Origin of the sequence: Streptomyces clavuligerus (assembly GCF_005519465.1) — a bacterium.
Lineage (GTDB): Bacteria > Actinomycetota > Actinomycetes > Streptomycetales > Streptomycetaceae > Streptomyces > Streptomyces clavuligerus.
On sequence record NZ_CP027859.1, the window covers coordinates 1436942 to 1494612 of the forward strand.

Here is a 57671-nt window from a genome sequence, read left to right on the forward strand (position 1 = left end):
AGAAACGGTGGGGGGTGAAGGAGATCATGTTCTACGACGACGTCTTCACCCTGCACCGGGGCCGGGTCCGGGAGATCTGCGCGCTGATCAACGAGAGGGGGCTGAAGGTCCGCTGGGAGGCCCCCACCCGCGTCGACCTCGTCCCCGAGAAACTGCTGGAGGCGATGGCGGGCGCGGGCTGTGTCCGGCTGCGGTTCGGGATCGAGCACGGCGACCCGGAGATCCTGGCCCGGATGCGCAAGGAGAGCGACATCGGCAAGATCGAACGGGCCGTCACCTCCGCCCACGAGGCCGGGATCAAGGGCTTCGGCTACTTCATCGTCGGCTGGCTGGACGAGAGCCGGGAACAGTTCCGCCGCACCCTCGACCTGGCCTGCCGCATCCCCCTCGACTACGCCAGCTTCTACACCGCGACCCCGCTGCCGGGGACCCCCCTGCACACCGAGTCGGTGGCCGCCGGACGCATCCCCGCCGACTACTGGGACCGCTTCGTCCGGGGCGAGTTCGACGCCCGGATCGGCTATCTGGTGCCGGACGCCCAGCTCCGCGCCCAGATCGCCTACCGCCGCTTCTTCCTGCGCAAGGAGATGGTGAAACCGCTGGTGAGCCATATGGCGACCACCGGGCAGTGGCGCAACACCCTGGACGGGCTGCGCAGCCTCGCCCGCTCGACCTCCAACACCGACCGTGACTTCTGACCCCGCCCGCCCGGAGACCCCGGGCGGCTCGGCCCGGACCCCCGGCGGCCCGGGCCCGCTGTCCGGCACGGACACGGCTACGGCCAGAAGCACAGGCACAGGAACAGGTACGGGCACAGGAACCAGTACGGGCACGGGCACGGCTACGAGCACAGGCACGGGCCCAGGCACGGGCCCAGGCACGGGCACCGCCACCGCCGCCGTGCCGGAGCCGCTGCGCCCCGGCCCTCCCGTCCCCCTCAACACCCCCCTGGCCCCCGGCGCGCCCGAGCGCCGGCACGAGCCCTGGGCGGCCCGCACACTGCGCGCGGCCGTCGCCCGCGGCTTCGCCCCCGCGCCCTCGTGGTCGGTACCCGTGCGCCACCTCCTCCCGGACGGCTCCGTCACCGACACCGCCCACCGGGCCGCCCGCGCCCTGACGGCGGACCTCGCCACGCGGGGTGCCGCCCCGGGCCCGGCGCTGGTCCTCGTCGCGCCGACAGCCGTCGGCCGGGCCACCGCCGCCGAACAGCACGAACGGCTCGACGCACTGTTCGACCGGGTCGCCGAGACGACCGCCGTCCACCCCGGCGTCCCCGTCGTCCTCGCCGTCGGAATGCAGTGGACCGCACCCGAGGACGAACCCCGGGCCCGGGACCGGCTGCGCTCCCTGCTGGACCGGGCCGCCGCCCGGCTGCCCCAGGTCGCCCCGCTCGGCCTGTGGCTGCCCGGACCGGGCAAACCCCGCACCCTGAACGCCGCCGTCGCCGTCGCCGAGGCCCTCGGCGCGGCGGGCGTGGGCTGGGTCGACGACGACGTGACCCTCGACCCCGGCGCCCTGGCCCACCTCGTCACCGCCTTCCGCGAGGGCGGCTGCCGGGGCGCGGTCGGCGCCACCAAGGTCCCCCACACCAAGGAGTTCGCCACCTCCCGCACCCTGGCCCGCGCCAAGGAGATCACCGCCACCGCGACGGGCTACCCCCACGGCTGCTGCATCCTCGTCGGCACCGACGTCGTCGCGGGCGGACTGCCCGGCCGCTACCTCTCCGACGACGGCTACATCTGCTTCCGGCTGCTCGCCCCCGGGGAACCCGACCCCCTGGCCCGGCTGCGGCTCGTCCCGGACGCTATCTGCCACTACTACGTCGCCGGGCCCGCCGGGGAGACCCGCCGCCGCATCCGGCGGCTGCTCCTCAACCACCTCGTCGACCTCGGGGACTGGCCCCTGCCCGTCGCCCGCCACTACTTCCGCCACGTCCTCTTCGCCGGAGTCTGGCCGCTCACCGACTGGGACGGCTCCCGGGGCCGCCGCCTCGGCCTCCAGAAAGCCGCGCTGGGCTGGCTCTACCTGGGCTGGTTCACCAAGGTCGCCGCCGAACTGGGGCTGCGCGGAGTGCTGCGCCGTCCGCTGCGCCGGATCGAGTGGGCCCCGTACTCCTCCGTCCCCGCCCCGCGTCCCACCGCCCGACCGCGTCAGGAGTCCCCATGAACGTCCTGTCCCTCCACTCCGCAGGCCATGACACCGGCGTCGGGTACTTCGAGGACGGACGGCTGGTGTACGCCGTGGAGACCGAGCGGCTGACCCGGGTGAAACACGACCACCGGTCCGACCTGGCGCTCCACCATGTCCTGGCCCGGCCCGAGGTGGACCCCGCCCGGATCGAGCTGGTCGCGGTCAGCACCCCCGTCCGCGGGTCCCTGCTGCGCATTCCCGACCTGGACCGGGCGATGGAACGGATCGGCGCGGGGGCACCGCACCACCGCACCGTCTGCGAGCTGCTCGGCCGCCGGGTGGCGTGCGTCGTGGTCACCCACGAGGTGTCGCACGGCGCGCTGGCGGCCCACTACGCGGGCCACGCCGAGGGCACCACCGTCCTCGTCAACGAGGGACGGGGACAGATCACCCGCAGCTCCCTCTTCCAGGTGCGGGACGGCCGGCTGGAGTGGGTCGAGAAGGACCCCCTGCCCTGGTACGGCAACGGCTTCGGCTGGACCGCGATCGGCCATCTCTTCGGCCACGGGCTCGGCCCCAGCGTCGCGGGCAAGGTGATGGCGCTCGGCGGCTACGGCAGCCCCGACCCGCGGATCCGCGAGACCCTGCTCGCGGTCGATCCCCGCGTGATGCACGATCTGGAACTGGCCCGGCGGGTGCAGGAGGAACTCTCCGTCCGGCCCGAGTTCGCCCGCGACTTCGAGCGGATGGCGTCCGTCGTCGCCACCCATCAGGAACTCTTCACCGAGGCCGTGCACACGGTCCTCGACCGCCACGCGGTACGTACCGGCTCCGGGGTCGGCCCCATCGCCCTGGGCGGCGGCTGCGCCCTCAACATCGTCGCCAACTCGGTGCTGCGGCAGCGCTTCGGCCGCGACATCGCCGTCCCGCCCGCCTGCGGGGACGCGGGACACCTGGTGGGCGCCGGGATCTACGCCCTGAAATATCTGCACGGCGTGGACACCGCCCCGTTCGACGTCTGCGCCAACGGCGGCGGCGACAGCCGGGCCGCGGCCCTGGAGGCGCTCGCCGACGCGGGGCTGACCCCCCTGCCCTACGACGGGGACGCGGTCGCCCGCACACTCGCCGACGGCGGCGTCGTCGCCCATCTGGAAGGCCGGGCGGAACTGGGTCCGAGGGCGCTCGGCCACCGCTCGCTGCTCGGCAACCCGGCGGTGCCCGGGATGCGCAAGCGCATGAGCGAGGAGCTGAAGCAGCGGGAGTGGTACCGGCCGCTGGGGGCGATGATGCGGGCCGAGCGGTTCGCGGAGCTGTACCCGGGCGAACACCCCTCGCCGCACATGCTCTTCGAGTACCCGCTGCCGGAGGGCACGGCGCCCGAGGCCCGCCATGTGAACGGCACCTGCCGCATCCAGACCCTCGGCCCCGAGGAGCCCCGGCTGCACGCCCTGCTGACCGCGTTCGAAGCGCTCACCGGGGTCCCGGCGCTGATCAACACCTCGCTCAACGGGCCCGGCCGGGCCATCGCGCACACCGCGCGGGACGTGCTGGACGACTTCGCCCGTACCGGGGTCGACCTGTATGTCTTCGACGAGGTGATGGCCTACCGGGCGGGCGCGGAACGGGCCCGGTAGGCCATCACCCCGTTCAGAGCCCCAGCTCCGCGCGGAAACGGGGCAGCAGCCGGTGGAGCACGTCGTCGCGGTAGATCCCGGGAACGGGGACGAGCCCACGCGCCACCGGCTGCTCGTACGCCGCCCGCTCGGCGCGCGTGGTCAGCCGGTCCACCAGCCCGGTCAGCTCGTCCAGCGTGACCGCGCCGGTGAGCAGCAGATGGCCGATGTTCCCGGCCCGTTCGCCGTCGCGGTCGTAGTCGGTGAGGTCGTCCGCCAGGGTGATGAGGGTGCCGTACGCCTCGGCGAACTCCCGGGCCGGGCCGATGGAGCCGGGTCTTCGCCCGCAGAGCGCCGCGAGCGCCCCGTAGACGCCGAGGAAGGCGGCGCCGTACGTACTGGCGTTGGCGCACCACTCGTCCAGGTTCCTGGCCCGTTCCCGCTTGGTGCGTATCTGTCCGGTGCAGACCTGGGTGAAGTCGTGTTCCAGCAGGTCGACCACGGCCTGCGGGTCCCGGGACAGCGCGCACATCTCCCGCAGCGCGGTCAGATGGAGATGGAGGCAGAGGCAGGCGAGCTGGATGCGGTCGAGTCCGCTGTCGTCGTCCATCAGGTCGTCGAGCAGTTTCATGGCGACGATGTCCATGACGAGGGCGGAGGCCACCTCGGCGCGCAGCTCCGGCTCCCCTATCCACTCGGTGAGGAAGTGGGGCACCCGCAGATAGAGACGGATGGCGGCGACATGCGCGACCAGTTCGGGCGAGCCGCCGTTGGCGGCCACGAAGGCGGTGATCCGGTCCCGGTTGGCGGACTCGGTGCGCAGCATGCCCGCCTCGTACTCGGGGGAGAACGGTGAACTCATCGGCTCTCCTCCCGGCGGCGGCCCGGGTCGGCCAGCTCCTTCAGGGTGGTGCGCCAGTCGGGGTGTTCGAGCGCCCCGGCGAAGCCCACGCAGTCGGCGCCCGCCGCCAGATAGTCGTCGACCTGTTCACGGCGGTGGACATTGCCGCTGACGAAGAGGATCTGCCCGGGGCGCAGCCCGGCCCGGAAGCGGCGGATCACATCGAGGGGCACCCGGTCGTAGCGGGAGTAGAGATAGACCAGATGGAAGCCGAAGTCGCGGGCGACGGCGATATGGGTGTCGAGCCGGTTGCCGCCCGCCGGGCCCCGCGCACCCCGACTGTCCTCGGTGTTCTCGGTGTCCTCTATGTTCTCGGTGTTCACGGGGACGGTGCCGAGCAGATCGCCGGTCTTGTGGTCCTCGCCGAAGGTCAGGGCCACCGTCAGGAGCAGTTCGGGCCAGTCCTCGCGGTCCAGCCGCACGGGCAGGGCGAGCAGGGTCTCCAGATAGCTCTTCCACACGTAGTAGTCGTCCGTGGACCCGAGCAGGGCGGGCAGGACCACCGCGTCGGCCCCGGCCACCAGCGGGAAGCCGATCCCCTTGCGGGGCGGGAAGTGGAGCAGCAGCGGCAGCGAGGTGACCTGTTTGATGGCCGCGAGATACGGCTCCATCCGGTCCTCGAAGGCGGTGTAGTCGGTGCTGGCGAGCAGGATCGCGGGAAAGCCGAGGGCGTCCAGCGCCGCCGCTTTCTCCACCGCCTCGTGCTGCGGGATCTTGAAGGGGTCGATGATGTGCACCGGGCCGGGCGGATGCTCGCGCAGCCGGGCCAGGGTCTTCCCCGGGTGGAACACGGCCGGGGGCGGGGTGGTCTTCCTCGGTGTCCGGTGGGTCAGTTCGGGTACGGCGTTCACCAGCGTGTCCCCTCGGGGTCGGTGCTGCTGCCTTGCGCTGACACACCGCTGCGGCGCGGGCCCCGCCCGTCCGGTCACCGCGGGGCGTCCGGGAACGGCGGGGAACGGCCTGGTGGATGAACGGTGCCATGACAGTCCCCGGGGAATTCCCGCCCCGCACGGGGCGACCCGGGAATTCCCTCGCCGCTGTGGAAGTCCGCCCGGTCACCGAACGTGTCCCCGGATGTGTCCCGGCGTGTCCCCGGACGCGTCCCGGACCCCGACGGCGGAATTCCACGGCACTGAGCTGGACAATGGCCCGGCCATACGGCCGGAGGATCATCACCGTGCATCGTCCACTTACTCTCCCGCGCAGGAGAGAAGGCGGCACCGCGCGATGTCTTTCAGGGGCGAATAACATGCCCCGGGCTCACGAAAACCACACCTTACACGTGTTCGTTTCGGCGAGGTAGGGGCATCCGTCTCTGCTTTTCCGGCGCTTGACCGAGGAAAGTCCGCCCGCCTGGACGGCGGTAAAGGGCGCACGGGAAACGAGTCCGTGCGCCGTCTGTGTCCCCGCCGTTCCCACCGTTCTCGCCGTTCCCGCCCTTCGCCTCTTCCCCCCTCTTGATCTTCTTTCTCCTCCTGCCCTTCCTGCGCGTCCGTTTCACACGAACCGCAGATGGGGGCGGCGGCGCAGCCGGGCGGTCAGCACGGCCCCGCTCACGAGCACCAGCGCCCCGGCCGCCACGACGGCATGGACGGCGCCGGTCCCGAACGAGGCCGCCGCGGAGCCGTCGACGGCATAGGTGATGATCTCGCGGGTCGACCAGAAGGGCAGGGCGCGCGCCGCGTCCTTCTCCGGGTCCATGACCATCTGGGCGCCGATCACCGAGATGAGCAGCAGACTGCCCTCCAGGTCCCGGGGGACGGCGAGACCGAGCAGCATCCCGAGCGGCACCGCGATCAGCGCGGTCAGGGCGAACTGCGCCACCACCGCGGCCGTGCTGCGGACCTCCTGCCCCACCACGGTCAGCGTCGCGTACGCCCCGGCGATCACCAGTCCGGCCGTCAGGAGCGCCAGGAACCGGCCCAGATACAGATGGTGGGGGCGGAACCCGGAGAGGACGAGCCGGGCGTCGGCCTCACGGGCGCCGACGACGGAGAAGAGCGCGGCGGTGGAGACCGCGAAGCCGACGCCGAGGGCGGCGAACCGGATGGCCTGCCCGGTCTGGTCGAGCCGCCCCAGATAGAAGACGAGCGGCACCAGCAGCAGCAGCCCGAGCACACCCCGGCGGCGCGACAGCTCCCGCAGGGTCATCCCGGCGAGACACAGGGTCCGGTTCATCGCAGCGCCTCCGGGGAGCGGGCCGGACGGTCGTCGATGCCCCGGGCGCCGGGGCCGTCGCCCGCGCCGCGGTGGGGCCCGAGGTCCAGCACATGGTCCACCTGGTCGAGCTGATGGAGCATATGGGTGACCACGACCACCGCACGGCCCTCCGCCCGCCACTCCCAGACGTTCTTCCAGAAGTCGAGGTAGGAGCCCCGGTCGAAGCCCTGGTACGGCTCGTCGAGGAGGAGGACGTCGGGCTCGCCGAGGGCGGAGAGCACCACATTGAGCTTCTGGCGGGTGCCGCCGGAGAGGTCCTTGGTGAGGGTGGCGCGGTCGACCGTCCAGTCGAGCTTGGCGGCCAGCTCACGGCCCCGCCGGTCGGCCGCCCGGCCGCGCATGCCCCGGCCGGTGCCGAAGAGGCTGAAGTGCTCCCGGGGGGTGAGATACCCGAACACCCCCGCCTGCTGGGGGCAGTAGCCGAGCCGTCCGGCCACGGTGACCCGGCCCCGGTCCGGGGCGATCATGCCCGCGCATATCTTGAGCAGCGTGGACTTGCCCGCGCCATTGCCGCCGACGATGGCGGCCACCTCTCCGGCGCGGACGGTGAGTTCGACACCGTCGAGGACCCGGCGGCGGCCGAATCCCTTGCCGATCCCCTGGGCGTGCAGCAGCACACGTCCCGGGGAATCCCCTGGTAAGCCGCCTTCCCAGCGCTCATTGGCGCTCACCGGATAATTCATGTGCAGGACACCTTTCTGTTCCCGGACCGCGGATGACACCGCGGATGACACTGCGTATGACGCCGTGTGCGACACGGCCGACGGCCCCCGTCCGTCAGGGATTTTAGGCTCCGCGGAAGGGGTGCGGTAAATCCGCCCGGCCCGGACGCCCCTGCTTTCATACGAAATCCGGGTGGTTGGGACGCGGATACTCCCGTACGACCCCGGGTGCTCCGGCGGCGCCCACCGCCCACCGCTCCGGGTACCCGGGAATTCGCCGTGGCGGCACGGGTCTTGTGATCTACGAACGGCGGTGGTTAGCGTGACGCCGCCGTGGCCGACAGGGACGCGGTACGGACGGCGCGGACGGCACGGGCCGGGGGGAGGCGGAATGCGCGGGGCGGAACGCTCCTGGATACAGCGCGCGGTGGCACGCGGCTACGCGCCACCGCCCGAGCCGGAACTGCCGGTCACCGTGGTCGCCGCCGGGCCGGAGACCACCCTGCCCCCGACCGCGCGGCAGGTGCCGGGGGGCCGGCTGCCGCACGGCGGTCTCGGCGTGCTGCTGCCCACCTATGTGGGGCGCTGCCCGGCCGAGGCGCAGGAGACGGCCGTCCGGCACCTCCTGGAGGCACTCGGGCCGGTGCGGCGGGCTCATCCGGATCTGCCGCTTACCGTCTGGGTGGGCATGCAGTACGGGGCCGGGGAGCGGGAAGAGGCCGTCCGCAGGCTACGAAGGCTCACGGCGCTCCCGTTCGCCCCCGGTGCGGCTTGCGGCACTGCCTCCGACACCGCCTCCGGTGCGGCTCGCGGTCCGGCCTCCGCGTCCGGCGTGGCGTGCGGCCCGGCCTCCGGCGGGGTCCTTGGTCCGGCTTCCGATACCGCCTCTGGTCCGGCTTCCGCTTCCGGTCCGGCTTCCGTGCCCGGTGCGTCTTCTGACACTGCCTCCGGTGCGGCTTGGGGTGCGGCCTCCGCTTCCGACTCCGACGCGGCTTCCGGTGCGGTTCGCGGTCCGGCCTTCGCGTCCGGCGTGGCGTGCGGCACTGCCCCCGGTGCTGATTCCGGTGCCGCTTCCGGCAAGGCTTCTGACACCGCCTTCGGCGCGGCCTCTGGTCCGGCTTCCGCTTCCGGTCCGGCCTCCGGCACCGTCTCCCGCCCGGCCTCCGACACCACCTCCGGTGCGGCTGGCGGCCGGGCCCCCGGCGCTGCTTCCGACACCGCCTCCGGTGTGGCTTGGGGTGCGGCCTCCGACTCCGACGCGGCTTCCGACCCGGCCTCCGGCACCGTCTCCGGCCCGGCCTCCGACACGACCTCCGGTGCGGTTCGCGGTCCGGCCTCCGCGTCCGACGTGGCGTGTGGCACTGCCCCCGGCGCTGATTCTGGTGCCGCTTCCGGCATGGCTTCCGGTGCGGCCGGGCACCGGGCGGACGGCGCGGCCGGGCCCCCGGCGGACGGCGCGGTGAGGCTCCCGGCGGACGGTGCGGGCGACCCGCGCGCGGTGTCCGCGCCGTTCGCGCTGGTGGGGATCGCGCTGCCGGGGCCCGGCAAGCCCCGGACCATCAACGCGGCCCTGCGGCTCTCCGCCACCCTCGGCTACACCGGCTGGCTCTGGACCGACGACGACGTACGGTTCACCGAAGGATGTCTGGAGCGGCTGGTGACCCGTTTCCGCGCCCGCGGCTGCACCGGGGCGGTCGGCGCCGCCGTCGTCGCCCTGGCACGGGACACGCCCGCCGCGCGGACCATGGCGAAGGTCTCCTCGGTGACCCTGCCGCCCGGGGCCTGCCCGGTGGCCGCGTGCATGGTCGTCGCGACCGAGGTGATCGCCCCCGGCATCCCCGCGCGCCGGCTCGCCGACGACGGCCATGTCCTCTTCGAACTGCTCGACCCTGCCGCCCCGGACCCGCTGCACGCCCTGGAGGTGCTGCCGGACGCCCAGGGACTGGTGCACCGGCCGGGCCGGTCCCGGGACACCGTCCGCAGGCTGCGCCGCTCTCTCTACTCCCACGCGACCTGCATGGCGGACTATCCACGCCCGGTGGCGGCGCACTACTTCTCCCGCATCCTCTTCCACGGGCTGTGGCCGCTCGCGCCCTTCGACCACAGCCGGGGCACCCGCCGGGGACTGGTGCGCTGGGCGGTGAAGGCGGTCCACTTCGGCTGGTTCTGCCGGGTCGCGGCGGGACTCGCGCTCCGGGGCGCGGCCGGACGCCCGCTGCACACGGTGACCTGGGGCGACGAGGGGGACTTCCGCAGCCCCGTGGGCGGCACCGCCCCGGGGTGAGCGGGATCCGGGGCGGCGCGCCGCCCGGCGCGGGACGGCGGGGGAGAGGCCCGGCCGGGGAACGGGCCACGACGGACAGTACGGGACGGACAGTACGGGACGGGAGACACGGTGCGGCCGAAGCGGACCGGGGACACGGCGGCGGTCAGCGTCGTCCTGCCCCATTACGACTGTGCCCGCTATGTGGGGGACGCCGTGGGCTCGGTGCTCGCCCAGGACCGGCCGGACCTGAGACTGTACGTGGTGGACGACCGCTCCCCGGACGAGAGCTGGACCACCGCGCTCCGCCCGTACGCCGACGACCCCCGGCTGACCGTCCTGCGCACCTCGCGGAACGTGGGACATCTGCGGATCAAGAACCAGCTCCTGGAACGGATCACCACCCCGTACGTCGCCTTCCAGGACGCCGACGACATCAGCCTGCCCGACCGGCTCCGGCGGCAGCTCGCGGTGCTGGAGCGGAACCGGGCCGATCTGGTGGGCTGCGCCTACGAGTACATCGACGCCGAGGGCCGGGCCACCGGCCGCCGCCGGATGCCCCGGCACGGCAATCTGTGGCTGCGCCTGGGCCGCACCACCGTGGTGCTGCACCCCTCGACGGTGGTGCGGCGACAGGCCCTGGTACGGCTCGGCGGCTTCGACGGCACCGTGCGGTTCGGCGCGGACACCGACTTCCATCTGCGGCTGGCCCGGCTCTACCGGCTGCGCAGCGTACGGCGCACGCTCTACCGCTACCGGATCTGGCCGGACTCCCTGACCCAGGCGCCCGACACCGGTTTCGGCTCGCCGCGGCGCCGCGCCTACACGGAGGCGATGCACGCGCAGGAGCGGCGCCGCAGGGCCGCCCGCACCCGGGAGGAACTGCTGCCGCTGCTCATCGCCCCCGCCAATGACGTCGACTTCGAGCTGGAACCGGTCCGGCTGACCTGAGGGCGGCCGATCCGGTGCGGCCGGTGGCGGCGCCCGCGCGCCGGTTCACCCGGTGATGACCGTCCCCGCGCCGGGTCGCGTTCCCGTGCCGCCGGACCGGGTGAAGCGGACCCACGAGCAGTTCCAGCCGCCGTCCGACGACGACGATCCGCGCGCCCCCTCCCCGGACGCCGACGGGACCCGGGGCGCCCGGTGCCAACCACCGGTGACACGGTAGGTGCCCGGCCCGAGCGGGAGCACCGTACCCACGCCGAGACATGGTCCGGATGGAGCCGGACCGGCGGGTTCAGCCGGGTGAGGGCGTGCAGCGCCGCGGCTCGCTCCCGGGGAGTCGCGAACGAGCCATGTCGTTCTCGTGCGTGCCCACCGCCGCCCAGGCGACCACGACATGGCCGCCGTGGACGGTGAACTCCCCCCCCACTCCCGCTCCTCGGCGGCGGACGCCCCGGCCGCGTGCCGACGCGGCAGCTCCGCGCGGCCCGGGGGGACCGGGGAGCGCAGGAGGAGAAGACCGTCGTCGGCGAGTGCGACCTCCGCCGTTCCCTCACCCTCCGTCTCCCAGAGGAAGCCCGTGTGCTCCTCGCCGTCCCCGAACCGCACGAACGCGGCTTCCAGGTCGTCGACCGCCGCCATGGCCCGCGCGAAGTCGCGGCCCGGCTGCTGTTCGCCGGTGGGACCGTGGGCCGCGCCGCCCCAGTGCGCGAAGGCGTCGACCCCGCACACGAAGAGCGGTCCGCCCAAGGACGTCACCGTGGCGGGCGACCATCGGTACGCGGGCCGGGACGCGGAGGGGCGGTGGCTCGTGCGCATGGCCGCCGATCAGGGAAGAGGGGAAGGGGAAGCGTCGGTCAGGTGCCGGTGCGGACCCTGCGGCGGCCCGAAGACATCCCGGTCGTGGCCAGGTCGCGGCCCGTCGGACGGGCGCGGGCCCGTGGCCGGGGTCCCTGATGGTGGGCCCCCGGCCGCGGGCGGCGCGAGGACCGTCTCACCGGCCCCCGGGGCCGTGCCGCCGGAGGGGCGGCGCGGTGAGCAGTTCCGCGACCGGGTCCGGGCTGCCCGCCGTGCTCAGCTCCTGCACCAGCTCGCAGTTCCGGGCGACCCGTTCGGCCACCCAGGCGCGCAGCCACGCGGAGAGCCGCGGCAGGGGGAGGTCGGAGGGCGCGAGACCGGTGAGGACGCAGCCGGTCGCCGCCGCGCCGCCGACGTTGACGACGACATCCGGGAGGACGGTGTGGCCCCGTTCGCGCAGCAGTCGGCGGGCCGGTTCGGTGCAGCTCATGTTTCCGCCCTCGACCACCATCGGGGCGCGGACGGAGGGCACGGCGTCGGTGTCGATCGCAGCCGCGGACGCCGCCAGCACCAGGACATCGGCGTCGCTGTGGAGCCAGGCCCGGCCGGGGCCGCGGACGGTGGCCGACGCGGGCAGCCGGGTGCGGTCGATCGTGCCGTCACCGCTGGTGAGCGCGGTGAGTTCGGCGACCGGCAGACCGCGCGGGTCCTCGATCGTGCCATGGACGTCGGCCACCGCCACCACCCGGTGGCCCCGGTCGGCCAGATGACCGGCCACCGCGCGGCCGACGGTCCCGAACCCCTGGATCGCGATCCGCCGGGGGGTACGGGCACCGGCGGCGCGCAGGGCGCCGAGCACCGCGACCGCCACCCCGTAGCCGGTGATGTCGGCCATGTGGTCCCACAGTTCGGCCCAGCCGACGGTGAGCCGGGTGGCCCCGGGCCGTTCGGCGACGTCGTACCCGGCGGCCTCGAAGGCCAGCCGCCGGTCCGCGTAGGTGGTGCCCTGGTCGCAGCCGAGATAGACCCCGCCGTGCAGCAGCGGACCGGCGGACCGGCCGAACTCCCGCATGACCGCCTGCCGCTCGGCGCCGGTCCCCGGGGCGCCGGGGCCGGGCGCGATGCCCGCCTTGGCGCCGCCGATGGGCAGGCCGACCAGTGCCAGCTTGCGGGTCATGGCCCGGGCCAGGTGCGCCAGCTCCGCCTCGGTCACCGTCGGGGTCATCCGGGTGCCCCCCATGGCCAGACCGTCGACCAGGGAGTCCACGACCACCCACGCCCGCGCTTCGCAGCCCGGCAGATCCAGGGTGGTGGAGAGCACGGGCCGGGGCGCGCCCCCCACGCCCCCCGCACCCGTAGCCGTACCCGGGTCCGTCCGCTCCGGGGAAAGGGCCCGGCTCACCGGGCCTCCGCCTCCGGGGCGGTCCGCTCGCGCAGACTGCGCGGACGCATATCGGTCCACACCCGTTCGATGTGCGCGAGACACTCGTCCTTCGTGCCGTGCACACCGTCCTCGCGCCAGCCGGCCGGTGTCTCCCGCTGTGCCGACCAGATCGAGTACTGCTCCTCGTCGTTGACGACGACCTTCCACCGCTCCCGCACATCGCCGCTCATGTCATGCCCTCCAGTTGTCGATCGAATGCGGCCAGCCACTCGGGCAGGCTCTCGGTACTCAGCAGCCCCGTTCCGACGAGCACACCGGCGAAGCCCTCCCGGAGCAGCCGGGCGGCGGCTTCCGGGCGGTGGATTCCACTGGCGCTCACCGGGCAGCGGGTGCCGCTGTCCTGTACGGCGGGCAGGAGCGCGTAGCTCCGCCCGAGGTCGCCCGCGCCGCGCTCGCGGGCGGTGATGTCCTTGTTGTTGACGGCGATCGCGCACTCCTCGGCGTGCGGCACCCGGCTGATCTCCGCCTCGCGCGTCACCTCGACGAACGGTGTCAGACCGAGTCCCAGCGCGTGTTCGACCAGGCCGCCCAGGGTGGACCGGGGCAGCAGCGCGGCGGTGAGCAGGACGGCGGACGCCCCGGCCGCGCGGGACTCGTCGAGCTGGCTCCGGCGGGTGAGGAAGTCCTTGTGGAGCAGCGGGAGATCCGTGTGGTCCGCGACCTCCCGCAGCAGCTCCGGGGTGCCGCCGAACCAGTGCCCGGTCACCACGGAGAGACAGGGCGCCCCGGCGTCCCGGTACGCGGTGGCCAGCCGGGCGGCCGACCGGCCCGCGAACAGGTCCCGGCCGTCGGCGTCCCGGGGCTTCAGCTCCATGATCACCGGTCGGCGGGCGGTCAGCAGCGCCTCGATGAACGGGGCCGTCACCGCCCGGCCTCCGGTCCCGGGACCGGGCGCCAGCCCCGGGACACAGCGCGGACCCGGTCGGCCCGCAGCCGTCCGTCGGCGTCCCTGGCCGCGGTGTCGACATCGATCCCCAGGAAGAGGGGGTGCTCCAGCACGGCCCGGTACTCCTCCCGGTTGTCGGCGCGGACGCCCCCGGCGAGCAGGAACGGCCGGGACATCCGGTCCACGAGCCCCAGCACGGCGCCGGGGTCCACCGGCTGCCCGGTGCTGCCGATCCGGCCGTCGGCGGCGACCGCGTCCACCAGGAAGACATCCGTTCCGGCCCGTTCGTACGCGGGGATCAGCGAGCGCTCGGGGCAGCTCTCCCCGTCGAGGTGGACCACCTTGACCACGGTGAGATCACCGCCGTCGCCGTCGCCGCCGTCCTTCAGCGCGCGGACCGTGCCCGGCGGCTGGTAGCCGTGGAGCTGTATCCAGTGGATCCGCGCGGCGGCCAGGGCCTCGCGCAGACCGTCGGCGTCCCGGCGGAAGGTGACGAGGACGGGCCGCGGCCGGGCCGCGCGGCGGGCGGCCGAGGCCAGCGCCGAGAGCTTCGACGGCGACAGATCGGCGCGGCCTCCCGGAACGCCGTGCCACAGGCCGACCAGATCGGCTCCGGCCGCGCCGAGCAGTTCCACGTCCCCGGCCGACCCGGCTCCGCATATCTTGAGCAGCACCGGACGTCACAGCCCCAGCATGGACGCGACGCGATTGCGCTGGATCTCCGACGTGCCCGAGTAGATCGGGCCCGCGACCGCGTCGCGCAGATCCTTCTCCAGACCGCATTCGGTCAGATATCCGCTGCCGCCGAAGATCTGGACGGCCGCCTGCGCGGAAGCGAGCGCGCTCTCACTGGCGATCACCTTGCTGATGGAGATGTCCGTGGTGACGTTCTCGCCCGCCGTCATACGGACCGCCGTGTCGTACAGCCATTTCCGCGAGGTCTCCAGGCCGATTTTCATGTCCACGATCCGGTGGGAAATCGCCTGGTAAGAGCCGATGGCCTGGCCGAACTGGGTGCGTTCCTTGGCGTATTCGACACAGCGGTCGAGCCGGTACCGCATCTGCCCGGTGCTGATGATGAAGGCGAGCAGGATCTCCCACTTCATCACATGGTCCAGGATGAGAAAGCCGGAGCCGACCCGGCCGAGCACGGCGGACGCCGGAATCCGGCAGTCGTCGAAGTGGAGTTCGCTCAGCGGCGAGGTGCGCAGCCCCATCTTCCCGACGGGCGCCCCGACGGTGAGGCCGGGTGTGTTCCGCTCCACGACGAAGGCGGAGATGCCGAAGGGGCCGCCGTCCGGGTGGGTCCGGGCGTACACGACGAAGACATCGGCGACGGGCCCGTTGCTGACGAAGGACTTGCTGCCCCGCAGCACAAAACCGCCGTCGGCGTCGCGGGTCGCCGTGGTGCGCATGGCCAGCGCGTCGGAGCCGCTCCCGGACTCGGTGATCGCGTGCGCCCCGATGGTCCCGCCCGAGCAGACGCCCGGCAGGAAGCGCTGTTTGAGCGTGTGTGAGCCGAACCGTTCCAGCGGTACCCCGACGCCGGTCAGATGCGTGGCGACGGAGAAGGCGAGCCCGCCGTCCCGGCAGCCCGCGCCGAGTTCTTCGAGCACGTACATGGTGGTGAGCAGGGACTGACCGAGCCCGCCCCAGCGCTCGTCGAACGGCAGGCCGAGGATTCCGGACCGCTGGACGAGCTTCCACTGCTCCCGGGGGAAGACGGCGGCGGCGTCCCGTTCCGCATGGCCCTCGCTGAGGGCGTCGCACCACTGCGCGACCCCCTCGCGCAGGGCGTTCTGATCGGCGTTCCAACTGATCACGTGCGCGGTCCTGTCAGTACTGGGAGAATGCGGCCGGGTCCAGGCTGTGCCGTTCGCCTCCGCGCAGCGCGGGCGAGAACACGCACACCAGCCGGAGGTCTTCGTCCTGGCTCGCTATCAGGAAATGGGCGTCGTGCTGATCGAGCGCGTAGAACGTGCCGGGTTCGATCGGGTGCGAAATCCCGGACGAGTCCACCACCTCTCCGGTGCCCGCGATGCAGTAACAGGCTTCCAGATGGCGCCGGTACTCCAGCCGGGACTTCGTGCCGGCGCGTACCGTGGTGTCCGTCACGGAGTAGCCCATGCCGTCGGATTCGAGAAGGAATCTGCGGCTGAGCCCATTGCCCCAGTCCACGGTCTGCACCTCGTCGAGGCGTCGGACAATCATGAGGTGAACCTCCTGGCGTGAAGGAAGAAATCAACGGAATCCGTCGATGAGGAATGCATGAGAAATCGACGGAAAATCGAACTGAGAAGTCGACCGGATCGACCGGATCGACGGGAATCCAGCGGGGTGGATCAGGGGGAGTCCGGGGAGAGCGCCTGGACGAAGGTGTGGAACGCTTCGACCACGTCGGCCCCCTCGGTGAGGGCCCGTTCGATCCGGGCGACCCCGGCACTGCCCACCACGGCGGCGTCGGCGCCGAGCCGGTGCAGCCGCGCGATGTCGGCCCGGGACCGGACCCCGAACCCCACGGCGACCGGCACCGCGGCCGTCCGCCGCAGCTCGGCCACGGCCGCCGCCAGCCCCCGCAGGTCGGTTCCGAGGGCGGAGCCGCTGCGGCCGTAGTGGGCCACGAGGTAGACATACGCGGAGGCGTCCGCGGCGGCCCCGGCCCGTACCGCGGCGGTCGAGGCGGTGTAGCAGGTGGCCACCCTGGGCAGCCCGGCCCGCCGCACGGCCTCCCCGTACTCCGTCCGCAGCCGGGGCGGCAGCCCGTGCAGCAGGAGTCCGTCGGCGCCCGACCCGGCGACCCGCTGGACGAAGTCGCCCAGCGACGGCAGGGGTTTGACGGTGTGGCTCCAGTCGGCCAGCAGCGCGATCCGGAGATGCCTCAGCCGGGGTCGGACCGAGCCGACGAAGCGGAGCACCTCGTCGAGCCCGGTGCCCTCCGCCAGCGCCCGCCCGGCCGAGCGGCGGACCACCGGTCCGTCGGTGACCGAGTCGGGGAAGGGCACCGCCAGCTCCAGACAGTCCACCCGGCGGTCGTCGAGCATCCGCACCAGATCGGCCAGTACGGGCAGCGGCGGGTCCCCGGCGTTGAGGAACAGCGCGAGACCGGGCCGGTCCGGCGGCCGGTGGGCGAAGAACCCGCTCATCGCGCGCCCCCCGCCCGCAGCCGCTCGACGAGGCGGAGCGCGCCGCCGCCGTGCAGGGCGTCACCGGCCGAGGCGAGCGCGTCCGGCCAGGTGGCGAAGGTCCCGCTCGCGACCGCGAGCGCGGCGGCGTTCAGCCGGACGGTCCGGGCCGCCTGGTCCGTGCCCTGCCCCGACAGCACCGCGAGGAAGCGCTCGGCGGCCCTCTCCCCGGTGTCGGTGGCGGCCAGCCGCAGCCCGGCGAGGGCATCGGCCCCCGCCTCCGGGCCCGCCGTCACCGTCCCCGGGCCTGCCGTTGCTGTCTCGGGGCCCGCCGTCACCGTCCCCGGGCCTGCCGTTGCTGTCTCGGGGCCCGCCGTCACCGTCCCAGGGCCCGCCGTCTCCGGTCCCGGGCCCGCCGTCCTGCCCGGGTGCTCCGCCGGAACGCGGAACGTCCCGCCGTCGTTCGGGTGGACGACATTGTCGACGGAGCCCACCAGCTCGTCCACGCCCAGCTCATTGACGCACAGCCAGATCCTCCGGTCCCCGACCGAGGCGGCGTACCGCCGCAGGCCCGGCAGCACGGAGGGGTCGCCGACGCCCACGAGCTGCGCCGAGACCGGCATCGTCGCCAGGAACGGCCCGATCGCGTTGACGAGACCGCCGAGCTGCCGCATCTCCAGCGGCAGAATGCTCCGCGCCAGCAGGGTCAGCTCCCGCGGATAGACGAAGCCCCCGGGGAAGGCGATGCCGAACCGGTCCACCATCTCGGCGGTCTGTTCGTACGACGTGGTCAGCGCGATGCCGAGCCGTTCGAGCAGATCGATCGAGCCGCAGACGCCGGAATGGGCGCGGGAGCCCGTCTTGACCACCCGGACCCCCATCGCGGCGGCGACGAACGCGGCGGCGGTGGAGACGTTGAACGTCCTCGGCCCGCCTCCGGTACCGACGATGTTCGCGGTGTCCTCCAGCCGTACACCGCACTCCGGACGGCGTTCGTCGAGCGAGCGGAGCAGCGCGCTCAGGGTGTCCTGATCAGGGGTACGGGTGGACAGCGACGCCAACAGGGCCACCGTCTCGCCGCGCTGGAGGCCGCCGTCCCGGAGGCCGTCCCAGAAGGAGTGCCACATCGGCCGGTCGACGGGCGGCCGGTCCCGGGCGAGCAGCGCCGTGAGCACCTCGTGCACGGTCGTCAGCCGGAGTTCCGGCCGGACCGCCCGGCCTGCTCGCGCCGTTCGGACCACTCGTTCTGCTCGCCCTGCTCGGCCTGTTCACGCGGCTCGGCCCGCTCGGCCTGTTCGCACTGCTCGATGAAGCGGCTGATCGCGTCGACGGAACGGAAGATCTCCGGGTCGGGCTCGATCCGATCGGCCCGCAGCTCGAACCGGTCCTCCAGCCAGGCCATCGTCTTGAGCAGCCCCAGGCTGTCGATGACCCCGCCCGCCACCAGGTCGTAGTCGGACGCCAGCTCCTCCGGGGCGACGTCCGGCAGGAACTCCTCCAGGACGAACCGCTTCACGGCCAGGGTGTGTTTCACGATGCTGTTCCTTCGTTTCCTTCGTTCGGCCGGGCCGTGGCCCGAGTGGGGTGGTCGCGTTCGACCCCCGCGCGGTCGATCTTTCCGGTGGACGTCCTCGGCAGCGGGGTGTCCACGATCAGCAGCTCCGAGGGGACGGAGGTGAGGGGGAGCAGGCCGGCGCAGTGCCGCCGCAGCACCAGGGTGTTCAGCCGGGCGGCCGGGGCCGCAGCCGGGGCCCTGCGGACCACGGCGCGCAGCAGCCGCCCGGCCACCGGGTCGGGCACCGTCACCACCGCCGCCTCGGTGACGTCCGGGTGGGCCAGCAGCACCTGTTCGACCTCGTGGAGGTTGACCCGCGTCCCGCGGACCTTCACCTGGTGGTCGTTCCGGCCCTCCAGGGTGATCCGGCCGTCCTCGTGGCGCCGGACGAGGTCGCCGCTGCGGAAGAACCGGCGCGGCTGCCCGTCCCGGAGCCGGGTGACGAACCTCTCCGCGTTCTGCTCCGGGTCCGGATAGCCGGAGGTCTGGAACGGGGTGCTGACTTCGAGTTCGCCGACCCCCGGCCCGGTCAGGAGCCGGCCGTCGGCGCCGACGATCACGGCGTCCACCCCGGGCAGCGGACGGCCGATCGGGATCGGGGCGTCCGGGGGTTCGGTGCCGTCGACCTCGTACAGGAAGCTGTCGTTGGTCTCGGTGCAGCCGTAGAGGTTGTAGAGCCGTGCCCCGCCGAAGAGACGGGGGAGGTCGGCGAGACAGCGGGTGGGCAGGGTGTCCCCGGTGAAGATGACGTGCTCGACGCCGTCGAGCCGTCGGCCGCTCGGCACGGCCGCGTCGGTGAGCAGCCGGAAGAGCATCGGCACCGCCTGGACGACGCGCACCTCGTGGCGGTCCAGGAGGTCGAGCAGCCGTTCGGCGCGGGTGGCCTCGGCCGGGTCGACGAGGACGACCCGGCCGCCGTGCTTGAGCGTGGTCCAGACGTCCAGCAGACACAGGTCGAAGTTGAGCGGGGCGTAGTTGAGCACCGTCGTGCCCCGGCGGATGCCGAACCGTTCCCCCGCCCAGTCGGTGAAACGGTCCACCGCCCCCCTGCCCAGCGACACGATCTTCGGCCGTCCGGTGGAGCCGGAGGTGGTGAGCATGAACGAGACGTCGTCCGGCCCGGTGCGCCGCCGCGGCCCGGTCGGCGGTTCGGGCACGGGCGCGGCTGTGGCTGTGGCTGTGGCTGTGGCTGTGGCTGTGGGTACGGGCGCGGCTGCGGCCACGGGTACGGGGGCGGACTCGGCCGTGGGCACGGACCCGGCCGCGGGGGCGGGCGCCGGTGACAGCACCCGGGTGCGGCCCGCCCGCTCGAACAGCTCACGCAGCGCCCCGGACGGCAGCGCCGGTGAGGGCAGCAGAAAACGCCGTCCCTCCAGCAGACAGGCGAGCACCAGGGCGATCGTCGCGGGCGACTTCTCGGCCGGAATGCCGATCGGGTCGTCGACGTCCGGTGCCGCGCGGGCGACCCGGGCGCGCTCCCGCTGCGCCCGTGCGAGGAGTTCGCCGTAGCTCGTCTCCTCCCCGCTGTGGACCAGCGCCGGATCATCCGGGTGCTCAACGGCACGGGAGACAATCGAACTCGCCAAGTCCAGCGCGTTCCCGCTGCCCTGTCGCAGGGCCATGGCTTCTTCGAGTTCATGCGACGGGCGCACGCGGCAGATCTCCTTGAATAATTTTACGGTTCTGCGTGGAACCAAAACGAAAGAAAACCACTCCGCCCCCCTCGCAGTAATAGGCAATGGCCGTGCAGTCATGTCGGGAAGTGTCCGAGTTCCACCTTTTCCGTACTGTCGCATATCGGGCTCCCCGGTCTCCAAGACCCCCGGGGGAATCCTGTCGGAATCCTGACATCCGGCCCTCTACCAGGGCGGATCACACACCGACAGCATGATGTACGGCCAGGCACTCCGGCCGTCCGCCGGGTGATGCTAACCATGGAACCAGTCGCAGTGCCATAGCTGATTTCCCAATGCACCGATCCCGGAACTCGATCTTGCCGAGCGGGATCGGATTGATCTAGCATCCGCCGTACTGTTCAACGGGGAAGTTGAATCGGTGAGTGCTTTTGCCACCGCTCCGACTTTTCTCACCGCCGTGAAAGGTGAAATCCATCATGTCTGGCCCTGACCGGCCCGTGGACACCCCGGCAATGCTGTCCTTCGCCCAGCAACGGCTCTGGTTCCTCGACCGTTTGCGCCCGGGCCGGCCCGACCACAACGTCCCGGCCGCGATCCGGCTGCGGGGTCCCCTGGACCCTCGGGCCCTGCGGGCGGCACTGACCGGCGTGGTCCGGCGGCACGAGGTCCTGCGCAGCAGGATCGTCGTCGTCGACGACACCCCGTGCCAGGTCCTGGAGCCCGTCACCTGCTTCGTCCCGGTCACCACCGATCTCACGCACCTCCCGGCCGGACGGGCCCTGGAACGGGCCGAGGAACTCGTGGCCGCCGACATGGCGGCCCCGTTCGACCTCGGCACCGCGCCCATGCTGCGCGCCCGGCTGATCGCGATCGGCCCGGACGACCATCTCCTTCTGCTGGTGATCCATCACATCGCCGCCGACGGCTGGTCGCTGCCGGTGCTGTGGGAGGAGTTCGCCGCCGGTTACCGTGCCGCCCTCGCGGGCCGGGCCGCCGCACTGCCGGAACTGCCGGTCCAGTACGCGGATTTCGCCTCCTGGCAGCACAGCTCCGGGACCGGGCCGCTGCTCGAAGCCCAGCTCGCCCACTGGCGGGAACGGCTCACCGGGCGCGGCGAGGCGGAGTTCCCCCCGGACCGGCCCCGCCCCGCCGTGTGGTCGGGCCGGGGCGACCGGACCACGTTCGAGCTGCCCGGGGAGGTGGCGGACGGGGTCCGGGCGCTGGGGCGCACCCATGAGGTGACCCCGTTCATCACCCTGCTCGCGGCCTTCCAGGTGCTGCTCGCGCACGTCTCCGGCAGCCCCGGGACACCGGTGGGCACACCGATCTCCGGGCGGACCCGGATCGAGGTCGAGCCGCTCATCGGCTTCTTCGTCAACACGCTCGTGCTCCACCCCGACCTGTCGGGCGACCCCGCCTTCACCGAGGTGCTGGCCCGGGTGCGCCAATGCGCCGTGGACGCCTACGCCCACCAGGACATCCCCTTCGAGCGGCTGGTGGAGGAGGTGCGGCCGGAGCGCGACCTCGGCCGGCACCCGCTGTTCACCGTCATGTTCCAGCTCGACGAGGAGCCCGCCGTCCCGACCGGGCTGCCGGGGCTCGACGCGCGGGCCCATCCGGTTCCGCACACCGTCGTCAAGTTCGACATCGAGGTCTCCCTGACGGACCACGGCGACCGCTTCACCGGCGTCGTCCGCTATGCCACCGACCTCTTTGAGCACGAGACGGTACGGCGGCTCGCCGAGGAGTACCGGACGCTTCTGGGCCGGCTCGTCGGCAGCCCCGAGCGGCCGATCTCGGCCTGGCGGCCGGCCCTCGGGCCCCGGACGGCCCCGTCCGCCGCCTCCGCCCCGTCCATCGCCTCCGACCGGCGGCCCGTCACCGGGGGGCCGTCCGTACGGAGCGGCGAGTGCGCCGCCCGCCCCGCCACCGAGACCGAACTGCTCGTCCTGGAGATCTGGAACGAGGTGTTCACCGCCGCGTCGGAGGCCGCCGGACCGGGCGCCGCGGCCCCGGAGGCCGCCGGATCGGACACCGGATCGGAGGCCGCAGTCCCGGGCCGTGCGGACGGCTTCGCCCCCGACGGCGTCCACAGCGACTTCTTCCAACTCGGCGGCCACTCCCTGCTCGCCTCGAAGGCCATGTCCCGCCTCAGCCGCGCACTCGGCCTGGAACTCCCGGTGGCCCTGCTCTTCTACCACCCCACCGTCGCGGAACTCGCCCAGGCCGTCGAGGTGGAACTGCTGAAGGACCTCGGCCACACCACCCCCGCGACGGGACCGTCTCCCGCCGGAAAGGACCGGCTGTCATGACGGCACACACCGGCCGGCCCCGGCCGGACACAGCGGGCGACACCGCCCCCGACTCCGCCCTCGCCCCCGGCTCCGGCTCCGCCCCCGGCTCCGTCCCCGACGCCGCGCGGGCCCTCCTCGCCGAACGCGTCCGCGCCGCCCGCAGAAACACGGCGGGCGCCACCCCGGACCCCGCGATCCCGCCCCGCCCCGGGGGCGCGCCCCTGGCCTCGTTCACCCAGGAACGCATGTGGCTGGCCGGGCGTCTCGCGGACGAGCCCGCGCTCTACAACGTCCACGAGGTCTTCCGGCTGCGCGGCCCGCTGGACCTGCCCGCCCTCGGCCACGGCCTCTCCGAGCTGATCCGACGGCACGAGGTGCTGCGCACCGTCTTCCCCGAACGGGACGGACGGCCCTGCCCCGAGGTCGCCCCCGCCCGCCCGCTCGAACCCGCCGTGACGGACCTTCGCGCCGAACCGGCCGAACGGAGAACGGCACGCGCCCTTGACCTGATCAGGACCGAGATCCGGCGCCCGTTCGACCTGAGCCGCGCCCCGCTGCTGCGCGCCTCGCTGATCCGCGTCGGCGCCGACGACTGCTTCCTGGTGGTGGTCGCCCACCACATCGCGGTCGACGGCTGGTCGCTGCCCCTGCTGTGGGACGAGCTGTCGACGGTCTACCGGAGCAGGCTGGAGGGCCGGGACCACGGACTGCCCGCGCCCGCGCTCCAGTACGCCGACTTCGCCCACTGGCAGCGCGACCGGCTCACCGGCGACCGGCTGCGGCGCGAGCTGGACCACTGGAGCGAACGTCTCTCCGGTCTGACCCCCGTGGACCTGCCGACCGACCGCCCCCGTGGCCCGGCGCACTCGGGCCGGGGCGCGCGGATCACCTTCACGATCCCCGACGACCTGGCCGAACGGTTGCGACAGCTCGGGCATCGGCACGGCGCCACCCCGTTCATGACCTATCTCGCCGCGTTCCAGACCCTGCTCGCCCGCTGGAGCGGACAGAGCGACATCGCGGTCGGCACCCCCGTCGCCGGACGGACCCGCCCGGAGCTGGACCCGCTGGTGGGCGCGTTCATCAACACCGTCGTCATCCGGACCGACCTGACGGGCGACCCCGGCTTCGGCGAACTGCTCGGCCGGGTCCGCCACACCGCCGTGGACGCCTACGCGCACCAGGAGGTGCCGTTCGAACGGGTGGTGCGCCAGGTGCGGCCGGAACGCGGACTCGACCGCAATCCGCTGTTCCAGGTGCTGTTCGCGCATATGTCCGGCGGCGGCGCCGTGCCGAGGCTGCCGGGGGTGGCGGCCGAGCAGGTCGACGTCGACAACGGCACCTCCAAGGTGAGCCTCAGCCTGGTCACGGCCGAGCGGCCCACCGGCACCACCGGCACGCTGGCCTTCGACACCGACCTGTTCGACCGCGCGACCGCGCGGCGGCTGGCCGGGCACTATCTGCGTCTGCTGCGGAGCGCGGCGGACGACCCGGACCGCCCCGTCTCCCGTCTGGACCTGCTCACCGAGGCCGAGCGGGCCGAACTGCTGCTGGCGGCGGCCGGGACCACCGACGGGCCCGTCCCCTCCGACCTGTGTCTGCACGAACTGATCGAGCGGCAGGCCCGGCTGACCCCCGACGCGACGGCGGTCCACTGCGACGGGCAGCACCTCACCTATCGGGAGCTGGACCGGAGGGCCAACCGGCTGGCCCGGTATCTGCGGGAGCGCGGAGCGGGCCCCGAACGCCTGGTCGGCGTCTGTCTGCCGCGCTCGACGGAGCTGGTCGTCGCCCTGCTGGCGGTCCTCAAGTCCGGCGCCGCGTATCTGCCGCTCGACCCGGACCTGCCCGTTCGGCGGCTGTCGTTCATGCTCTCCGACGCGCGGGCACCGCTGCTGCTCACCCTGCGCTCCTTGGCCGACCGGCTGCCCACGGCGACCGGGACGGCGGCGGACCCGGCGGCGGACACAGTGACGGACGTGGTGACTGGGACGATCCCGGACGACACGGCCGCGCACGAGGCCACGACGGCCCCGGCGACCGGTGTCACCACCGTCTGGCTGGACCGTGAGGCGGACCTCGTCGCCACCCGGTCGGACGAGCCCCTTCCCGCCCTCGCGCACCCCGCCGGGCTCGCGTACGCGATCTACACCTCCGGCTCCACCGGGCGCCCCAAGGCTGTCTTGGTCCCGCACGCGGGCGTCGTCAACTATCTGGTCGTCCGTGGCAGACAGCTCGGCCTCGACGGGTCCGATGTCGTCGCCTCGGTGGCCTCGATCTCCTTCGATGTCCTCGTCCCCCAGGTGTTCATGCCCCTGGCCTGGGGCGCGAGCGTGGTGATCGCCCCCTCGGAGGTCGCCGTCGACGGGCCCCGGCTCGCGGAGATGATGCGCGCGTTCGGCGTCACCACCCTCATGGCCACCCCCGCCACCTGGCATCTGCTGCTGGACAGCGGCTGGCGGGGCGGCCGGTTCCAGGCGATCTGCGTGGGGGAGGCGCTTCAGCCGCAGCTCGCGGAGCGGCTGCTCGGTGTGGTCTCCACACTGTGGAACGGGTACGGCCCCACGGAGGCGTCCGTCGGCTGTGTCACCCACCGGGTGGACCCCGAACGTGACCTGGACCGGCCGGGCGGGTCGGTACCCATCGGCCGCCCCCTCGGCCATCTGCGGATCCATCTGCTGGACCGGCACGGGGCCCCCGTCCCGGCGGGCGTCCCCGGAGAGATCCACATCGGGGGAGCCGGGGTCACCCGTGGCTACGCGGGCCGCCCCGGGCTGACCGCCGAGCGGTTCGTCCCCGACCCGTTCGGCCACGGCGACCGGCTCTACCGGACCGGTGACCTGGCGCGGTATCTGCCCGACGGCACACTCGTCTTCCTCGGCCGGACCGACGAGCAGGTGAAGATACGGGGCTACCGCGTCGAACTCGGCGAGATCGAGGCGGCGCTCGCCGCGCGGCCCGGTGTCGACCGGGCGGCGGTGACGGTACGGGGCAGCGGCACCGGTGCCGAACTCGCCGGCTATGTGGTGTGGCAGGACCCTCCCGGCGGCCCGGACGCGCTCGGCGGCCCGGACCGGCCGGGCGGCCCGGACCGCCCCGCCGCCCTGGCGGAGCTGCGGCGCTCCCTGCACGACACCCTGCCCGACCACATGGTCCCCGTGACCCTGACCGCCCTCGGACGCATTCCGTTGACCCCGAACGGAAAGGTGGACCGCGCGGCCCTGCCCGAGCCCGTCCGCCCCGTCCCCGGCGCGGACGCACGGCCCGCCCGGGAGCCGCTGGAGCTGCGGATGGCCGCGATCTGGCAGCGGGTCCTGGACCTCCCCCGGGTCGGTGCCCAGGACAACTTCTTCGACCTGGGCGGGCATTCGCTCCGGGCGGTCGAGCTGATGGAGGCGGTCCGCCGGGAGCTGGGCGTCACCGCGCCGCTCCACCTCCTCTTCCGCCATCCCACCGTCGAGGGCCTGTGCGAGGAGCTGCCCACCGCACCGGCCGTCCTGCGCCGCCGCGTCGTTCCGCTGGCGGCGGGCGGACCGGACCGGGCACCGCTGATCCTGGTGCATCCGCAGACCGGCGATGTGTCCTGCTACCTCGACCTGGCCGGACCGCTCGGCACCGGCGGACGCCCCGTCCACGGTGTCGAGGCCGTCGGCTACTCCACCGACGAACAGCCCCTGACCACCGTCGAGGAGCAGGCCCGGCACGCCCTGCGGGAGCTGCGGGACACCCTCCCCGACGGCCCGTATCTGCTGGCGGGCTGGTCCTTCGGCGGCCTGGTCGCCTTCGAGCTGGCCCGGCTCCTGGAGCAGGAGGGCCACCCTCCGGCGTTCCTCGGGATCATCGACATGGCGGCGCCCGGTCCGACGGCCAGGCCCGGTCCGACACCCGGCCCTGCTTCGACACCCGGGCCCGCTCCGACGGCCGGACCCGCCGAAGGAGACCCCGGCGAACTCGTCGAACTGCTGCTCCGGGACGTGTACGGCGACCGGCCGCTTCCCGAACGCGTCCGCACCGCACAGACACGGCGCATGGCACGCGTCCTCGCCGCCAACGGCGAAGCGGTCACCCGCTACCGCCCCCCGGCCCCGATCCGCACCCCGATCCACCTGTTCACCAGCACCGCGACCCATCCCACCCGCACCAACCCGCTGGTGGTCCCGGAGCGGTGGCAGGAACACACCGAGGGAGACCTGACCGTGGTCGAGGTACCCGGCAACCACCACGACATGCTGACACCGCCGCATGTCACGGCCTTCGCCGCCGCCCTGTCGGCGGCCCTGGAGGACCTGGCATGAGCGGCCCCGCACACGGGACGCCGGTCCCCGGACCCGAACTCCCGCTGTCGTCGGCGCAGTCCGGCATCTGGTTCGCCCACCAACTGCGCCCGGACAGCCCCGCCTACAACACCGCCGAATACGTGGACATCCCCGGACCGGTCGACGGGGAGCTGTTCGAACGGGCCCTGCGACAGGTCGTGGACGAGACCGAATCGCTGCGCGTCCGGCTCACCACGGGCCCCGCAGGTCCCCGGCAGACCGTCGTCACGCCCCTTCCACCGGTACTGCACCGGGCCGACCTCAGCTCCGCCCCCGACCCCCGGGGAGCCGCCCTGGAGTGGATGCGCGCCGACCTGTCCACCCCGGTCGACCTCGTCCGTGGCCCGCTGCTGCGCCAGGCCCTGTTCCGGATCGGACCGGACCACCACCTCTGGTACAACCGGGTGCACCACATCGTCGTCGACGGATTCAGCATGTCGCTCGTCGCCCGCCGGGTGGCCAAGGTCTACACCCGGCTGGCCGAGGGCCGCGACCCCGGCGGGCCCGCCTTCGGCCCGCTGGGCCTGCTGCTCGCGGAGGACGCCGCCTACCACGCGTCGGAGCAGCGTGAACGGGACCGGGAGTTCTGGGCGGCCCGCCTCGCCGACCGGCCCGACCCGGTCAGCCTCGCCACCCGGTCGGCCCCGGCGTCGGGGGAGTTCCTGCGCCGGACGGGCGTCCTCACGGCACCCGCCCTGGCGGCGCTGCGCCGTACCGGGCACGGGGCCGGAACGGGCTGGCCCACCGCCATGATCGCGACGATCGCCGGATATCTGCACCGCGTCAGCGGCGAACGGGACCTCGTCCTCGGCATGCCGGTGACCGGCCGGGCCACCGGCCTCGCGGGGCCCGCCGGACCGGCCGGGGCCTCGGGCCGGACCGTCCCCGGCATGGTGGCGAACGTGCTGCCGCTGCGGCTGCGGGTGGACCCCGCCCTCGGTCTGTCCGCGCTCGTCCGGCAGACCGCCGCCGAGATCGACGCCCTCCGCCCGCACCAGCGCCACCGCACCGAGGAACTGCGCCGACGGCAGGGCGAGGACCGGCCGGAACGGCTGCTGCCGGGCCCCGTCGCCAACATCATGTCGTTCTACTGCCGACTGGAGTTCGCGGGCGTGCCCGCCACCGCGCACAACCTGTCCAACGGGCCCGTCGAGGACCTCTCGTTCTCCGTCTACGACCGGTCCGACGGCACCCCGGTCCGCTTCGACCTCGACGCGAACCCGGCGCTCTACACCGACGCCGAACTCGCCGCCCACCACGAGCGCTTCCTGCGCTTCCTGGACACCGCCGGAGCGGAACCGGACCGGCCGCTCGGCGCGACCGACATCCTCACCCGGGAGGAGCGGCACCGGACCCTCGTCGCGGAGAACCGCACCGAGCACCCCCTGCCGCCGACGACCCTGCCCCGGGTCTTCGCGTCCCGCGCGGCCCGCACCCCCGGCGCGACCGCCGTCGTCCTCGGCGACACCGCGCTGACCTACGCCGAACTCGACGCCCGCGCCAACCGGCTGGCCCATCGGCTGATCGCCCTCGGCGTCCGTGCCGAGAGCACGGTGGCCGTCCTCATGGAACGCTCGATCGACGTGGTGGTGTCGGTCCTGGCGATCAGCAAGGCGGGCGGCGCCTATGTGCCGCTGGACACCCGGTCCCCCGCGGCCCGGCTCCGCCTCGTCCTGGAGCGGACGGGGGCGGCGGCGCTGCTCACCCACCGGGCCACCCGGGACCACGGACTCGCCGCCGGGACCGCCGTCCCGACCCTCATGGTCGACGCGGACGCGGACGCGGACGCGTACCCGGAGGCGGACGCGGAGGCGGAGGCGCACCCGGTAGCGGGTGACCCCGCCGTACCCGTGCACCCGGACCAGTTGGCCTGTGTCCTGTACACCTCGGGGTCCACCGGCACCCCCAAGGGCGTGGCCCTGAGCCATCGCAACGTCCTGAGCCTGACCGCGCAGCGGTGCTGGCAGGAGAGCGGGAGCGGCCCCCGGGCGGATGCCCCCGGTCCGGACGTCCCCGGTCCGGGCGGCTCCACGGCGACCGGCGGCGGCCCGCGCATGCTCGCCCACTCCCCGCACGCCTTCGACGCCTCCACCCTCGAATGGTGGGTCCCGCTCCTCAACGGGGGCCAGGTGGTCATCGCCCCGCCGGGCGATCTCGACCTCGCGGCCTACCGCCGTCTCCTCACCGGACACCGGGTCGACACCGTATGGCTGACCGCCGGACTCTTCCGCGTCGTCGCCGAGGAGGACCCCGGCGCCCTGACCGGCCTCGCGCAGGTGTGGACCGGCGGCGACGTCGTCCCGCCCGCCGCCGTGCGCCGGGTGCTCGACCACTGCCCCGACACCGCGGTGATCGCCGGGTACGGACCGACCGAGAGCGCCACGTTCACCACCCGCCATGTGCTGCGCCCGGACCGGGCCGTCCCCGGCACCGTGCCCATCGGCCGCCCCATGGACAACCGGCGGGTGTACATCCTGGACCGGACGCTGTCACCGGTGCCGCCGGGGACAGCGGGCGAACTGTACATCGCGGGCGCCGGGGTGGCCCGGGGCTATCTCGGCGACCCGGTGCGCACCGCCCGGCGGTTCGTGCCGTGCCCGTTCGGCGGCCCGGGGGAACGGATGTACCGCACCGGCGATGTCGTGCGCCGGAACCCCGACGGCGAACTGGAGTTCGTCGGCCGGGTCGACGACCAGGTCAAACTGCACGGCTTCCGCATCGAACCTGGCGAGATCGAAACAGTGCTCGCCGCGCACCCCGAGGTCGCCCAGGCGACCGTGACCGTCGTCCGGGACCCCGCCGGGACCGCCCGGCTGATCGCCCATGTCGTGCCCGTGACGGGCACGGAACCCGGCCCGGCCCCGCTGCGTGAGCATGTCGCGGCGGCGCTCCCCGACTACATGGTGCCCTCGGCGTTCGTCGTCCTCGACCGCTTTCCCCTGACCGGCCGGGGGAAGATCGACCGGGCTGCGCTGCCCGTCCCCGACACCGCCCCCGGGGCGGCACCGTCCGATCCGGGCCGCGCCACCCCGGCGGAGCGGGCCGTGTGCGCGCTCTTCGCCGAGGTGCTCGGCCTGCCGTCCGTGGGCACCGACGACGGTTTCTTCGCGCTCGGCGGCACATCCCTCCTCGCCACCCGGCTGATCAACCGGGTACGGGTGCGGCTCGGCCGTGAACTCACCCTGGGCGCGCTCTTCCAGACCCCCACCCCGGCCGGTCTCGCCGCGGCGCTCGACGCCGCCCCGGCCGCCCCCGCGGAACCGGGCATCCCCCGCCGCACCACAGCACCGACATCGAACACAGGGAGTGTCTCGCCATGATCCACACCGTTCCCCGCCCCGGGGACGGGGACTCCCCGGCGACGGCGGAACCGGGCGTCTCCCGGGTCCGCCGCTACTACCAACTCGTCGACGCCGGAGAGGTGTCCGCGCTGGTCGCCCTCTTCGCCCCGGACGCCCGCTACCACCGGCCCGGCTACCGGCCGATCGTCGGACACGCCGAACTGGAACGCTTCTACCTCGACCGGCGCGTGATCCGCAGCGGGGTCCACACCCTGACCACCGTGGTCGCCTCCGGGGACGAGATCGCCGTCCACGGGGTGTTCCGGGGGGTCCTGCACGACGGCGACGAGGTCGAGCTGCGGTTCGCGGACTTCTTCCGGATGACGCCGCACGGCAGCATCGCGGCCCGGGACACCTTCTTCCATGTCCCCGCCGTCTGAGCCCGTGCACGCCTTTGCCGACCGTCCCGCCCTCGGAACGATCCGGGTCGCCCGCCGCCACAACGGCCCGCCGGACAGCGCCAACGGCGGCTATGTCTCGGGACTCGTCGCGGAACGGGCCCGCCGGGCCCTGGAAACGCTCCGGGAAACGGCCCGGGAGCCGGAGGGCGACCTCGCGGTCCAGCTCCACGCCCCGCCGCCGCTGGCGACCGACCTCACGCTGACCGGGGCCGGTCGCCGGGTCCACGTCTGGCACGGGGAACACCTCGTCGCGACCGCCTCCCCGCAGCCGCCGGTCGCGGACACGGTGGACTTCGTTCCGCCGTCCCTCGCCGAGCGCGCCATGTCCGCGTACGGCGGACACCGCCACCACCCGTTCCCCGGCTGCTTCGTGTGCGGCCCCGCCCGCCCCGACGGTCTGCGGCTCGCCCCGGGGCCGGTCCCCGGCGGCCCGGACAGCCGGGTCGCGTGCCTGTGGACCCCGGGCGCCGACTGCGACGACGGCACCGGAACCGCCGCCGCCGAGCTGGTGTGGGCCGCACTGGACTGCCCCGGCGGCTGGACGCTCGACCCGTCGCGGAGCCCGCTGGTCCTCGGCCGGATGGCCGCCCGGATCACGGAGCGCCCCCGGATCGGCGAGACCGTCGTCCTGACCGGCCGCGGGACACCCGGCGACGGACGGACCCTCACCTGCGTCACCGCGCTCTTCCGCGCCGACGGGACGGAACTCGGCCGCGCCACCGCGACCTGGGTGCGTTTGACGACAGCGACACCTCTTCAGCACAGGAAAGTGGGAAGCAGTTGACCAGCACGGTCCTCACCAGCGACGAAAGCCAGGGCCCGACCGGTACCCCGGGCCCCACCGGCATTCCGGGCTTCCGGGGCGTCCCTGGCTTCAGCGGCAGCGGCCTGCCGCCGTTCGACGCGCGGAGCATCCATGAGCTGGTCGCCGAGCAGGCGGAACGGGCCCCGGACGCGCCCGCCGTGAGCTGCGGCGGGCAGACCCTCAGCTACCGGCAGCTCGTCGACCGCGCGGACCGGCTCGCCCGGCGGCTGCGGGACGCCGGGCTGCGCCCGGAGGAGGTCGTCGGCGTTCTCGTCCGGCGCTCGCCGGAGCTGGTCGTGGCCCTCCTCGCCGTCCTCACCGCGGGCGGCGCCTACCTCGGGCTCGACCCCGAGGACCCGCCCGCCCGGCACGAACTGCTGCTCGGGGACGCGGGCGTCGGCATGGTGATCACCGAGGAGGCGCTGCGGGAACGGGTGCCGGACGGCGTCGCCGCCGTGGGGGAGGAGGGCCCCGTACCCGTCGTGCGGCCCGTCCGCGCCTCCCCGGCGCCCGGGCCCGGCCCCGACCGGCTCGCCTATGTCAGCTACACCTCGGGCTCCACCGGCGAACCCAAGGGCGTCGCCGTGCCGCACCGGGCCGTCGACCGCCTGGTGCGGGGCGCGGACTGGATGGAGGTCCGCCCCGGGGACGTCTTCTTCCACATCGCGCCGGTCGCGTTCGACGCGTCCACGCTGGAGATCTGGGCCCCGCTCGTCAACGGCTGCCGACTGGCCGTCTTCCCGCCGGGCACGATCGCCCTGGCGGAGGTGGCGCGGACGGTCCGCGCCGAGGGCGTCACCGTGCTGCTGCTGACCACCGGGCTCTTCCACCGGATGGCGGGCTCCCACCCCGAGGCGTTCGCCGGGGTGCGCCATGTCCTCACCGGCGGGGACGTGGCCTCGCCGAGCCATGTCGAACGGCTGCTGACGCTCCACCCCGGGCTGGTGTACACCAACGGCTACGGACCCACCGAGAACACCACGTACACCACCTGCTGGACCAGCGACACCCTCACGAACCGGGAGCGCGTGCCGATCGGCGGCCCGATCAGCGGCACCAGGATCGCCGTGCTCGACAGCGAGCTGAGGCCCGTGCCCGCCGGGGAGTGCGGCGAGCTGTACGCGGCCGGGGCCGGTCTCGCGCGCGGCTATCTGAACCGCCCCGGCGCCACCGCCGAAAGGTTTCTCCCCGACCCGTCCGGCACGGAGCCGGGCGCCAGGATGTACCGGACCGGCGATCTGGTCCGGTGGACACCGGACGGCACGCTGGAGTTCGTCGGACGCGCCGACCAACAGGTCAAGGTCCAGGGCTACCGCGCCGAACCCCAGGCCGTCGAGGCCGCGCTGGAACGACTGCCCGGGGTACGCCACGCGGCCGTCCTCCCCCAGCCCGACCCGGCGGGTGGCACCCGACTCCTCGCGTATGTCGTGCCCGACGGCGTGGAGCTCGCCGCCGCGGGAGGGGCCACCGGCGGTGGTGTGCCCGCCGGTGCCGGGGGAGGGGCCGTCGGCACGGACCTGTCTGCCGACGCCGGGGGAGGAGCCGCCGACGTCGACGTGCGCGACGGCGCCCCGGGCGGGGGCACCGGCGGTGGCGTGTCCGTCGGTGCCCGAGGAGGGGCTGCCGGTGCTGGTGTGCCCGGAGTCAGTGCCCCGGGTGGGGCCAGCGGCACGGTCCTGCCTGATGGTGCTGGGGGAGGAGCCGCCGACGGCGACGTGCCCGACGGCGCCCCGGGCGAGGCCACCGGCGGTGGTGTGCCCGCCGCCGAGGGAGGGGCTGCCGGTGCTGGTGTGCCCGGCGCCAGTGCCCCGGGAGGGGCCGTCGGCACGGTCCTGCCTGATGGTGCCCTGGGCCGGGCCGGCGGTGGCGGTGTCCCCGGCGGCGCTCGGGGAGGGGCTGCCGGTGCTGGTGTGCCCGGCGACGTCAGAGGCAGGGCCACCGGCGGTGATGTGTCCGGCGACGCACGGGGAGGGGGCACCGGTACGGATCTGCCCGACGGTGCCCGGGAAAGGACGGTCGGCAGGGACCTGTCCGCCGACGCAGGGGGAACGGCCGCTGCTGGCGTCCTGCTTGCCGGTACCGGGTCCGTCGCAGCGCAGGAGCGGACCGCCGCCCCGGGCGGTGCCACCGGTACTGGTACCGACCTGCCCGGCGGCGGTCCGCGAGGGGGCACCGACGTCATGTCGTCCGACGTGCTCGGGCTCGGCGGACGGCTCCGGCGGGAGTTGCGTGCCGAGCTGCCCGCGTATCTGATCCCCTGGGCCATCCTCGTCCGCTCCGAACTGCCGCTGAACCGCAACGGCAAGGTCGACCGCCGGGCCCTGCCCGGTGCCACCCGGGTGCCGCGGAACGTGCCCAACGCGTTCACCGCCCCCCGTACCCCGACCGAGCTGCGGCTGGCCGAACTCTGGGGCGAACTGCTCGGCGTCGAACCGGTCGGGACCGACGACGACTTCTTCGACCTCGGCGGACACTCGCTGCTCGCCACCGAACTGCTGGCCGCCGTCGAGCGCGAGTTCGGCACGGCCGTCCCCGCCCAGACGCTGTACCTGTCGCCGACCGTCGCCGAGTTGGCCACGGCCCTCGACACCCGGCTGCACGCGGCGGCGGAGGCGGCGGCAGAGGGGAGCACCCGGTGACCCCGGTCCCCGCGGCCGGGCAATGCCCGGTCTCCGCGTCCCCGCCGGGCGCCCTGACCGACCCCGGCCTCTTCCAGGCCGACGGGGCCCACGAGGTGTGGCGACGGCTGCGCCGCCACACCCCCGTGAGCAGGCAGGAGGCGGCGGACGGCACCGGGTACTGGTCGGTCGTCCGCCACGCCGACGCCTGCCGGGTGCTGCGCGACCACGACACGTTCACCTCCGAACGCGGCACCCTGCTCAACCTCCTCGGCAAGGGCGACCCCGCGGGCGGGCGCCAGATGGCGGTCACCGACCCGCCCCGGCACGGCCGACTGCGCGCACCCCTCCAGCAGGCCTTGTCCGTCAAGGAGGTGGCACACGACCGGGAGGCCGTCCGCGGCGCGGTCACCCGGCTGCTCGACCCCCTCGCCGACGGCGGGGTGTTCGACTTCGCCGCCGCCATGGCCGCCCTGCCGACGGCCGTGATCGGAACGATGATGGCGCTGCCGGAGGAGGACTGGCCCCGGCTGACCCGCCTCACCCACGCGTGCATCGCGGCGGACGACCCCGAGTACCAGCTCGCCGCCGGGCCGCAGGCCACCCTCGTGGCCGCCCACCGCGAACTCTTCGCCTACTTCCAGGACACCGTCACCCAGCGGCGGCGCTCCCCGGGCGACGACCTCATCGGCGTACTGCTCGCGATGGAGCTGGACGGACGCCCGCTGTCCCCGGGCGAGATCGTGTCCAACTGCTACAGCCTGCTGCTCGGCGCGACCGTCACCACCGCGCAGCCCCCGAACGCGGCGATGGCCGAGCTGGCCGGAACCGCCGCCCTCGACGACTGGGCGGCCCACCCGGAGGCGCTGTCGAGCGGTGTCGAGGAAGCCCTGCGCTGGTCCTCGCCCACCCAGCACTTCATGCGCCACACCACCCGCGAGGTCGAGATCGGCGGGGCCCTGATCCCGGCGGGGGAGGCGGTCGTCGTCTGGCTGGGCTCGGCCAACCGGGACGAGTCCGTCTTCGCCGACCCGGACACGTTCGACATCCGGCGCAGGCCCAACAAGCACATCGCGTTCGGCGCCGGCGCCCACTACTGCGTCGGACACACCGTCGCCCGGGCGACCCTGCGGGCCCTGTTCGCGGAGCTGCTCGGCCGGTTCACCGGCTTCGAACTCGCCGGGCCCCCGCGGCGGATGCGGTCGAACATCATCGCGGGCTTCACCCGGCTGCCGCTCACCGCGAAGCCCCGATAGGCGCCCCCACCCTGCACCCCCGGCACCACCACCCGACCCGTCGAGAACCACTCCGGAAGGCCCTCCGTGGACGCACCAGCGACCCGCACCCCCACCCGTTCCCCATGGTTTCTGCGCGAGCCGTCCCCGGTGGCGGCGGCCCGGCTGTTCTGCCTGCCCTACTCGGGGTGCGGCGCCAGCATGTACCGCCACTGGCCGCAGTCGGCCGACGGCGTCGAGATCTGCCCCGTTCAGCCTCCCGGCCGGGAGAACCGGATGCGGGAACCCGCGTACTCCACGTACGAGGCGCTGGCCGACGGTCTCGCCGAGGCGCTGCTGCCCCATCTGGACCGCCCCTACGGACTGTTCGGGCACTGCGGCTCCGCGCTGGCGGCGTACGAGACGGCCGTCCGGCTCGCCGCCCTCGGCGCGCCCGCCCCGGCGCGGGTCTTCGTCTCGTCCGAGGTGGCGCCCCAGGACGGCCCCTACGGGCGCTTCCTCGAACTGGACGACGAGGAGCTGGCCGACGAGCTGCGCCGACTCGTCGCGGAGCTGGGCGGCACCCTGGAACCGGGGCTGCTCGCGCTCTACCTGGGCGTCCTGCGCAACGATGTCGAGATGAACAAGCGGTACCACGTGGCCGAACCGGTCCGGCTGTCCTCCCCCCTCACCGCGATCGGCTGGACGGAGGACACCGGTATCCCGCCGTCGCTCATGACCGGCTGGCCGGCCTGCGGGGCGACGGACTTCGTCCTGCTGGACGGCGGCCACTACCGGTTCATCGAGGCCCCGCCGGAGCTGCTGACCCTCCTGACCGGTGCCCTCCGCCCCGCGCCAGGGCAGGGCGGAGGCCGTCCGGGCGCCGCCTAACCCATGCTCTTGGCCCCGTCGATCGACTCGCGGATGATGTCGGCGTGGCCCGCGTGCTGAGCGGTCTCGGTGGCGATGTGCATCAGGACCCGGCGGGCCGACCACCGCGCGCCCGGCTCGAACCAGGGCGCTCTGGGCAGCGGCCACGCGAGGTCCAGGTCGGGCAGGGCGGCCACCAGCTCGTCGGTCGCGCGGGCCGCGTCCGCGTACGCGTCCAGCACACCTGCCAGCGTCTCGTCGGGCAGCAGCCGGAACTCGTCCGCCCGCTCGGCCCAGTCGGCCTCGGTCAGATTCATGAAGTCCTTCGTCGCCGAGGGACCGTTCCGGATGAAGTCCACCCAGTTCCGCTCGACCGAGGTGACGTGCTTGATCAGGCCGCCCAGGCACAGTTCGCTGTCGGTGGTCCGGGCGCGCGCCTGCTCGTCGGTGAGGTCGCGGGTGGTGAAGCGCAGGAAGTGCCGCGCGCCCGCCAGGCTCTCCAGCCACTCGGCACGCTCACCGGTGACGGCGGTGCCCGGGCCCTCGGCCGGGTCGGGGGCGGTGGTCGGCTCGTTGTTCGTCATGGTTCGGTCCCGTCCTTCGGTCGTTCCTCTGCCGCATCGGCCGAGAACCACGCTAGGCCCCATAGAGGTCAGATCCTGACCTCTATGGGGCGAAGGCGTGCGGCCGGACGGCAGCGGAACCCGGTCAGGAGGGGCACCGGGACAACGGAGCGCCGGTCGGCGCCTATGCGTTCACCCTTACCCATTGCAACTCTCCCTCGGGCCTTCCCTTTGTGTTTAGTGCCAATTCCATTGCAATGCACTCCACTTGTTCGTCCTTCTGCTGGTCAGCGGAGATGATTACTCTTTTGCTGATTCGGTGAACGCAATGTAGCGTCGTGGTTGTTCAGAGATCACTGAACGAAGACGGGATGCCGGTCGGGCATTCCGCGAACCCCCTCCCGCCCCTCGTGGGCCGGTCATGACGGAGATGCGTGATGGGTAAAGGCAACAGCGGCTTCTCGGCGTCGGGGCTGCGCAGGATGCGCGACGTACTGGCGGGATACGTCGACTCCGGGCGGATTCCCGGGCTTGTCGCCCTGGTCGCCCGGGGCGACGAGACACATGTCGAGGCGATCGGGACCATGGGCGTCGACGGCGGTGCGCCGATGCGCCGGGACGCCGTCTTCCGGATGGCCTCGACATCCAAACCCGTCGGGATCGCGGCGGGGATGGTCCTCCTCGACGAGTGCAGGCTGCGGCTGGACGACCCGGTGGCCCCGTGGCTGCCCGAACTCGCCGATCGGCAGGTGCTGAGAAAGATCGGCAGCCCGCTGGACGACACGGTGCCCGCGCGCCGGCCGATCACCGTACGGGACGTGCTGAACTGCACCTTCGGGCTCGGGATGGATCTGGCCTCGATGGGCACCCCGATCCAGGGAGCGATCCAGGAGCTGGGACTCACGGGCCAGGGCGGGCCGCAGCCCGCGCCGGACGAGTGGATGCGCCGCCTGGGCACCCTCCCGCTGATGTACCACCCCGGGCAGCAGTGGGCCTACCACATCGGCTCCGACCTGCTGGGTGTGCTGGTCGCGCGGGTCACGGGCCAGTCGTACGGGACGTTCCTCCGGGAACGCGTCTTCGAGCCGCTGGGGATGGAGGACACCGCTTTCCATGTCCCCGAGGACAAGATCCACCGGCTGCCGCCCAGTTATGTCCCCGACCCGCGGACCGGGGAGTTCATCGTCTGGGACGAGGCGGCGGGCGGCAGGTACAGCCGGCCTCCGGAGTTCCAGAGCGGCGGCGGTGGGCTGGTCTCCACCGTCGACGACTACCACGCCTACTTCCGGATGCTGCTCAACGAGGGGACGCACGGACGGGAACGGGTCCTGTCCCGGCCCGCCGTCCAGCTCATGACCACCAACTGCCTCACCGCCGAGCAGGAGGCCGTCCGGTCCGCCCAGGCCCGCGACAGTGTCCAGATATCGTTCGGCCAGGGCCAGCAGGGCGGCTGGGGCCTCGGAATGGCGGTCCGCACCTACCGCGGTGACTACGCGCCCGTCGGCCAGTTCGGCTGGGACGGCGGCACGGGCACCACGGCCTACGCCGACCCGCGTGAAGGGGTCATCGGCATTCTGCTCACCCAGGTCTGCCTGTCCGTTCCGGACCCGGCGCGGCTCGCCCAGGACTTCTGGACCACGGTCTACCAGGCCATCGAGGACTGACACCCGCACCGGCACGGGAACTCCCGGCCCGCGCCCGGCCCGCCCGGTGGGACCGCGCGCCGCCCCGCGCACCGTGCCCGGAACGCCGGACGCCGGGGGCGGGCCCGGCCGGTACGGCTCCCCGGCCGGGCCCGCCCCGTCCCGCAGCGGGTTCGACCAGCCGTCAGATGCGCACCTGCGAGAAGACGGCGGGAGAGGTGAAGACGATGGTGGCGCCCGGCGCGAGGACGGGCGTGTTGAAGGCGGGCCCCCCGCTCTGCGCGCGGTAGGTACCGGCGCAGCGCTCCACACCCGCGGTGATCCGCTGCCGGTTCGCCCAGGTCCCGTTGATCGTGCCCGCGCCGCGGAACCCGTAGGAGGCGTACGGGACACTCGTCGGGGCGAGGACACAGTCCCCGGCCCGGGGCGGGTTGTTCACGACGATGAACGGGGTGAACTCGGGCTCGGGCTCGGGCTCCCCGAAGCCGAGGAACGTGATCGTGCCGGCCTCGGGGTCGGCCTGGTAGCGGGCGACCTTCCCGGCGGGCGCGGCGTCGCTGGGGACAGCCTCTCCCACCCAGGTCAACGACGACGGCGCCGCCTCGGCGCTCCCGCCAGCGGCCGAGGCCGAGGCGGTGCCCGCGAGCAGACTGCCGACGGCCAGGGCGGTCACCGCGACGACCTTCTTGGACATTCGCATAAGAACTCCAGAAGTCCGAGGCCACGACAGTCGCGGCCCTCATGAAGATCGAACATACCGACGGCAGGGCCATCACGGTGGAATAACAATACGACCACTTTTGGTCATGAGGCGGCTGCTGGTTGGCTCTGGAGTGACTTGTGCGACCGGATGCCCACAAGCCCGGCCGGAGCGGACGACACCCCCCCCGGCGCTGACCTCCACCGGGACCGGTCCGCCCCGGTCCGGCCGATGACCGCCCCCGACCGCACGCACGGGCGGTGGGAGCGGTCCGGCACTTCCTAGCGCAGGGTGAAGTTCACCTCGGTGTTGTTGCCGCTGCCGCCGGTCCAGGAGCACTGGTAGCCGCCGGGCGCGGAGCAGCTGTAGCTGTTGCTCCCCCAGTAGGGGTTGTTCCAGTGGACCCGCACCGGACCGACGCCGACCATGTCATAGGTGACGGTCCCCTCGGTGCCGGTCATGAAGCCGTCGGACTCGCTCTGCCAGGAGGTGGACGTCCCGGGACCGAGGTCCTCCCCGGGGAACTGGTTGCCGCTCCAGATGCCCCACTGGAGTGCCGCGTTCTTCCTGAGCAGTCCCTTGCCGCTGTGGTTGTTGAAGGTCACCCGGGTGCTGCGGGCGGCCTGAGCGCTCACCGGCCCGTCCGCGACGGGCTTCCCGGCTGTCTTCCCCGCGCTCTTCCCCGCGGCCCAGACCTCGAAGGCCACCTGGGCGTTGTTGCCGCTGCCGCCGGTCCAGCCGCAGTGGTAGCCGCCGGGGGCGGAACAGCTGTAACTGTTGCTCCCGATGTAGGGGTTGTTCCAGCGGACGACCAGCTCGCCGCCACCGAGGGAGTACTTCGCCTCCCCCTCCGTGCCGGTCATCATGCCGCAGGACTCGCTCTGCCACGACCGGGTGGTCCAGCGGGAGACGGACTCGGGCGGCAGTTGCCCGTTGGTCCAGCACCCGTGATCCAGGTTGGTCCAGGAGCGGAAGAGCATCGTGCCGGTGGAGTTCTTCAGGGACACGGCCGTACTGCGGGCGGCCCGGGCGGACACCGGACCGGAGGCGGCGGCCGAGGCCGACGAGGCGGACGAGGAGGCGCGGTCCGGCGTTGTGGCGGTGGGCGCGGCCTGAGCGGTGGGGGCGAACGCGGCTGCCGCTCCCGTCACCAGCGCGGTGGCGATCAGCGCCCTGGCCGCGTGCCGGAGCGGGCCGGTACGGGAGGGACGGGCGGCCCGGTGGTTCATGGCGATGTGGTTCATGGCGATGTGGTTCATGGGTGTCGCCTTTCGGGGAAGAAGGGGGAACTGCGCGTGTCCGTGCGGCTGCCCGGGGCCGGGCCCCGGCGGCCGGTCACCAGTAGATGAGCTGCCATCCCCTGTCGATGACATACGAGACGAGGTAGTCCACCGCCTTCGAGGTGGCGACCAGCGTGAAACCCATCAGCAGGGCGTCCCCCTCGGTGGTGAAGTAGCCGGGGAAGGTCCGGCTCAGCGCGCCGGCATCACCACCCGCCGTGTCCGCCGTGTCCGCCGTGCGGGCCGTGACCGTCGCGGCACGGCCCTCCGCGGCGTGCGCGGTGACGGTGGAGCCGGCGCCGAGAACCGCGGCGAGAAGAGCGGAGAGGGCGAGCGCCCTCGTTCTGCCAGTACGTCGCATGGTCATCCCTCCGAGACGGGTCCTGCCCCTGTGACCGGACCCCGGTGGTTGCAGAGGCAAGCCTTCCTGCCGCGCCCGCCGCGGGGCATCGTGGAAAACCGCATACGTGGATGGGCCATGTACCCGGAGCCGCCACGCCGTGTACCGCGACCGCGCCCCCTCGGATACCGTGTTCGCCGCTGAGCGCCCCGGCGCCCGGCACGGACCGATCCGTGTGAGGGCAGGGCGTACTGCCCCGACGTGTGCCCTTCGGTGCCTTCCTCCGTCACCGCCGCTCAGGTGTGGTGAGGTGTTTACGCTGCGACCGAAAGGCGGCACCGCACATGACGCACGAGCACCGCCCGGCCTCCACCACCGAAAGGCGGCACGGGGAGGCCCCCGCGCGAGAACCCCTGATCCGGCAGGACACCCCGAACCTCCAGCGGACCGCCGGGAACGCGGCGATGGTCCGCCTGCTTCAGCTCACCGGATACCCCTATGCCCAGGACCGGCACGGCCCCGGCTGCGGCCACCGGCCCGAGCAGCCGACCGCGCAGGCCGCCCCGGTGCGGCGGGCCCCCGTTCGGGACGCCTCGCCGCCCGAGGGCCCCGCCGCACCGCGGCAGCAGGACGGCGCGTCGCCCCCGGTGCAGCGCCTGGTGCAGATCGTCACCTCCTGGCACCCCCTCAGGGGGACGCGGTACACCGACGATCCCGACGAGGGGCGCCAGGAGCTCCCCCTCCGTACGTTCGACGATCTGTGGTCGCAGGTCCAGGACGCCGTCCGGGGCTCGGGGGACAGGACCTTGATGGCGGAGTTCAAGAAGAACCAGCCGTCGGTCATGGAGCAGACGCGCAAATGGGTCTCCGACTCGGCGGTGGGGGAGAAGGGCGGAAAGCACAGCCCGAAATTCGGCCGGAAGAAGCACGACGTCGACTACAGCACCGTGCTCGAACTCGCCCGTGCCCTGGTCGGCTGGGTGCTCCAGAAGCCGGGGAGGCACGAGGAGAAGGAGTACGCCCGGTGGGTCGCGAACGACGACACCGTCGCCGCGGACCTCGACGCGGTGCTGACGAAGGTCCGGGGGTGGATCGACGGGCTCGGGGGAGCGGACCCCGCGCAGTTCTCCACGAAGAAGACCGCCTTCGAGCTGGAACGTGCCCTGAACGAGCTGAAGACCGGCAAGGGAACGCCCCGGACCCACTCGGAGCAGGGCCCGGCGGAGTTCGGCCCCTACCAGCGCCACTTCGACGCCCCGGGCTCCGCGCACCCCACCGGGTTCCGCGGCGACTTCCTCGCGGTCCTCGACGACCCGGCGCGGTACGACGTCAGGGACAAGATCATCGTGCTGCACGATCTGTACGAGTACTTCAAGGACGACACCACCCGCGCGCTGCCCGAGCCCGAACGGGCGGGCGAAGGCGTTCTGGAGATGACGCCGAAGGGCCCGTCGGGCCGCAATATCCTCGCCACACAGGACCTGTTGGACGACGGCACGGCGAAGGTCGGCACCGATCGCGGCTCCAGCAAGGCCGTGCGCAACGAGCGGGCGGACTCCACCCGGACGGCCAGGGCCCACCGCATCCCCGTCTGGGCGGGGGCCTCGCACACGACGGCACGGATGCTGCACCTCGCGCGCGAGGCCGGTGCCACGACCGACGAGCTGAACGCCGTCTCCCTGGGGATCTTCAGTTTCTGGCGCATCGAGTACGACCACACCAGCACCTTCGCCGCCCACACCCTGCACGAGGTCCTGGACATCGCGGCCAACTTCGGCGTGGCGTACAACGCGAAGATGCCGCAGGCCGGTTCGGCGAGATATCCGCAGATCATGAGAGAACGGATGAAGAAGGCCGACGAGAGATTCCTGGAGCAGTACGACCGCCTGGCCGAGGCGATCAAACGCTTCAACACGGGCTTCGGCCTCATCCGCCCCGGACGGACCGCCCGGAGGCAGCACAAGGAGATGGCGGCCCATCTGCTGGTCGAGTACGGACAAGCCCTCGACCTGTGCCGGGTTCCGCGCCAACGGGCGGAATCCGCCACCACCGTCACCGACATCCGCGACGCCGCCCAGGAGTACGCGGCGGCCCTGCGCCAGGTCCTGGACCTCTACGACCGGATCTGCGCGCTCGTCGTCGTCCAGGGCTCCCTCGCGGAGAACGACCGGGACGCCATGGGCGCCAGCGGTCTCGAACGGCAGCCCGCCCGCGACCGGGTGTGAACCCCGGCGGCACGGCCGCGACCACCGAGGGCCCCGGCCGTCGCACACAGCGCCGAAGGCTCAGCCGCCGTCCGGCGCGGTGTACGCGAAGTCGTACACGGCGAAGTCGGTGACCGGACGGTATCCGATCCGCTGATAGAGGGCGTTGCTGGTGGGGTTCTCCGGATCGGTGAACAGGACGACCTCCGTGGCCCCCGCGTCCAGCGCCGCCCGGGTCACCGCGACCGTCACGGCGCCCGCGTAGCCGCGTCCGCGCAGAGCGGCCGGAGTGAAGACGGGGTCCACCCGTACCTGACCCTCGACCACCGGGGTCGAGCCCGCCAGGGAGACCGGAGTGCCGTCCGGTGTCTCCCAGAAGGTGTAGTGCTTGTCGGCGAAGCGCGTCCCGGCCCAGGACTCGGCGGTGATGGTGACGTCCTCCCCGACGTCCTGGGCGAATGCGCGGAGCCAGCGCATGAGGTGCTCACGGTCCCGCTCGCCCACGGCCCGCCCCCGCCCCGCCGGAACCGGTTCCGGCGGGGTGAGCGTCCCCAGCCGGTACAGCCGGAGCCGGGCATGGGGAGCCACCGCCGCGCCTGTCCGCCGCTGCCACGCCTTGGCGAAGGCGGTCGCGGCGCGCCGGTCCCCGGTGACACCGAGCAGGTCCGGGACACGGTCCGCCAGCAGGTCGGCGAGACTCCGGGCGTGCTCAAGGGGGAGCGCACCCAGACTCACCCGGCGCCCCGGCAGATGGTGGAAGGTGGCCAGCACCTCGCCCGCCGTCCGCTCCAGCCGGCCGAAGACGGGGGCGACCCCGGCGCCGTACGCGTCCGGGCCCTGGGTCCGCAGCTTGTCGGTCACCGTCAGCAACGAGGTGTGGACGGCGAGATGGGCGTGGAGGAAGTCGGAGGCGCGGGCGAGGAAGTCGTCGGCGTTCCCGGTGAGACGCCAGGTGTCTGAGTGCATGCGTCATGATCACTCACCCGTGGGGCCGGGGGCACATCACGGTGTGATGATCCGGCGGACACCCGGCCCGTTTTTCTGTCCGGCCCGGGAACCCCGCGCGGGGCACGGCCGACTTCTCCCCCGTACGCCCGCTCCACCCGTACACCTGCTCCACCCGTACGCCCGTACGCCCGCTCCACCCGTACGCCCGCTGCATCCATGCACGCACGCACCCGTGACAGGAGAACGAGATGAAGCGCAGGGAACTGCTCCGTACCTCCACCGCACTCGGCGTGACCGGCGCGGTCGGCGCTTTCGCGGGCACCGCCGCGGCGGCACCGGCCGGGGCGGCGGAGCGCGCGGACCCGGGGGAGCGCGGCGGGCCGCTGCGGGTGCAGGTGGTCATGTTCGACGGGGTGGAGGAACTGGACTTCGCGGCCCCGTACGAGGTGTTCGCGGCGGCGCGGTTCTTCACCGCGCGGCCGGTGGAGGTGCGGTACGTCTCCGCCACCCGGACCCCGGGGATCACCGGCGCCTACGGGACGGCCGTCGGCGGGATCGGCCGCTGGGCGCCCGGCGAGGCCGACATCCTGGTGGTGCCCGGCGGCGGCTACGGCCGTCCGGACAGCCCCGGCGTCCGGGCGGAGATCGAGCGGGGCACCCTGCCCCGGGCCCTCGCCGCCGCCGCGCGGCCGGGGCTGACGATCGGGGCCGTCTGCACCGGTGCGCTGCTCTGCTCGGCCGCCGGCCTCACCCGGAACCGCCCCTGCACCACGCACCACCGGGCCCGCGCCGACCTGGAACGCCAGGGCGGTGTGCTCAAGAACGCCCGGGTCGTGGACGACGGGGACCTGGTGACGGCGGGCGGCATCACCTCCGGACTGGAGCTGGGCCTCTGGCTCGTCCGCCGCGAACTCGGCCCGGAGGCGGCCCTCGGCGTGGAGGCCATGATGGAGTACGAGGCCCGGGGCACGGTCTGGACCCGGTCGTAGCCCTGGCGGCCCGCCCGGGAGGCGGCGGCTCAGCGCATCGAGTCGAGGACCAGCCGGAGATCGTCCGGGGTCGTCGCCGGATTGACGACCGCGAGCCGGGTGCAGGCGCGCCCGCGGTGGCCGGTCGGGGTCACGAACGCCTGCCGCGAGGCGAGGAGGCCGTCGCTCCAGCGCGCGTAGTCGTCGGCCCCCCAGCCGCGGCGGGCGAAGGTGAGCACGGTCAGATCGGGTTCGACGAGGAGATCGAGATGGTCCGAGCGCCGGATCAGCTCGGCACCGGCCCGGGCCGTGGCGAGCGTCCGCTCGACGGCGTCGCGGTAGGCGTCGCTCCCGTGGACGGCGAGGGAGAACCAGAACGGCAGGCCGCGGGAGCGCCGGGTGAGTTGGAGCGCGTGGTCCGAGGGGTTCTGCCCGCCGCAGGCCGCGACGGGTTCGAGGTAGGCGGCGTGCTGGGTGTGGGCCGCGCGGGCCAGGGCCGGGTCGCGGTAGAGCAGGGCACACGAGTCGAACGGGCCGAAGAGCCACTTGTGGGGGTCGACGATGAACGAATCGGCCCACTGGACGCCGTCGTAGAGGTGGCGGACGGTACCGGCGGCCAGACCGGCGCCGCCGTAGGCCCCGTCCACATGCAGCCACCAGCCGTTCTCCCGGGCGACCTCAGCGATCCCGGCGAGGTCGTCGACGGTACCGAGGTTGGTCGACCCGGCCGTGGCGACGACCGCGAAGACTCCCGCCCGCCGCTCGGGCGGGAGCCCGTCGACGACGGCCCGCAGCGCACCGCCCGTCATCCGGCCGCGCTCGTCGCCCGGCACGAGAACGACGTCCGCGTCCATGACCACGCGCAGGGCGTGCGTGACGGAGGAGTGCGCCTCGTCCGACACACACACCGCCCAGCGGCCCGGTGCGCCGGAGCGCTGTCGCCGGGCCGTCTCGCGGGCCGCGACCAGGGCGGAGAGATTGCCCAGGGTGCCGCCCTGGACGAAGGTGCCGCCCGCCCCCTCGGGCAGACCGGCCAGATCGGCGATCCAGCGCAGCGCCTGGTTCTCCGCGAACGCCGCGCCCGCGCCTTCGAGCCAGGAGCCGCCGTACACGTTGGACACCCCGACGAGCATGTCGAACGCGGACGCCAGCTTCGCCGGGGCCCCCGGGATGAACGAGAGATAGCGCGGGTGGTCGACGGTGAGGCACGCCGGAGCCAGTACCTCGGTCCACAGCTCGATCGCCCGGGCGCCGCCGAGACCGGCGGCGGTGATCGTCTCTCCGGCGGCGGACTCCAGCCGTTCCTGGGTGGCCGCGCCGCCCAGCGGCACGTCCGAGGCGAGCCGTGCCACGCTCAGACGGGCCAGTTCCCGGACCGTCTGCTCGACGGCGGGGGTGAATTCATGCACAGGACGTCCTCTAGGAGTGCGATCGACGGGTTTCCCGCGCCCGGGCGCGCGGGCGGGGTGCCGCCCGCGCCGGGGAGGCGCCGCCGGCCCGGCGGGTACCGCTGCGGGCCGGGCGCGGCGAGGCACCCGGCCCCGGGGCGGACGACCGGCCGGAAGCTGGTCGTCATGGGCACAACAGCCATTTCCGCACGGCCGCACGTCCCCGTCCATCGCGCATTCGTGGACACAGCGTCCGCGATACACGGACGGTGGTCCTACGCTGTCGGCCATGGATCTGCGATGGATACGTGTGCTCGTCGAGCTGGCCGACCACGGCACGCTACGGGCCGCGGCCGATATGACCGGCTACAGCACCTCCGCCGTCTCCCAGCAACTCGCGGCCCTCCAGCGCTCCCTCGGCGTCGCCCTCGTCGAGCCCGTCGGCAGGACGCTCGCGCTCACCCCCGCGGGCCGCGCCCTGCTGCCCCACGCGCGGACCGTCCTCGCCGCACTCGACACGGCCCGCGGCGCCCTCGCGCCGGACGGGCCGCTCATCGGCCGGGTCCGGCTCGCCGGGTACGCCACCAGCCTCGCCCACCATGTGATACCGGCGGTCACTGCCCTGCGGGAGCGGCACCCCGGGCTGACCGTCACGATGCAGGAACGCGAGCCCTCCGAGGTCCGGGGCCTGCTCGACCGCGACGAGATCGACATCGGCGTCGTGTACGACCTCAGCCTGGTCTCCCGGGGCGCTCCGGCCACCGCCTACCACCAGGTGCCGATCGAACTCGCCGTCGCCGCCGCGGACCGCCGCCCGGCCGAGGAGATCATCGCCGACCCGGCGACGGAGTGGATCGCCAACTCCCGTTCCAGCGAGGACGACCGGCTGGTCCAGCATGTGACCGCCGGTCATGGCTTCAGCGCCCGGCTCCTCCACCACGTCGACAGTCTCGACCTCGTCGTCCATCTCATCGCCGCCGGGCTCGGCACCGCCCTCGTCGCGGCCGACGGCCCCCGCCACCCCGGTGTCCGCCGCCTCCCCCTGAACGGCCTGGCCGGGACCCGGCGCAGCTACGCCCTGACCCGGCCCGGCCGTGAGAGCTGGCACACCAACGCCGCCGTCATCAGCGCCGTCGCGGCCTCGGCCCACGACCGCTGAGCCCGGACCCGCCACGCCGGGCACCGGAACGGCATCGCGCGGCGGAGCGCTCTGCGCGCGGGGGCAGGGGCGGCGGTGTTCCCGGTGGAGCGAGCTGGAGCGATACGGAGCGAGGCGGAGTGTCCGAGTCTCCCCACCGCGGGTGCCTCCGCCCCCGGGCCCGGTGGCCGCCCGCGCCCGGGCCGCTCCCGGTGCCGTGCCCGGTCACACCGGACCGGGGAGGACGACGGTGCCAAGGAGTCGTCAGAACGCCGTCAAGGGCGCGGGAAGGCGCCGCCCCGGGCCCCCGGCCGGGCCTAGATTCCGGGGCAGCCGTTCATCCACCCCCTCCGACGGCCCGCAGGCACCACCCGCACGGACGGCGGCTGTGGACCCCGCGGCCGACACCCCACCGGTACCCCCGCCGCCCGCCCGTCCGGCGACGGCCTCTCGCTGAAGGTCTCCCGATGCACCCCTCCGCGTCCCCGCAGGCGCCCCCCACGGCCGACGGGTTCCTCCCGCAGCCGCCGCCCCCGCCGACCGGCCCGCTCCGGCCCGCGCGACGGCGGCACACCGCCCCGCGGAGAGGACTGCTCGACGCCGCGCAGATACGCAGAGCCCTCCCGGAGGCCCTGCACAAGCTCGACCCCCGCACCCTGGTACGGAACCCCGTACTCTTCGTCGTCGCCGTCGGCTCCCTCCTCACCACCGTCTCGGCGGTGTTCCACCCCACGGTCTTCACCTGGCTGATCACCGTCTGGCTCTGGCTCACCGTCCTCTTCGCCAACCTGGCCGAATCCGTCGCCGAAAGCCGGGGCCGGGCCCACGCCGCCTCGCTGCGCCGCTCCCGCGCGGACATCACCGCCCGACGGCTGCGGCACTGGCGGTACGGGATCAACCCCCGCCGGGCCGAGGCCGACACCGTCCCCGCGGCCGAACTGCGCCTCCTCGACTTCGTCCTCGTCGAGAGCGGCGAGGTCGTCCCCGCCGACGGCGAGGTCGTCGACGGCGTCGCGGCCGTCGACGAGTCCGCCATCACCGGCGAGTCCGCCCCCGTCATCCGCGAAGCGGGCGGCGACCGCTCCGGAGTCACCGGCGGGACGACGGTCCTCTCCGACGGGATCGTCGTCCGTATCACCGCCCGCCCGGGACACTCCTTCCTCGACCGCATGATCTCCCTCGTCGAAGGCGCCCGCAGGCAGAAGACACCGAACGAAGTGGCCCTGAACATCCTGCTGGCGGCGCTGACCCTCGGATTCGTCCTGGTGGTCCTCACCCTCCAGCCGATGGCCGCCTACGCGGGCGCCGCCCAGTCCACCACCGTCGTCGTCGCCCTCCTCGTCACCCTCATCCCGACCACCATCGGCGCGCTGCTCTCCGCGATCGGCATCGCGGGCATGGACCGGCTCGTCCAGCGCAATGTCGTCGCCCTCTCCGGGCGCGCCGTCGAAGCCGCCGGAGACGTCGACACCCTGCTGCTCGACAAGACCGGCACCATCACCCACGGCAACCGTCTGGCGGTCGGCTTCGTCCCGCTGCCCGGGGTACCGGCCACCGCGCTCGCCGACGCCGCCCAGCTCTCCTCACTCGCCGACCGGACCCCCGAGGGCCGTTCCGTGCTCGCGCTCGCCGAGCGGCAGTTCGGCCTGCGCCCGCCGACCCCCGAGGAGCTGCCGAACCCCCACTTCATCGACTTCAGCGCCCGGACCAGGATGAGCGGGGTCGAACTGCGCTGGGAGAACGGAGGAGGCTGCGCCATCCGCAAGGGCGCCGCCGCCGAAGTCGTCGAATGGGTGACGCTGCGCGGCGGAACGGTGCCCCGCCAGGCCCGCGACTGGGCCGACGGGATCGCCGTGAGCGGGGGCACTCCGCTGCTGGTCGCCCTCCACGACGAGGACGGGCCCCGGGTCCTCGGCCTGGTCCACCTCAAGGACGTGGTCAAGGACGGCATGCGGGAGCGGTTCGAGGAGCTGCGCCGGATGGGTATCCGGACGGTGATGATCACGGGGGACAATCCGCTGACGGCGCGGGCGATCGCGCGGGAGGCGGGGGTGGACGACTTCCTGGCGGAGGCGACCCCGGAGGACAAGATGGCGCTGATCAAACGGGAGCAGGCGGGCGGGAAACTCGTCGCGATGACCGGCGACGGCACCAACGACGCCCCCGCCCTGGCCCAGGCCGACGTCGGCGTGGCGATGAACACCGGCACCTCCGCCGCCAAGGAGGCCGGGAACATGGTCGACCTCGACTCCGACCCCACCAAACTCATCGAGATCGTCGAGATCGGCAAACAACTCCTCATCACCCGCGGCGCCCTCACCACCTTCTCCATCACCAACGACGTGGCCAAGTACTTCGCCATCATCCCCGCGATGTTCACGGGCGCGTACCCGCAACTGGAGGCGGTGAACATCATGGGGCTGCACAGCCCGACCACCGCCATCGCCTCCGCCATCATCTTCAACGCCCTGATCATCGTGGCGCTGATCCCGCTCGCCCTGCGCGGAGTGCGCTACACCCCCGCGTCCGCCCATGACCTGCTGCGCCGCAATCTCGCCCTGTACGGGATCGGCGGCCTGGTCCTGCCCTTCCTCGGGATCAAACTGATCGACCTGGCGCTCTCCGTGCTGCCGGGTCTGGGCTGAGGACCGGGGCCCCGGGCGCCGCTCACCGTGAGATCAGCGGCCCCGGCCGGGCCGCAGCGGATACCGGTGGGCCGGGGGGTGGCCGATCGGCAGGCCCGGCCGCCACAGGGTCAGACACTGGGCGCTGGGCACGAACAGACCGTCCGGCAGCGCGTCCGGCCGGTGCCAGCGCCAGTCGCCCACCGTCTCGCCCGGCTGGTCGGCGGGTTCCCCGTCCCAGGAGGTGACGAGAGCGGCCACGGTCGCGCGAGTGGTCCCGGCGGCGGTGTCGAGGAGCAGCCCGAGGAGCTGGACGCCGTCCTCATGGGCGGTGAGCCCGGTCTCCTCGGCGAGTTTCCGCACCACCGTCCGCGTCAGCGGCTCGCCCGGCTCCACCGCTCCGCCGGGCAGCTCGACGGTGCCGCGCCGATGGCGGCCGAGGAGCACCCCGTCCGGGCCGTGCAGGATGATGCCGACCCCGAGCGTGGCGTGCGGCACGGGCGGACGGCCGGTGCGGGGGGCGGAGGTGATGGTCCGCGGGGTGTCCGGCCGTGCCGCACCGTCCGGCGCGGGAGCGGTGGGAGCGGTGTGGCGCCGGATCACATCGCGGGTGACGGGGCTCATGCGCAGCCGGGGCAGGATCTCCGGCGCGAACCACCGCAGCATGACGCCCTCCGTCAGGGGCAGGGCCCCGGGGTCCCCGTCCCACTGCCCGGTGAAGATCTGCACCGGCAGGGCGGACCCGTCGTCGTCGGTGGTGTGCACGACGGCGAAGGGCTCCAACGGGCCGGGCTCCAGGGCGGCCTCCTCCCGCAGCTCCCGGCGGACGGTGTCCTCCAGGTCCCGGTCACCGGGTTCCCGGCCGCCCCCGGGCAGGGACCACGCCCCCGGTTCGCGGATTCCCGGGATGTCGTCCCGCAGATGCAGCAGATACTCCCCTCGGGAGTTGTGGAGCAGGGCCGAGGCGTTCGCCGGTGGACGATCCGCGGTCATGGGTCACCGCCTGGGGAGAGAGGACATGAGGGGCCGCCGCCCGCGGTGGTGGCGGGTGCGGACGGCGGCGGGGCCGAAGGGGCGGACCTGGTCAGACGCCGAGCTGTTCCGAGGCGAGGGCGGTGCCCTCCACCCGGGCGGCGATCTTGGCGAAGGCCACCTCACGGGAGGTGGAGGTGTCGTCGGCGAAGGGTGCGAAGCCGCAGTCGTCGCAGGTGCCGAGGCGGTCCACGGGGATGTGCCGGGCGGCCTGGAGCACCCGGTCGCGGACCTGCTCCGGGGTCTCCACCACCGGGTCGATCGGGTCCGTGACCCCGACGAAGATCTGGTGCTCGGGCGCGGCGTGGTGGGCGACGCAGGCGAGCACCCGCTCGGGGTCGGACTCCCCGGCGAGCTGGAGGAAGAAGGAGCCCGCGCGCAGCCGGAAGAGCCGGGGCAGCAGCTCGGCGTAGTCCACATCGGCGCTGTGGGTGGAGTCCTGGTCCCCGCCGGGGCAGGTGTGCACACCGATCCGGGACCGCTCGTCGGCGGAGAAACGGTCCAGCAGGGTGTTGTTGAGGTCGATGAAGGCGTCGAGCAGCCCCCCGGAGGGGTCCAGCTTGAGCGCGAGACGCCCCTCGGTGAAGTCGATCTGGACCCGGTGGGCCCCCTCGTCCAGACAGCCGCGGATATCGGCCTCGGCCCCGGCGAGCAGATCGTCGACGAAGCGCTCACGGGGGTAGCCGTCAATGCCGTCCGCCGGGTAGAGCAGACTCAGCACGGAGGGCGCGATCACGGCCTGCTTGACGGGCCGCCGGGCGAACCGGCGGGCGGTCCGGAGGTAGTCCGCCGCGTGCCGGGTGTAGTGGAAGGGGCCGCCGGTCAGCCGCGGCAACTGCCGGGTGTGGCCGTCGGCGAAGGGCACCACGGCCCCGTCCGGGGCGAGTTGTTCCAGACCCGCCACCGGGTAGGTGGCGAAACTCGGCTTGGCCTGCTCGCCGTCGGTCACCACCGGGGAGCCCGCGGCCTCCAGACGTTCGATGGTGTCGCGTACCGCTTTCTCCTGGACGGTCGCGAGTTCCTCGTCGGTGATCCGTCCGGCCGCCTGGTCGGCGAGGGCGGAGAGGAGTTCGGCGGGACGGGGGATGCTGCCGATGGGCTCGGTGGGAAGCGTCATGCGGGGGATGGTAGGGGCGGTTGATCATCCATTCCGGAAAAGTCCCCAGGTGTGAACGATAATGATCGACTTGATGGATGAATATTCTTTTCTGTGAGTCGTATTCAGTTCATTTGAGATCGAGACTGACCGACTGTTGTGGGGCCGTGGCAGCGGACCCCACGGTGACCACGCGGTGGGCCGCAGACCTCCCGACAGACGCCGGACATCACCCGGGTGGACGGGGCGGGATGCCGGGGGCGGGACGCCGGAGGAGGCTGACGCGTGCCGACGGGGACGGAGCACAGGGTTCGGGCCGTCGTCCCGGGACACCCGGGCCACCGCCGTTCACCCGGTGAGGAGAGGCCATGGACGAGGTGTTCGAGCAGGTCCGCGATGTGTGCACCGACGTGCTGAACACGGAAGCGGACAAGGTGGTCGCCGGGGCGCGGCTCGTCGACGACCTCGGCGCTGACAGCATCGACTTCGCCGAACTGCGCGAAGCCCTGGCGGAGAGCCTGGGCGTGGCCCTGAGCGAGGACGCGGTGCGGGCCGCGGTCACGGTGGCGGACCTGGCCGCCCTGGTGCGGAACGGGCTCGGACCGCGGGACGGCGGCTGACGAGCGCCGCGCCGGAGCCCGTGGGACCGGTCACCGCGCGACCGGTCACCCCGCCAGGGGAACGAGTCCTTCGAGGTCGCCCGGCGCGATGACCAGGCAGGCGTTGAGGCTGCCGAACCCGAAGGAGTTCGACAGCACGGGAGCCCGTCCGACCCGCCGGGGCCGCCCGGCGACGACATCGACCGGACACGCGTCGTCCGTGTGGTCGTGATCGGCCACCGGCGGCACCAGACCCGGCGCTCGCCCGGACCTGCTCGTTCCCGCCATTCTCCCGCGGCGGACAGCCGCCCGCACGCGCGGCTGTCCGCCGTGTCCTCGGCCCGTCCGTGCCGGGTGCGCGCGGTCACTCACAGCCGCCCGCCGGGCGGTGGGTCCAGCCGCGCCCCCTTGCTCCGCAGATCGTCCAGCATCCGGCCGAAGTACCCGTCGTCGAACGCGGGAGCCGCCCCCGGCGCGGGCAGCAGCCGGTGCGTCCGCTCGCTCGACACCCACACCCGTCCCCGGGCGCCCGGCGGCAGGATTCTCGGCAGCAGCCCGGCCAGCCGCACGGTGCCCGGCGCCACCCCGGGCAGCCTCTCGACCTCGGCCACCCAACGGGCGTACGGCACGGGCTCCATGGGGAAGCCCGTCGCGGCCACCCGGCCGAAGTACTCCTGGAACCAGAGGGGCTCCCGTTCCACCGTGTGGAAGACCCCGCCCCGGGCCGCGTCGTGCAGCGACAGGTCCGCGATCACCCGGCTGGTCCGGTCCACCGGAGCCACCGCCAGCGGGAACCGGTGCACCGGGAAGCACCCGGCCCGTACGCTCGCCTCCGTCAGCCGCATGAACCAGTCGCCCGGCGCCGCGTTCCCGCGCGTGGACGGCAGGACGACACCCGGCCGGTACACGGACACCGGCAGCCCCCGCCGCCCCGCCTCACCCACCAGCAGCTCGGCGACGAACTTGCTCTGGCAGTAGCCGATGTCCACGGGCTCCGGCAGCGGATCGTCCTCCACGATCGGGCCCGCGCCCTCCGCGAACCGCCGCAGTACCACCCCCAGCGTGGACACATGGTGCACCGGCACCCCGCCCGCGCGGACCGCGAACGCCAGGACCCGGACCGTACCGGTCACATTCGCCGTGCGTACCACGCTGTACCCGGACGCCAGATTCACCGACGCCGCGCAGTGGTACACCGCCCCCACCTCGGCCGCCAGCGCGCCGTACTCCGCCTCGCCGAGCCCGAACCGGGGCCGGGCCAGCGACCCGGGCACCACCGACAGCCGCTCCGCGTCCGCGGCCGGGACGCGGTGCCCGGCCAGGGCCTGCGCGAGCCGCCCGCGAGCCGCAGCCGTGTCCTCGCCCCGGACCAGACAGCGCACCCGCCACCGGGTGGCCCGCAGCAGGTCCGTCAGCAGATAGCCCCCCAGGTAGCCGGTGGCTCCGGTCAGCAGCACCGTGCCGGGCGCGTCCCCCGGGCGGGCCGGTGTCAGGCGCTCGGGCACCGCCTCGTACGGCAGCACCAGGTCCGCCCCGACCAGACGTGCCGTTTCCGGAGGCAGGGGAACACCTCCCACCCCTCGACCGTGACCGGGCCCGGGGGGACTCGGCAGCCCGTCCCCGGCGGCCCCGGCCCGCGGGATGGTCCCCTGTGCGCGGCGCCGTGCCGCGCGGTCACTCGTCATGTCGCTTCTCCTCGGTGGGCCGGGGCCCTTCCGACAGGGCCGGGTGGTCGGGGGTGAGGTAGGAGCCCGAGAGGTGGTCGCACGCGCCCGCCGCGAGGAGCAGCGCGCCCCGGGTGCTCCGCCCGGTGGTGACGGTCCGGCCCGCCGCGTGTTCGTCCAGGTACCAGCGCTGTATCCGCGCGTCCCAGGAGCCCGGGGCGGGACGGGAGGTGAAGTGGGCGGCGGCCATGCCGATGGTGAGCAGGCCGGGGTGGTAGGCGAAGACCGCCACGCCGTGGTGGCGCAGTTCGGCGGCGAGGTTCTCGGTGAACTTGATGACGGCGGCCTTGGAGACCGAGTAGGCCGACATGTGCGGCCAGCGGTGGTGCCCGGCATGGCTGGCGACGGCGATGATCCGGCCGTGGCCCTCGATGACCGTCGGCAGGAACACATGACAGGGCAGAAAGGTGCCGCGGAGGTTCGCCTCCTGGGTGGCCCACCACTGCTCGGGGTCGTTCTCCCAGGCCGGACCGGAGGGACCGGCCACCCCGGAGTTGCAGACGAGGGTGTCCACCGCGAACCCGTCTGTCTCCAGCCGGGCCGCCAGCTCGCACAGGGCCCGGTGGTCGGCGCTGTCCACGGCGGCGGCGCGCACCTCGCCGAGGGCGGCGAGGGCGGTACGGGCCTCAGCCAGTGTGGCGGGGTCCCGGCCGGTGATCGCCACCCGGGCGCCGTGCCGGAGGAAGTCCTCGGCGAGGGCCCGGCCCAGGCCGCGCGAGCCGCCGGTGACCAGGACGGTGCGTCCGGTGAGGTCGGGCGGCTCCGGGACGCCGCCGGAGCCTTCGGGGGCGGGGCCGGGGGACCGGTGCAGCCTGCGCAGGGGCTTGCCGGACGCGGTCCGTTCGACGGCGGGGATCCCGGTGATCCGGTGGGGCCGGTTGTGGGGCGCCAGGCGCTCCGTGACGAAGTCCTGGAGGGCGGTGGCGAGTCGGGGGGTGAGCCGGGTGCCGGGCGTCAGCACGACGCGGGCCACCGGGCGTTCGCCGTCCCGGGGGTGGTCCACGGCCACCAGGACCGCGTCCAGGACCGCCGGGTGGTCGCGCAGCACCGCCTCGACCTCACTGGGGGACACCTGGTGCCCCCGGCACTTGATGATGTCCTTGAGCCGGTCGACCACCCGGAGACAGCCGTCGTCGTCGACCTCGACCAGATCGCCCGTGGCCAGCCACCCCTCGGCGTCCGCGATCCGCACCAGGCGGCCGTCCGGGCCGAGGAAGCCGTCGGCGACCTGGGGCCCGCGCAGCAGCAGCTCACCCGTCCGGCGCCGACCGCCCCCGGTGCCGTTCACCGTGTCCTCCACCGCTTCCTCGGCCGTTCCGCCGGGCGGCACCACCCGGTACTCGGTTCCCGGTACCGGGTATCCGCTGGAACCGGCGCGGCGGGGCCCGCCCCGCCGGACGAAGTGGGAGGTGTTCGCCTCGGTGAGCCCGTACGCCCCGTCCACGGGGACGCCGAGCGCCTGTTCACAGCGGATCGCCGCCCCGGCGGGCAGTGGCGCGCCGCCGCTGAGCACCTGGTGCAGGCTGTGGGGCCGCCGGTGGTCCGAGGCCGCCCGTTCGGCCAGGTCGTGCACCATCGTCGGCACGGCGTGCAGCAGGGTGACGCCATGGGTGTCGACCGCGTCCAGCGCCGCGGCGGCGTCCCAGCGGGGCAGCAGAACGACGCTCGCACCGGTGAACAGCGCGTGGTTGAGGACGTACTGGAGACCGAAGACATGGCTGAACGGGAGCACTCCCAGCAGGACGTCGTCCGGGCTCAGCGGCTGGGCGGCGGAGAGCTGGAGCAGGCCCGCCACCAGGTTGCGGTGGGTGAGGGCGACCGGTTTGGGGCTGCCGGTGGTCCCCGAGGACCAGGGCAGCAGGGCCAGATCGGCGGGCGGGTCCTTCGCGGCCGGTCCGCCGCCCCGCCCGGAGGCGGGGGCGGGCCGGGGAGCGGACAGCCGTCCGCCGTCACCGGTGAGCGTGCGGCGGGCGCCGATCGCCTCGCTCCGGCGGGCCAGTTCGGGGCCGGGCGTGCCATGGACGACGGGACTGACCACCGTGCCCGCGGTGAGCAGCCCCAACAGCCCGGTGACGAAGCCGACACCGTTCGGCGGGTCGAGCAGAACCCGCTCACCGGGGGCGACCCCGGCGCGCCGGAAGGCGGCGGCCGAGGCCAGGGCCAGGTCGGACAGCTCCTGGTGGGTCCAGCGCCGTCCGGTGGCGGCGTCGATCAGCGCCGTGCGGGACGCGATGGCCGGAGCGGGGCGCAACAGCTCGTGCAGGGGTGTGCCGGGGATGCCGGGGGCCGGTGCGCCGGATTCCAGAGGGGCCGTGGACATGACGGACTCCATACGTTGTGGGCCGATCCCGCCCGCGCGGTGAGCGGCCGTGCGCCGGGCCGGGCGGACCGGAGGCGCGGGAAGACCGGGAAGACCGGGAAGACCTGGCCCGTGCCGGTCCGGACGCCCGGGGAACCGGGTGCGCGGCGATCCGGCGGCGCCCCGGGCGGCCGGAGCCCTGGCGGCTCGTCGGCCCGGGACAGCAGAGCACGGGACGACAGAGCCCGGGACGGCAGGGCGCGGCGGACACGTCCGGCGCCGCCGGCCGTCCCGCCGCCCTGCCGCACACGATCGGCCGGGCCGCGCCGCCCTGTCCGGTGTCGGGGCCTCCGCTCCGGCCGCGGCACCGTGCGGCCGGGGCCCGTCGCCGTCACCCTCCGGCCGGTCGCGGGGGGTCGGCGGACGGCCCGTCCGTGCGGAGCACCGCCTGGAGCAGACTGCCGTCGAGCGGCAGTTCGTCCACGGAGACGAGGTCGAATCCGGCGGCGTCCAGCAGTCGCGCGTAGTGTTCCCCGGTGCGCTCCCGGCCGCCCAGATTGCACAACATGTGCAGATCCCACGTTACCGCCAGGGACGGGCGGCCGTCGACGGGGAGCAGCCGCTCCACGATCAGCAGTCTGCGGCCCGGCGGCATACGGGAGGCGCAGTGCCGCAGGATGACGAGGCACCGCTCGTCGTCCCAGTCGTGCAGCACGCGGGAGAGGACATAGAGGTCACCGCCCGGGGGCACATCCCGGGTGAAGTCACCGGCGATCAGTTCGCAGCGGTCGGCGCAGCCCGCCCCGGCCAGCCGGGCGCGGGCCCGTTCCAGTACGGGGGCCTGCTCCAGGAGCACACCGCGGAGCAGGGGCGCGTGACCGAGGAACCGGCACAGGAGTTCGCCGCTGCCGCCCGCGATGTCCACGACCACGCGGACCCCGTCCAGCCCGGCCAGGTCCGGCACGGGGGCGAACATCGGCGCGTTGGCGGCCATCGCCGCGTCGAACAGCTCGGCCTGGTCGGGATGTTCGGCGAGGTACCCGAAGAACCCCTGGCCGAAGAGGGTGCTGAAGCCTTCCTCCCCGGTGCGCAC

Annotated in this window: 46 protein-coding genes (2 of these 46 running past the window's edge); 19 read left to right on the forward strand and 27 right to left on the reverse strand. The window is 73.6% G+C overall.

Annotated features, from left to right (window positions below; all coding sequences use genetic code 11):
* The 3 genes from CRV15_RS34335 to CRV15_RS34345 all read left to right on the forward strand — a co-directional run.
* Positions 1-698 carry the 3' end of a B12-binding domain-containing radical SAM protein gene (locus CRV15_RS34335; protein WP_003963602.1) on the forward strand. 811 nt of this gene lie to the left of the window's left edge, so the window shows 698 of its 1509 coding nt (coding positions 812-1509); its start codon lies beyond the left edge, outside the window; its stop codon occupies positions 696-698.
* Between the two features lie 202 nt (positions 699-900).
* Positions 901-2166 (forward strand): glycosyltransferase family 2 protein, encoded by a 1266-nt coding sequence (locus tag CRV15_RS34340; protein ID WP_003958097.1) that lies wholly within the window; start codon positions 901-903, stop codon positions 2164-2166.
* Entirely contained in the window at positions 2163-3764 is a 1602-nt protein-coding gene (locus CRV15_RS34345) for a carbamoyltransferase C-terminal domain-containing protein (protein ID WP_003958098.1), read from the forward strand. Before CRV15_RS34340 ends, CRV15_RS34345 begins: the two co-directional genes overlap by 4 nt.
* Positions 3765-3777: 13 nt before the next feature.
* Here CRV15_RS34345 and CRV15_RS34350 read toward each other — a convergent pair whose 3' ends face one another.
* From CRV15_RS34350 to CRV15_RS34365, 4 genes are all read right to left on the reverse strand, one after another.
* Entirely contained in the window at positions 3778-4605 is an 828-nt protein-coding gene (locus CRV15_RS34350) for a hypothetical protein (RefSeq protein ID WP_003963603.1), read from the reverse strand.
* Positions 4602-5495, reverse strand: a complete 894-nt coding sequence (locus tag CRV15_RS34355) for a beta/alpha barrel domain-containing protein (RefSeq protein ID WP_003963604.1) — start codon at positions 5493-5495, stop codon at positions 4602-4604. Before CRV15_RS34355 ends, CRV15_RS34350 begins: the two co-directional genes overlap by 4 nt.
* Before the next feature lie 646 nt (positions 5496-6141).
* Complete coding sequence (locus tag CRV15_RS34360) at positions 6142-6822, reverse strand: hypothetical protein (protein WP_003958101.1); 681 nt, start codon at positions 6820-6822, stop codon at positions 6142-6144.
* Positions 6819-7547 (reverse strand): ATP-binding cassette domain-containing protein, encoded by a 729-nt coding sequence (locus CRV15_RS34365; protein ID WP_003963605.1) that lies wholly within the window; start codon positions 7545-7547, stop codon positions 6819-6821. Before CRV15_RS34365 ends, CRV15_RS34360 begins: the two co-directional genes overlap by 4 nt.
* Before the next feature lie 1375 nt (positions 7548-8922).
* On the opposite strand from CRV15_RS34365, the gene CRV15_RS34370 reads away from it, so the two are divergent.
* Together CRV15_RS34370 and CRV15_RS34375 are read left to right on the forward strand one after the other, a co-directional pair.
* Positions 8923-9810, forward strand: a complete 888-nt coding sequence (locus CRV15_RS34370) for a hypothetical protein (RefSeq protein WP_009999573.1) — start codon at positions 8923-8925, stop codon at positions 9808-9810.
* Between the two features lie 111 nt (positions 9811-9921).
* Positions 9922-10740 (forward strand): glycosyltransferase family 2 protein, encoded by an 819-nt coding sequence (locus CRV15_RS34375; RefSeq protein ID WP_003958104.1) that lies wholly within the window; start codon positions 9922-9924, stop codon positions 10738-10740.
* 45 nt (positions 10741-10785) lie between these two features.
* On the opposite strand, the gene CRV15_RS34380 is transcribed toward CRV15_RS34375, so the two are convergent.
* The 11 genes from CRV15_RS34380 to CRV15_RS34430 all read right to left on the reverse strand — a co-directional run bounded on the left by CRV15_RS34380 (position 10786) and on the right by CRV15_RS34430 (position 20158).
* On the reverse strand, positions 10786-11550 hold the full coding sequence (locus CRV15_RS34380) for a hypothetical protein (RefSeq protein ID WP_003963607.1): 765 nt from the start codon (positions 11548-11550) through the stop codon (positions 10786-10788).
* A 175-nt stretch (positions 11551-11725) separates the two neighbouring features.
* On the reverse strand, positions 11726-12871 hold the full coding sequence (locus CRV15_RS34385) for a Glu/Leu/Phe/Val dehydrogenase dimerization domain-containing protein (RefSeq protein WP_003958106.1): 1146 nt from the start codon (positions 12869-12871) through the stop codon (positions 11726-11728).
* 56 nt (positions 12872-12927) lie between these two features.
* Positions 12928-13143 carry an MbtH family protein gene (locus CRV15_RS34390; RefSeq protein ID WP_003958107.1) on the reverse strand — a complete coding sequence of 72 codons (216 nt, stop codon included), beginning with the start codon at positions 13141-13143 and terminating at the stop codon, positions 12928-12930.
* Positions 13140-13838 carry a beta/alpha barrel domain-containing protein gene (locus CRV15_RS34395; protein WP_003963609.1) on the reverse strand — a complete coding sequence of 233 codons (699 nt, stop codon included), beginning with the start codon at positions 13836-13838 and terminating at the stop codon, positions 13140-13142. The genes CRV15_RS34390 and CRV15_RS34395 overlap by 4 nt, the downstream gene beginning before the upstream one ends.
* Positions 13835-14533, reverse strand: coding sequence for a phosphoribosylanthranilate isomerase (gene trpF, locus CRV15_RS34400; protein WP_003958109.1), 699 nt, complete (start codon positions 14531-14533; stop codon positions 13835-13837). Before trpF ends, CRV15_RS34395 begins: the two co-directional genes overlap by 4 nt.
* A 6-nt stretch (positions 14534-14539) precedes the next feature.
* Positions 14540-15682 carry an acyl-CoA dehydrogenase family protein gene (locus tag CRV15_RS34405; protein ID WP_003958110.1) on the reverse strand — a complete coding sequence of 381 codons (1143 nt, stop codon included), beginning with the start codon at positions 15680-15682 and terminating at the stop codon, positions 14540-14542.
* 13 nt (positions 15683-15695) lie between these two features.
* Positions 15696-16070: an ectoine synthase gene (locus CRV15_RS34410; RefSeq protein WP_003958111.1), complete on the reverse strand. Its 375-nt coding sequence runs from the start codon at positions 16068-16070 to the stop codon at positions 15696-15698.
* A 131-nt stretch (positions 16071-16201) separates the two neighbouring features.
* Positions 16202-17002: a tryptophan synthase subunit alpha gene (gene trpA, locus CRV15_RS34415; protein ID WP_003958112.1), complete on the reverse strand. Its 801-nt coding sequence runs from the start codon at positions 17000-17002 to the stop codon at positions 16202-16204.
* Positions 16999-18165 (reverse strand): anthranilate phosphoribosyltransferase, encoded by a 1167-nt coding sequence (locus CRV15_RS34420; RefSeq protein ID WP_003958113.1) that lies wholly within the window; start codon positions 18163-18165, stop codon positions 16999-17001. The genes trpA and CRV15_RS34420 overlap by 4 nt, the downstream gene beginning before the upstream one ends.
* A 5-nt stretch (positions 18166-18170) precedes the next feature.
* Positions 18171-18515 carry an acyl carrier protein gene (locus CRV15_RS34425; RefSeq protein WP_003958114.1) on the reverse strand — a complete coding sequence of 115 codons (345 nt, stop codon included), beginning with the start codon at positions 18513-18515 and terminating at the stop codon, positions 18171-18173.
* Positions 18512-20158 carry an AMP-binding protein gene (locus CRV15_RS34430; RefSeq protein WP_003963610.1) on the reverse strand — a complete coding sequence of 549 codons (1647 nt, stop codon included), beginning with the start codon at positions 20156-20158 and terminating at the stop codon, positions 18512-18514. Before CRV15_RS34430 ends, CRV15_RS34425 begins: the two co-directional genes overlap by 4 nt.
* Positions 20159-20649: 491 nt before the next feature.
* Here CRV15_RS34430 and CRV15_RS34435 point away from each other — a divergent pair, with 491 nt between their 5' ends.
* The 8 genes from CRV15_RS34435 to CRV15_RS34470 all read left to right on the forward strand — a co-directional run bounded on the left by CRV15_RS34435 (position 20650) and on the right by CRV15_RS34470 (position 36053).
* Positions 20650-22485 (forward strand): condensation domain-containing protein, encoded by a 1836-nt coding sequence (locus CRV15_RS34435; protein WP_003963611.1) that lies wholly within the window; start codon positions 20650-20652, stop codon positions 22483-22485.
* Entirely contained in the window at positions 22482-26762 is a 4281-nt protein-coding gene (locus CRV15_RS34440; RefSeq protein ID WP_003963612.1) for a non-ribosomal peptide synthetase, read from the forward strand. Before CRV15_RS34435 ends, CRV15_RS34440 begins: the two co-directional genes overlap by 4 nt.
* On the forward strand, positions 26759-30103 hold the full coding sequence (locus CRV15_RS34445; RefSeq protein WP_003963613.1) for a non-ribosomal peptide synthetase: 3345 nt from the start codon (positions 26759-26761) through the stop codon (positions 30101-30103). Before CRV15_RS34440 ends, CRV15_RS34445 begins: the two co-directional genes overlap by 4 nt.
* Positions 30100-30504: a nuclear transport factor 2 family protein gene (locus CRV15_RS34450; RefSeq protein WP_003963614.1), complete on the forward strand. Its 405-nt coding sequence runs from the start codon at positions 30100-30102 to the stop codon at positions 30502-30504. The genes CRV15_RS34445 and CRV15_RS34450 overlap by 4 nt, the downstream gene beginning before the upstream one ends.
* Positions 30488-31309: a hypothetical protein gene (locus tag CRV15_RS34455; protein WP_009999580.1), complete on the forward strand. Its 822-nt coding sequence runs from the start codon at positions 30488-30490 to the stop codon at positions 31307-31309. Before CRV15_RS34450 ends, CRV15_RS34455 begins: the two co-directional genes overlap by 17 nt.
* Positions 31306-33969: an amino acid adenylation domain-containing protein gene (locus CRV15_RS34460; RefSeq protein ID WP_003963616.1), complete on the forward strand. Its 2664-nt coding sequence runs from the start codon at positions 31306-31308 to the stop codon at positions 33967-33969. The genes CRV15_RS34455 and CRV15_RS34460 overlap by 4 nt, the downstream gene beginning before the upstream one ends.
* Complete coding sequence (locus tag CRV15_RS34465) at positions 33966-35204, forward strand: cytochrome P450 (RefSeq protein WP_003963617.1); 1239 nt, start codon at positions 33966-33968, stop codon at positions 35202-35204. The genes CRV15_RS34460 and CRV15_RS34465 overlap by 4 nt, the downstream gene beginning before the upstream one ends.
* A gap of 66 nt (positions 35205-35270) precedes the next feature.
* Positions 35271-36053 (forward strand): thioesterase II family protein, encoded by a 783-nt coding sequence (locus CRV15_RS34470; protein WP_003963618.1) that lies wholly within the window; start codon positions 35271-35273, stop codon positions 36051-36053.
* On the opposite strand, the gene CRV15_RS34475 is transcribed toward CRV15_RS34470, so the two are convergent.
* On the reverse strand, positions 36050-36616 hold the full coding sequence (locus CRV15_RS34475) for a DinB family protein (protein WP_003963619.1): 567 nt from the start codon (positions 36614-36616) through the stop codon (positions 36050-36052). The two genes, CRV15_RS34470 and CRV15_RS34475, sit on opposite strands and share 4 nt — an antisense overlap.
* Positions 36617-37032: 416 nt before the next feature.
* Here CRV15_RS34475 and CRV15_RS34480 point away from each other — a divergent pair, with 416 nt between their 5' ends.
* On the forward strand, positions 37033-38259 hold the full coding sequence (locus tag CRV15_RS34480; protein WP_003963620.1) for a serine hydrolase domain-containing protein: 1227 nt from the start codon (positions 37033-37035) through the stop codon (positions 38257-38259).
* Between the two features lie 163 nt (positions 38260-38422).
* Here CRV15_RS34480 and CRV15_RS34485 read toward each other — a convergent pair whose 3' ends face one another.
* The 3 genes from CRV15_RS34485 to CRV15_RS34495 all read right to left on the reverse strand — a co-directional run bounded on the left by CRV15_RS34485 (position 38423) and on the right by CRV15_RS34495 (position 40579).
* Positions 38423-38932: a hypothetical protein gene (locus tag CRV15_RS34485; RefSeq protein ID WP_009999582.1), complete on the reverse strand. Its 510-nt coding sequence runs from the start codon at positions 38930-38932 to the stop codon at positions 38423-38425.
* Positions 38933-39219: 287 nt separating this feature from the next.
* Positions 39220-40197 (reverse strand): hypothetical protein, encoded by a 978-nt coding sequence (locus CRV15_RS34490; RefSeq protein WP_003963621.1) that lies wholly within the window; start codon positions 40195-40197, stop codon positions 39220-39222.
* A 76-nt stretch (positions 40198-40273) separates the two neighbouring features.
* On the reverse strand, positions 40274-40579 hold the full coding sequence (locus CRV15_RS34495; RefSeq protein ID WP_230864289.1) for a hypothetical protein: 306 nt from the start codon (positions 40577-40579) through the stop codon (positions 40274-40276).
* A gap of 323 nt (positions 40580-40902) precedes the next feature.
* Between CRV15_RS34495 and CRV15_RS34500 the strand changes: the two genes are divergently transcribed.
* Positions 40903-42783: a hypothetical protein gene (locus CRV15_RS34500; RefSeq protein ID WP_003963622.1), complete on the forward strand. Its 1881-nt coding sequence runs from the start codon at positions 40903-40905 to the stop codon at positions 42781-42783.
* A 60-nt stretch (positions 42784-42843) separates the two neighbouring features.
* On the opposite strand, the gene CRV15_RS34505 is transcribed toward CRV15_RS34500, so the two are convergent.
* Positions 42844-43728 (reverse strand): GNAT family N-acetyltransferase, encoded by an 885-nt coding sequence (locus CRV15_RS34505; protein WP_003959093.1) that lies wholly within the window; start codon positions 43726-43728, stop codon positions 42844-42846.
* A gap of 230 nt (positions 43729-43958) precedes the next feature.
* Between CRV15_RS34505 and CRV15_RS34510 the strand changes: the two genes are divergently transcribed.
* A complete protein-coding gene (locus tag CRV15_RS34510; RefSeq protein ID WP_003963624.1) occupies positions 43959-44699 on the forward strand; it encodes a DJ-1/PfpI family protein in 741 nt (246 codons plus the stop codon).
* Positions 44700-44728: 29 nt separating this feature from the next.
* Here the strand turns inward: CRV15_RS34510 and CRV15_RS34515 are convergent, their stop codons facing one another.
* Positions 44729-46087, reverse strand: coding sequence for a pyridoxal phosphate-dependent decarboxylase family protein (locus CRV15_RS34515; RefSeq protein WP_003963625.1), 1359 nt, complete (start codon positions 46085-46087; stop codon positions 44729-44731).
* 268 nt (positions 46088-46355) lie between these two features.
* On the opposite strand from CRV15_RS34515, the gene CRV15_RS34520 reads away from it, so the two are divergent.
* A complete protein-coding gene (locus tag CRV15_RS34520) occupies positions 46356-47225 on the forward strand; it encodes a LysR family transcriptional regulator (RefSeq protein ID WP_003963626.1) in 870 nt (289 codons plus the stop codon).
* Between the two features lie 446 nt (positions 47226-47671).
* Entirely contained in the window at positions 47672-49849 is a 2178-nt protein-coding gene (gene kdpB, locus CRV15_RS34525; protein WP_003963627.1) for a potassium-transporting ATPase subunit KdpB, read from the forward strand.
* Positions 49850-49882: 33 nt separating this feature from the next.
* Here the strand turns inward: kdpB and CRV15_RS34530 are convergent, their stop codons facing one another.
* Positions 49883-50821 carry an NUDIX domain-containing protein gene (locus tag CRV15_RS34530; RefSeq protein WP_003963628.1) on the reverse strand — a complete coding sequence of 313 codons (939 nt, stop codon included), beginning with the start codon at positions 50819-50821 and terminating at the stop codon, positions 49883-49885.
* 91 nt (positions 50822-50912) lie between these two features.
* Entirely contained in the window at positions 50913-51977 is a 1065-nt protein-coding gene (locus CRV15_RS34535) for a cobalamin-independent methionine synthase II family protein (protein WP_003963629.1), read from the reverse strand.
* A gap of 347 nt (positions 51978-52324) precedes the next feature.
* Here CRV15_RS34535 and CRV15_RS34540 point away from each other — a divergent pair, with 347 nt between their 5' ends.
* Complete coding sequence (locus CRV15_RS34540; protein WP_003963630.1) at positions 52325-52576, forward strand: acyl carrier protein; 252 nt, start codon at positions 52325-52327, stop codon at positions 52574-52576.
* A 45-nt stretch (positions 52577-52621) separates the two neighbouring features.
* Here the strand turns inward: CRV15_RS34540 and CRV15_RS36195 are convergent, their stop codons facing one another.
* The 4 genes from CRV15_RS36195 to CRV15_RS34555 form a co-directional block, all read right to left on the reverse strand.
* Positions 52622-52795: a hypothetical protein gene (locus tag CRV15_RS36195; RefSeq protein ID WP_009999586.1), complete on the reverse strand. Its 174-nt coding sequence runs from the start codon at positions 52793-52795 to the stop codon at positions 52622-52624.
* 128 nt (positions 52796-52923) lie between these two features.
* A complete protein-coding gene (locus CRV15_RS34545) occupies positions 52924-54132 on the reverse strand; it encodes an SDR family oxidoreductase (protein WP_230864288.1) in 1209 nt (402 codons plus the stop codon).
* A 97-nt stretch (positions 54133-54229) separates the two neighbouring features.
* Entirely contained in the window at positions 54230-56599 is a 2370-nt protein-coding gene (locus CRV15_RS34550) for an SDR family NAD(P)-dependent oxidoreductase (RefSeq protein WP_230864287.1), read from the reverse strand.
* A gap of 370 nt (positions 56600-56969) precedes the next feature.
* A protein-coding gene (locus CRV15_RS34555) for a methyltransferase (RefSeq protein ID WP_003963633.1) crosses the window boundary here: on the reverse strand, positions 56970-57671 show its final stretch. 1017 nt of this gene lie beyond the right edge of the window; 702 of the gene's 1719 nt are visible here — the last part of the coding sequence; the start codon falls outside the window, past its right edge; its stop codon occupies positions 56970-56972.

Coding starts and splice junctions, on each gene's coding strand:
- CRV15_RS34475 (WP_003963619.1), bottom strand. CDS start 36,616: ATGACGAACAACGAGCCGACCACCGCCCCCGACCCGGCCGAGGGCCCG.
- CRV15_RS34435 (WP_003963611.1), top strand. CDS start 20,650: ATGTCTGGCCCTGACCGGCCCGTGGACACCCCGGCAATGCTGTCCTTC.
- CRV15_RS34450 (WP_003963614.1), top strand. CDS start 30,100: ATGATCCACACCGTTCCCCGCCCCGGGGACGGGGACTCCCCGGCGACG.
- CRV15_RS34390 (WP_003958107.1), bottom strand. CDS start 13,143: ATGAGCGGCGATGTGCGGGAGCGGTGGAAGGTCGTCGTCAACGACGAG.
- CRV15_RS34350 (WP_003963603.1), bottom strand. CDS start 4,605: ATGAGTTCACCGTTCTCCCCCGAGTACGAGGCGGGCATGCTGCGCACC.
- CRV15_RS34370 (WP_009999573.1), top strand. CDS start 8,923: ATGGCTTCCGGTGCGGCCGGGCACCGGGCGGACGGCGCGGCCGGGCCC.
- CRV15_RS34360 (WP_003958101.1), bottom strand. CDS start 6,822: ATGAACCGGACCCTGTGTCTCGCCGGGATGACCCTGCGGGAGCTGTCG.
- CRV15_RS34530 (WP_003963628.1), bottom strand. CDS start 50,821: ATGACCGCGGATCGTCCACCGGCGAACGCCTCGGCCCTGCTCCACAAC.
- CRV15_RS34440 (WP_003963612.1), top strand. CDS start 22,482: ATGACGGCACACACCGGCCGGCCCCGGCCGGACACAGCGGGCGACACC.
- CRV15_RS34345 (WP_003958098.1), top strand. CDS start 2,163: ATGAACGTCCTGTCCCTCCACTCCGCAGGCCATGACACCGGCGTCGGG.
- CRV15_RS34365 (WP_003963605.1), bottom strand. CDS start 7,547: ATGAATTATCCGGTGAGCGCCAATGAGCGCTGGGAAGGCGGCTTACCA.
- kdpB (WP_003963627.1), top strand. CDS start 47,672: ATGCACCCCTCCGCGTCCCCGCAGGCGCCCCCCACGGCCGACGGGTTC.
- CRV15_RS34455 (WP_009999580.1), top strand. CDS start 30,488: ATGTCCCCGCCGTCTGAGCCCGTGCACGCCTTTGCCGACCGTCCCGCC.
- CRV15_RS34380 (WP_003963607.1), bottom strand. CDS start 11,550: ATGCGCACGAGCCACCGCCCCTCCGCGTCCCGGCCCGCGTACCGATGG.
- trpA (WP_003958112.1), bottom strand. CDS start 17,002: ATGAGCGGGTTCTTCGCCCACCGGCCGCCGGACCGGCCCGGTCTCGCG.
- CRV15_RS34500 (WP_003963622.1), top strand. CDS start 40,903: ATGACGCACGAGCACCGCCCGGCCTCCACCACCGAAAGGCGGCACGGG.
- CRV15_RS34535 (WP_003963629.1), bottom strand. CDS start 51,977: ATGACGCTTCCCACCGAGCCCATCGGCAGCATCCCCCGTCCCGCCGAA.
- CRV15_RS34480 (WP_003963620.1), top strand. CDS start 37,033: ATGGGTAAAGGCAACAGCGGCTTCTCGGCGTCGGGGCTGCGCAGGATG.
- CRV15_RS34505 (WP_003959093.1), bottom strand. CDS start 43,728: ATGCACTCAGACACCTGGCGTCTCACCGGGAACGCCGACGACTTCCTC.
- CRV15_RS34550 (WP_230864287.1), bottom strand. CDS start 56,599: ATGTCCACGGCCCCTCTGGAATCCGGCGCACCGGCCCCCGGCATCCCC.
- CRV15_RS34485 (WP_009999582.1), bottom strand. CDS start 38,932: ATGTCCAAGAAGGTCGTCGCGGTGACCGCCCTGGCCGTCGGCAGTCTG.
- CRV15_RS34495 (WP_230864289.1), bottom strand. CDS start 40,579: ATGCGACGTACTGGCAGAACGAGGGCGCTCGCCCTCTCCGCTCTTCTC.
- CRV15_RS34445 (WP_003963613.1), top strand. CDS start 26,759: ATGAGCGGCCCCGCACACGGGACGCCGGTCCCCGGACCCGAACTCCCG.
- CRV15_RS34430 (WP_003963610.1), bottom strand. CDS start 20,158: ATGGCCCTGCGACAGGGCAGCGGGAACGCGCTGGACTTGGCGAGTTCG.
- CRV15_RS34490 (WP_003963621.1), bottom strand. CDS start 40,197: ATGAACCACATCGCCATGAACCACATCGCCATGAACCACCGGGCCGCC.
- CRV15_RS34410 (WP_003958111.1), bottom strand. CDS start 16,070: ATGATTGTCCGACGCCTCGACGAGGTGCAGACCGTGGACTGGGGCAAT.
- CRV15_RS34510 (WP_003963624.1), top strand. CDS start 43,959: ATGAAGCGCAGGGAACTGCTCCGTACCTCCACCGCACTCGGCGTGACC.
- CRV15_RS34540 (WP_003963630.1), top strand. CDS start 52,325: ATGGACGAGGTGTTCGAGCAGGTCCGCGATGTGTGCACCGACGTGCTG.
- CRV15_RS34520 (WP_003963626.1), top strand. CDS start 46,356: ATGGATCTGCGATGGATACGTGTGCTCGTCGAGCTGGCCGACCACGGC.